The sequence below is a fragment of the Kosakonia sp. R1.Fl genome (genome assembly GCF_023516815.1).
Lineage (GTDB): Bacteria > Pseudomonadota > Gammaproteobacteria > Enterobacterales > Enterobacteriaceae > Kosakonia.
This window is the reverse complement of sequence record NZ_JAMGSQ010000001.1, coordinates 1,657,062-1,714,491: the sequence shown is the minus strand read 5'-3', so window position 1 is coordinate 1,714,491 and position 57,430 is coordinate 1,657,062. Positions and strand designations below refer to the sequence as shown.

The following is a 57,430-nucleotide window of genomic DNA, read 5'->3' as shown; positions in this document are numbered from 1 at the left end:
GTCAAAGCGAGGCGTGCTGCTGCACGCCACATTGTTCTGCGGAAAATCGCAGCACCTTGTTTTTCCATGCGATCGCGTCAATAGTGTCGTTTTTCCTGAAACGGATATTCCTATGGTTAAGAGCGTGAATCGCGCCTCGCTATCTGCGGCGGCGCTGGTGCTGTTAGTGATCCTTATCTATACCGGCTGGTTTGCCAAAGACCGGATGACCTGGCTGATGGAAGTGGTTCCGGTAATGGTTGTCGTGCCATTGTTGCTCGTTACCTGGCGCCGTTATCCGCTGACATCGCTGCTGTATGTGCTGATTTTTTTCCACGCCATTATTCTGATGGTCGGCGGAATGTATACCTACGCGAAAGTCCCGGTTGGTTTTGATGTGCAACATCTTTTGGGGCTGAGCCGTAACCCGTATGACAAACTCGGCCACTTCTTTCAGGGGCTGGTACCCGCGCTTGCCGCCAGAGAGATACTGCTGCGCGGGCAATATGTGCGGGGCGGGAAGATGCTCGACTTTATCGTCTGCTGCATTGCGCTGGCGATTAGCGCCACCTATGAATTAATTGAATGGTGGGCGGCGCTGGCTATGGGCCAGGGCGCGGATGAGTTTCTCGGCACCCAGGGCGATCCGTGGGATACCCAGTCGGATATGTTCTGCGCCCTGCTCGGCGCGCTGACTACGGTGCTGGTTCTGGGGCACTGGCACAAACGTCAGCTTAACGTGTAAGACAAAACGCGGCGAAGACTGGAGCCAACGTACTTCGCCGCCTATACTCCGGAGATTCCCCCCAACGCTCGCACACCTATGACCACGCAACTTCTCACCCGTGACTGGCGCTTACCCGCCGTTGCCCTGCTGGCGGTGGTGCTGGCAGCGGCCTTCGTTTTACATGCGCACTGGGCGGCCTTTTTGCAATGGTGCCTGGCAACGCAAATCACCCTGCACCGCTATCTGGTGATGTATTTACTGCAACTGAATAACCACCAGTACAGCGGCGGCTTATGGCTGCTGACCGGCGCGTTCTTTTATGGCGTGCTGCATGCGATTGGCCCTGGCCACGGCAAATTTATCGTTACCACCTGGCTTAGCACCAACAACGAAAGCCAGATTGCGGCACGCGTCGTTCCCGTGCTGGGCAGCCTGATGCAAGGCGTCAGCGCCATTCTGTTCGTCTTTATTCTGGCGGTCGGTTTCAACCTTGCCGCAGGCGATCTCAGTGAAAGCCGCTGGTACGTTGAGAAAATAAGCGCGGTGATGATTGGCGGTTTCGGTGCGTATGTCGTCTGGAATGCACTCAAAACCCTGCAGCCACGAAAACTGGCAATCCGCTCGCTTACCCCTGCGCATCAGCATGACGACCATTGCGGCTGCGGCCATCATGGCGTTGGCGTGAGCACGCAAGGCGACTGGAAAACGCGTATTGGCGTGATCCTCGCTATCGGCGCACGGCCTTGCAGCGGAGCAATCATGATTTTGCTCTTCGCCAATGCGCTTGGCATCGTGAGTTGGGGTATTGCTGCCGTAATGACCATGGCGGTCGGCACGGCGCTGTCGATCGCCGGTTTGTCGCTGGCGGTGCGTTATGCGCGCAACAGCACGGCGGCGTTTTTTGGCGGTGAGGCAAGCACATTACACAAGTTCGTTCTGGTGCTGAAAATCGCCGGTGGCGTAGCGCTGATCCTGTTCGCGCTGGTGCTGTTTTTAACGGTCATTCCGGTGAGTGCGAACGGGGATTATATTGCGGCGGGATGCTAAAAATCCCGGATGACCGCGCCATCCGGGATTGGTATTACTCGTTTATTTTTGGATGCTGCTGTACAAGGCGCGCACGTTTTTCCTGCAACTGAGCGATCTCCTCATCGATATCTTCGATTTTCTGCTCAATATTATCGTGATGTTCCTGCAAGATTTCCCGCGCTTCCTGCAGATCCGATGCCGCCGGGGTCGCCCCTTTCAGCGGTAAGTTCGCCGTCTCTTTCATCGTCAGGCCGGTAATCAGGCCAATCACCGCAACCACCATCAAGTAGTAGGCAGGCATCAGCAGGTTGGCAGAGCTTTCCACCAGCCAGGCTGCCAGCGTTGGCGTCAGACCGGCAATCAGGATAGAGATGTTGAACGCACTCGCCAGCGCGCTGTAGCGAAGGTGCGTCGGGAACATCGCCGGTAACGTTGACGCCATCACCCCGGTAAAGCAGTTCAGCACCACCGCCAGCATCAGCAGACCCGCGAAGATCAGGCCAATAACGTTGCTGTTAATCATAATGAAGGCCGGGATCGACAGCACAAACAGCGCAATGCTGCCGAGAATGACAAACGGACGGCGGCCAAAGCGGTCGCTCAACAGCCCCATCACCGGCTGCACAAACAACATACCAATCATGATGGCAATGATGATCAGCACACCGTGGTCTTCGGAATAGTGCAGGTTATGCGACAGGTAACTTGGCATGTAGGTCAGCAACATGTAGTAGGTCACGTTGGTGGAAATCACCAGACCAATACAGGTCAGCAGGCTGCGCCAGTGTTTCGTCGCAATCTCTTTAAATGAGACTTTCGGCCCATCCTGCAACCCCTGGCGATCGCCCTGCTCCAGTTTGTCGACGTGCTGCTGGAATGCCGGGGTCTCTTCCAGTGCGTGGCGCAGATAGAGACCGATTAACCCCAGCGGGAGCGCCAGGAAGAACGGGATACGCCAGCCCCAGTCGAGGAAGTTCTCCTCACCGACAATGGTAGAGAGCAGAACGACTACGCCCGCGCCGAGCACAAAACCGGCGATGGAACCAAAATCCAGCCAGCTGCCCATAAAGCCGCGTTTTCGGTCCGGCGAGTATTCGGCGACAAAGATGGATGCCCCGGTATATTCGCCGCCCACCGAAAAGCCCTGCGCCATCTTACACAGCAGCAGTAAAATCGGCGCCCAGATACCAATGGTGGCATACGACGGGATCAGACCAATACAGAAGGTACTGACGGACATGATCACTATCGTTATGGCGAGGATTTTTTGTCGGCCGTATTTATCGCCCAACATGCCGAAGAACAGGCCGCCTAACGGACGAATCAGGAACGGAACCGAGAAGGTCCCAAGTGCAGCAATCATCTGCACGCTGGGGTTTGCATCGGGGAAGAACACCTTACCAAGGGCGTAGGCGACAAAGCCGTAAACGCCGAAATCAAACCACTCCATGGCGTTACCCAACGATGCGGCAGTAATCGCTTTACGCAATTTGCCATCATCGATAATGGTTACATCACGCAAGGTGATGGGTTTAATTTTTTTCCTTTTTAGCATGCATCTATTCCTCTTTAGACTTTCGCCCTGAACCGCCCGGCGAACTCTCCCTGCCGGGCGTTTTAAATGGCTTTTCAGCCTTCCTGTTCAAGCGTAGCAGGTTTACTTACACGGACTGTTTAAAGCCTGTACAACCGAACCTGTTGACGCCTGCCGGGCAGTGAATGACCTTTTTACCCTAACAGGGTTTAAAAATGTGATCAAATTCACATAGTTTTACCACGCAATAATCCTCCTCACAGTTTTAACGCTTTTTCTCTTATCTGGAATAAGAAACATCTAATGCGTTACAGGCTAAAAATACGCCGGTAATCACCCTCGTGATTATTACCTTCCTTGTCATCTTCTCCATATATTTCTTCACAACTCATTTACAGCAAAAATAAATAAACAAATATCAGATTATCTTTACGAAAAATATGTGATCGGCGTAACTAAAACATTGTTTCATTCTTATTGAATAGATATTCCATTGATCGGATGATAGCGACATAACCCCGCAGAGTGGCGCAACACAGCGTCTTTAAATGCGGCGACCAGCGGCAATCGATAGCGAATGCCCTGCCTGAGAAATTCTTTAATGAATTGAAAATATTCACTATTAATTTTTAGCTTTCCTCGTTCATGGTAATGACGAGCAGTGAGGATTTATTATGAAAATCAAGGCCACGATAGAACGCATTCCTGGCGGGATGATGCTGGTTCCGCTGCTGTTAGGCGCAATGTTGAATACGCTGGCACCGGATACCGGTGCTTATTTTGGTTCATTCACTAAAGGGATGATTACCGGCACGGTACCCATCCTTGCCGTGTGGTTTTTCTGTATTGGTGCATCTATTGATTTACGCGCTACCGGCACCGTTTTACGTAAATCCGGTACGCTGGTGCTGACAAAAATTGCCGTCGCCTGGGTCGTGGCAATGATCGCCGCATCGTTTATTCCGGACACCGGCATCCAGACCGGATTCTTCGCCGGGCTTTCCGTGCTGGCGCTGGTATCCGCCATGGATATGACCAACGGCGGTCTGTACGCGAGCCTGATGAACCAGTACGGCAGCAAAGAGGAGTCCGGCGCGTTTGTGTTGATGTCGCTGGAATCCGGCCCGTTGATGACCATGGTGATCCTCGGCTCTGCCGGTCTGGCCTCGTTTGAGCCGCATCACTTTGTCGGCGCCGTGCTGCCGTTCCTGATTGGTTTCGCGCTCGGTAACCTCGATCATGATTTGCGCGCTTTCTTCAGTAAAGCAACGCCGGTGCTGATCCCGTTCTTCGGCTTCGCGCTGGGTAACACCATCAACCTGAGCGTTATCATGCAAACCGGCCTGCTGGGCATCTTCCTCGGCGTTGCGGTGATTATCATCACCGGTATTCCGCTGATTATCGCCGACCGTGTAATTGGTGGCGGTAACGGAACGGCAGGCGTCGCGGCCTCGTCTGCGGCAGGCGCGGCGGTAGCGAACCCGGTGATTATCGCGCAGATTAACCCGGCGTTCGAACCAGTTGCCGCATCCGCAACCGCGCTGGTTGCCGCAAGTGTGATAGTGACGGCCATTCTGGTGCCGATTATCACCGCGCTGTATGCGAAACGCTTCGGTCATGTGCCGCAAGCGAAAGAGGAAGCAGAGAACCCGATCGAGTCGACAGGACACTAAAGGTGCTCGATCAAAAAAGCCCCGTCAGGGGCTTTTTTGTTGCCAGTAGAAAACCGCATCCGCAGCGCGCAATCAGCAACAGATGTTGGCTCGTGCATGCCGGGGGAGAAAATGCACGTTACGGGTTTTGATCGACCCTCTCACCACAAACCAATGCCGCCTTTATAGAGAGAAAGCGGATGTTTACGGGTGAGAAAGCGGTCTACTCGCCAAACACTTCATCGACCATCGCCGTCGCGATGCGTGTCGCGGAACAGAGCCGCGGCATGCCGAGCGCCACCGTTTGCCAGCTCTGGGTGACAGACCAGCAGATCGGATGGCGTTCAGCATCACACCAGTCGCCAAGCCAGCCGAGTAAATCTTTATAGTCCATCAATCCTGGCGTCGAAGGTGTCGCCAGCCATTGGTGATAGAAATGTCGGGTCGCCGGAGAAGCATTAATCCCCTGCGCCAGAAAATCGGCAGCCATCGCGCGCAGGTTATCTTTCAGCATTTTCGCCACGCCTTCATTCGCCAGGCGACAGGCATCACCAAACGCCCCCCAGCGCAACTCTTCCAGCGCGATGTAGCAGCGCCCGGCCATCGACCAGCCGTTGTAATTCCCGGCGCGCCAGTGGGCAAAAACTTGCTCGCTATGGTTGCCCGCCTGGACGGCCAGCCCGCGTTGGGTCAGCGCTTTCTCTTTCCACGCCGCGCGTTGGCTAAAATGGTCAACCAACTCGTCATATTGCTGCGACGCACCAGACGTCGCGTTGGCAGGACGGCGCTCAGCTTGTTGTAACGCCGCCAGCCGCTCGGTAATGCGGGTTAATGCCAGATACCCCGGATCAAGCATGCTGGCCAGTTTTTCCGCCAGCCCCAGACGCAGCGCGTCGTTCTCATTTAATACGCCAGACATTGCCCACGGGCGCAGTTGCGTTTGCGCCATGATCTCCTGCGTCAGCCGCTCACGAAACAACTGCTGTTGAGGCACAATCGGCGTCTGGCGCGGCGCATCAACGCCCTGCACCAAATCCACGATAAATTTCGGGTGAATACACTCAAGTACGCGCCCCGGGCCGTCCAGTAGTCGATTTTTCATGGTAGATCTGCCGCGAAGAGGGTTTGTATATCATCGCGTAACAGGCGTGCGTCCTCATGGATCCAATTGGCTGTCCTGATGCTCTGCTGCAACTGCTGGCGCAACGCCAACACTGACGACTCGTTCTGCTGTCGTATCGCCAGGCTGTCACGCAAACTTTCCTGTAGTCCCGCGAGACTTAACGAGAACTCGGCAAAAAATGTCGCCATTCCCGCCGTAACAGAAACATCGACCTGCGCGCTCAAAGCTTTACGAATTTGTTCACAAAAATGCGCAACATGGTCGATGAGCTTTTTATTTAACGCCGTAAGGTCGATCACATAGCGGGTACGCGTGGCGACATAATCGTCCCACCCCCAACTGGGGTTGTTGAGCCAGCGCGACACGGTTTCCCGCATGCTGCCAGCGCGCGGTGCCTGCCCGGCAGGCAAATCTTGCGGCGCTATCACATTGGTAAACAGCGAACGAGCGTTAAAGTTGAGCGCGCTCGCCTGGAACGCCGGGAAACTGATACGGGCGCGAAAACCAGCGTGCGTGAGTTCCTCTTTAATGCGTGTTTCGATGGGGCGCATCGCATCGTTCAACGAGCGCGCCAGCGTATTTTCCAGCTCGTCGAAACGCTGTGCCAGCTCACGGCTGATGCGCTCCTGCGCCGCGACTAAAATCGTCTCGCACACCGAGCGGATTTTACTGAGCGCGACCTGCGCCTGTCCTTCATTTTCCAGCACCAGTTGCCCCGGCGCGAAATGTTCATCAAAACTCAGGTCGGCATGGCTGTCTCTGACCATGGTCATTAACTGACCATCATGGAACCAGGCATCAATGGCTTCGACAATTTCAAATTGCTGGCCATGAATATAGATTTCGGCTGCGGCGAGCGCCTCTTCCACTTCGTGTTCAATTTCATCGCTAACACCTTCCTGGCTGCTACGCAGCAGCGCCATGTCCTCTTCCAGCCGGGAGATGTTTTGCTCCAGCTTTTCGTAGGCCACGGTTAATCCCTGATAGCGAAAATCAAGGTACTCGCGAGCGCTTTGCGTGTAGTTCAGCAGCTTATGCGACGCCGAACGCAGCGCATAAAGCGAGGCGTTCGCGTGTGCGGCATGCAGCAGTGTGCGAATCGGTTTTTCAAACAGCGAATCTTCCCACAGCAGATCGGCGGCATGGCGGATATGCTCAATATCCTCTAAATCGGCGTTGCGCCAGCGGCGTCCAAGCGCAGCTTCGGCAAAGTCCTGCACCCAGCGCTGCTCTTGCGGATCCGGCAAACGCCCCTGGTGCTGCAACTCATGGCGGGCGCGGTTCGCCAGATAGCCCCACATTGAAGAGACCGGGAAAATCTGGGTCGGGTTAATGTTTCCTTTCATTAACGTACCGGAAATCAGCGCCTTCACCTGATCTTCATCGTCACTGTTGCGATCTTTTTGATCGAATTTATTCACCAGTGCGTACAGCGGCACCGAACGGCCGACCGAGGAGATCGCGCGGCGCACTTCCTCATCAGAGATGGATTTAAGCTGTGTGTAGTCCATCACCGCCAGCACCGCCGAAGCGCGCGCCAGCTGCTCGTTGAGCATTTTTTGCAGATGTGGCTGCCCGGCTTCATTCGGCCCGGGGGTATCCAGCAGCGTCAGTTGGCCCAGTTGATTGTCCAGCCCGGCCAGATGCACAAACTCCACCTCAATCACCGGAATGTGTTCAATCGCCGCATACGCGGAAAACGGAAAGTCCACATCCAGCGCTTTGGAGAGACGCACCAGATCATTGAGGCTTTTCAGGCAGTGGAAGATCGGCTGCGCGCCCAGATAGTGCTTATCAAAAGCATCGCCTTGCGCAATACGATCCAGCAGCGCGGCCATGTCTTTATCGATTTCAATTTTTTGCGCCAGCTTTTCACGGTTGTAATTAAAAAGCCGCGTCTGAAGCTGTTGCGCAAGCGCGTCGATAGGCCCGACGTGAGAAAAGTGCAGCACCGGCTCTTTTTGACCAGGCGTGTGGCGAATAAGGGTGGGCAGCGCGGTCATTGGCCGGTTGCGGTTGGGCAGCACTTCCGTGCCAACAATCGCGTTGATGGTGGTCGACTTTCCTGCCTTCATGGTACCGACAATCGCCAGCACCATTTCCAGCCTGGTAATTTTCCGTAATTCGTTATGCAGCGTAGCCTGCTGCGCTTCAACGCCGCGCGCGCTGAAATGCAACGGCAAAACATTGGCGTTTTCCGCCTTACCGGTGGCGCTCGTCTCATCAAACGTTGCTGTCGGTATTTTTTTTAAAGCCTGGAGATTGTGCAAGGAAAGTTGCAACAATCTTTCTGCTTCCTGGCTTAATTCAAAAATTGTTTGTGTGTGCATGTTAAAAGTCTTTCCTTAACGCAAATTTTCTTACTTTTATTTAGCCGGAATGTTTTATTAGTGAAGTTTCGGCTTTTATAATTACGTGTGGAAAATATCTTCGAAAAGATAAACGCCTGATGATACTCAGGAAAATATATATTTTTTTTCTCAAAAAATGACAGCGGCGCAACTCCGGTGATAAAAACCAGAGAGTTTGAGCTTAGCTCATTTTCAGGAACAACCAGGATATATCATCATTTATTTACCCACCCAATTTGAGAGGTAATAACCACCATTGCTGGCAGCGTAGCAGGCATGACAGTTCGGGTTCGAATTACACCAGATACTACACGCCACCTTATCTGAATTAGTAAATGCTGGCAATTTCCACCAGAAAATAATCTAAATAACTGGTGTAAGAATTTACTCATCATGTTTCAGGGATAAGCATCGCTTACGCGAATGACAGGTTGTGTCACTATTATCACTTTTTTATGTTTTTTCTGAAAAAATAATAACAACGGCAACTGTACGGTTTTGCTGTATAATCGCAGCCTTTCTGGCGCTGAGCCTTTGTGCGGTTTACCCCGCTCTGTATGTACTTTTGAGGAACTCCCTATGCAACTTCCCCACTGTCCTAAATGTAATTCCGAATACACCTATGAAGATAATGGCATGTTCATTTGCCCGGAATGCGCCCACGAGTGGAACGATGCGGAACCTGCTCACGATGCAGATGAATTAATCGTCAAAGATGCTAACGGCAATCTTTTAGCCGATGGTGATAGCGTCACCGTAATTAAAGACTTGAAAGTAAAAGGCAGTTCTTCAATGTTGAAGATCGGCACCCGGGTAAAAAATATTCGTCTGGTCGAAGGCGATCATAATATCGATTGTAAAATCGACGGTTTTGGTCCAATGAAACTCAAATCTGAATTTGTTAAAAAGAATTGATGTTTTGGCGGGGAGTTTTGTCTTCCCGCCTGGTTTACTTTTTCCTGCAACCGCTACACTTAATGGCAGATTTCGTTACCCGAGGTAATGATTATGCCGCTCAGTCCCTACATCTCTTTTTCTGGTCAGTGCCAGCAGGCCATCGAGTTTTACCAACAGGCACTCCATGCCGAATTAACCTATAAGATAACGTTTGGCGAAATGCCTAAATCCCCACAAGAGAGTAATAACGATGAAGGCTGTGCCGCTGGGCAGGCTTTTGCCGATAACGATATTGCCCATGCGAATTTACGCATTGCCGGTAGCGAAATAATGTTGAGCGACGGCAGGCAAAACAGCGGGGATTACAGCGGTTTTACTTTAAGCCTTGCCACACAGGATGTCGATCAGGGCAAAGCCTGGTTCGACGCGCTTGCCGCCGACGGGCGCGTCACCATGCCGTGGCAGGAGACATTCTGGGCGCACGGTTTTGGCATGGTGACTGATAAATTCGGCATTCCCTGGATGGTGAATGTCGCCAAAGCACCGCCCGCCGCTTAATCTCTTCATTTAACTTGATATCTTTATTGAAAAAGGAGCCAGCGGCTCCTTTTTCATTTTTATACCGCCATACGGCTTTTCTTCTGTTTGCCAAGATTCATCCCCGCGCAATCACCGCATAACCAAAATGCAACATTTGCACTTCACGATAAGACCACTTTTTACCTGGCCCGCGGAGCTACAATGAGCATGCACTTGTCCAGACATCCGACCAGCTACCCCACGCGCTATCAGGAAATCGCCGCAAGGTTAGAGCAGGAACTGCGCAGCAACTATCGCTGCGGTGACTGGCTGCCTGCAGAACAACAACTGGCTACGCGCTTTGAGGTTAACCGCCACACACTGCGCCGCGCGATCGATCAACTGGTGGAAAAAGGCTGGGTACAGCGCCGCCAGGGCATTGGCGTGATGGTGCTGATGCGCCCGTTCGACTACCCCCTCAATGCACAGGCGCGCTTTAGCCAAAACCTGCTCGATCAGGGCAGCCATCCCACCAGCGAACGTCTGCTGGCGGTGTTGCGTCCGGCGTCGCAACACGTCGCCGATGCATTAGGCATCCAGGAGGGAGACAACGTGATTCACCTGCGCACTCGCCGTCGGGTGAATGGCGTGGCGCTGTGCCTCATCGATCACTACTTCTCCGATCTGCAGTTATGGTCGCTGCTGCAACAGTTTGATAGCGGTTCGCTGCATGACTTTTTACGTGAACAGGCCGGGGTCAGCCTGAAGCGTACCCAGACGCGCATCAGCGCCCGTCGCGCACAAGTTAAAGAGAGCCGCTGGCTGGAGATCCCCAATATGGCGCCGCTGCTCTGCGTGCGCACCCTCAACCATCGTGAAGGCGAGGTCAACGCCACGGAATACTCCGTCAGCCTGACGCGCGCCGACATGATCGAATTCACCATGGAGCACTGAATGCATTTTGATACGCCAACCCGACAGCGCTGGATGGCCGCACTCGCGCACGCCACGCCGGAGATGCTACGCGGCCGAATGCGCACGCTCGGACTCGCCCCGGAATATGAACAGGTGCGCGCCCCACAGACAGGCCTGGTGCAGATCCAGGCACGCATGGGCGCGACCGGCGATCGTTTCTTTCCCGGCGATGCAACATTAACGCGCGCGGTTATTCGCCTGGAGTGCGGCACGCTCGGTTTTAGCTGGGTGCTCGGGCGCGATAAAGGCCACGCCGAACGTTGCGCCGTGTGTGATGCGCTGTTGCAGGACCCTTCCTATTTCCAGACGTTGATGGAAACCCTTATTACCCCGCTGGAAGCGGACCGCGCCGCGCGACTTACTGCGCGTCAGGCCGAAATCAACGCCAGCCGGGTCGACTTCTTTACGCTGGTTCGCGGAGATAACGCATGACCTTACAACCCGCTTTCGCGTCGGCGGTTCACGATGCCCAACACTGTTTTCGCCGTCTGTTAAAAGCCATGAGCGAGCCGGGTGTGATTGTCTCGCTGCCGCAGTTAAAACATGGCTGGCCGCCGCTCAACCCGGCCACCACCAGCGTATTGCTGACGCTTGCCGATAACGACACACCGATTTGGCTTTCCGCCGCCGTGGATAACGACCTCGTGCGCCAGAACCTGCGCTTTCACACCAACGCGCCACTGGTCGATCAACCGCAACACTCGCTGTTCGCCATTGCCGACAGCACCCTCAGCGCCGAGCAACTGAGCGCCCTGCCAGGCGGCACGGATATCAGCCCGGAAAGCAGCGCGACCCTGATTTTACAGCTCCCGGCACTGAGCGGCGGGCGCATGCTGCGCCTGACCGGGCCGGGCATTCTGGAAGAACGCATGGTTGCCCCGCAGTTGCCAGAGTGCATTACCGATGAGTTTACCGACCGCCCGCACTCGTTTCCGACAGGCATCGACGTGATCCTGACCTGCGGCGAACGCGCGCTGGCGATACCGAGAACCACGCTGGTGGAGGTGTACTGATGTACGTTGCTGTCAAGGGGGGCGAAAAGGCCATCGCCGCAGCCCACGCACTGCAGGAGCATAAACGCCGTGGCGACGCGGAGCTTTCGGAGCTGAGCGTTGCACAAATCGCCGACCAGTTGCACCTCGCGGTCGACCGCGTGATGACCGAAGGCGGCATTGCCGATCGGGAACTGGCGGCGCTGGCGTTAAAACAGGCGAGCGGCGATAACGTCGAAGCCATTTTTCTGCTGCGTGCTTACCGCACCACGCTGCCGCGCCTGGCGGTGAGCGAACCCATCGACAGCGCGAAAATGCGTTTAGAGCGCCGTATCTCGGCGGTTTACAAAGATATTCCCGGCGGTCAGTTGCTTGGCCCCACGCACGATTACACCCACCGCCTGCTCGATTTCACCCTGCTCGCCGAAGGCGAAACGCCGACGCTCACCACGCGCGAAGCGCAGCAGGACGCCGCACCGCACGTTTTCAGTTTGCTGGTCAACGAAGGGCTGGCAAAAGCCGAAGAAGATAGTGGCGCAACCCCGGACGACATTACCCGCAATCCGCCGGTTTACCCCTGTTCGCGCGCTTCACGTTTGCAGCAACTGGCGCGCGGCGATGAGGGTTACTTGCTGGCGCTCGCCTATTCCACTCAGCGCGGTTACGGGCGCAATCACCCGTTCGCCGGTGAGATCCGCAGCGGGTATATCGATGTGGAAATTGTGCCGGAAGAGCTGGGTTTTGCGGTCAACATCGGCGAACTGCTGATAACCGAATGCGAAATGGTCAATGGCTTTGTCGCACCGCATGATGAGCCGCCACACTTTACCCGCGGCTACGGGCTGGTGTTCGGCATGAGCGAACGCAAAGCGATGGCGATGGCGCTGGTCGACCGCGCCCTGCAAGCCGCCGACTACGGCGAGCCGATTAAAAGCCCGGCGCAGGACGAAGAGTTTGTGTTGGCGCACGCGGATAACGTCGAAGCCGCAGGTTTTGTCTCGCATCTGAAACTCCCCCACTACGTTGATTTCCAGGCCGAACTGGATTTGCTCAGACAGCTGCAACAGGAGAAACATCGTGGCTAACGCGCTAACCGGTTACAACTTTGCTTTCCTTGATGAGCAAACCAAACGCATGATCCGCCGCGCGCTGCTGAAAGCAGTGGCGATCCCCGGTTATCAGGTGCCGTTTGGCGGGCGCGAAATGCCGATGCCCTACGGCTGGGGCACCGGCGGCATCCAGATCACCGCCAGCGTGATCGGTGAAGATGACGTGCTGAAAGTGATCGACCAGGGCGCGGACGATACCACCAACGCCGTCTCCATCCGCCAGTTCTTTACCCGCGTTACCGGCGTGGAAACTACCGAACGCACCGCCGACGCCACGCTGATTCAGACGCGTCATCGCATTCCCGAAACGCCGCTCAAAGAAGATCAAATTCTGATTTACCAGGTGCCGATCCCGGAACCGCTGCGCTTTATCGAGCCGCGCGAGACGGAAACCCGCACCATGCACGCGCTGGAAGAGTACGGCGTGATGCAGGTGAAGTTGTACGAAGATATTGCCCGTTTTGGCAACTTCACTACCCGCTACGCATGGCCGGTAAAAGTGAACGCCCGCTACGTGATGGACCCGTCGCCAATTCCGGCGTTTGATAACCCGAAAATGCACATGATGCCCGCCCTGCAACTGTTTGGTGCCGGGCGTGAAAAACGCATCTACGCCGTGCCGCCCTATACGCAGGTGGTGAGCCTCGATTTTGAGGATTACCCCTTCGCGCCGCAAAAGTGGGATCAGCCGTGTGCCATTTGTGGTTCCACCCATAGCTACCTGGATGAAGTGGTGCTGGATGATACCGGCACGCGCATGTTCGTCTGCTCCGACACCGATTACTGCCGCCAACAGAGCGAGGCTTTACGCAAATGACCCAACCGCTGCTTTCGGTGACTCACCTTTCCCATCTTTATGCGCCAGGCAAGGGCTTTCAGGACGTCTCTTTCGATTTGTGGCCGGGCGAAGTGCTGGGCATTGTCGGTGAATCTGGCTCTGGCAAAACCACGCTGCTGAATGCCATTTCGGCGCGCCTGGTGCCTCAGCACGGCACCATTACGTACCAGGCGCGCGACCTCTACGCAATGAGCGAAGCCGAACGCCGTCGCCTGCTGCGCACCGAGTGGGGCGTAGTCCATCAGCATCCGCTCGATGGCCTGCGCCGCCAGGTTTCCGCCGGTGGCAATATCGGCGAACGTCTGATGGCAACCGGGGCGCGGCATTACGGCGATATCCGTGCTCGCGCTGAGCAGTGGCTCAGCGATGTCGAGATCCCGCCGTCACGCATCGACGATTTGCCTACCACTTTTTCCGGCGGCATGCAGCAACGTCTGCAAATTGCCCGTAACCTGGTCACCCGCCCGAAACTGGTGTTTATGGATGAGCCCACCGGCGGGCTGGATGTTTCCGTACAGGCGCGTTTGCTCGACCTGCTGCGCGGCCTGGTGGTGGAGATGAACCTTGCCGTGGTGATGGTGACCCATGATTTGGGCGTTGCGCGGCTGCTGGCGAACCGCTTGCTGGTGATGAAACAAGGTCAGGTGGTAGAAAGTGGATTAACCGATCGGGTGCTCGACGATCCGCACCACCCTTACACCCAATTGCTGGTCTCCTCGGTATTGCAAAATTAAGGAGTGGATGATGACTGTTTTGCGTGTGGAAAATGTCAGCAAGACCTTTGTTCTGCATCACCAAAACGGCGTGCGCCTGCCGGTGCTGCGCGAAACATCGCTCAGTGTCGGGGCCGGTGAATGTGTGGTGCTGCATGGCCATTCCGGCAGCGGGAAATCGACCCTGCTGCGTTCGCTGTACGCCAATTACCTGCCCGACGCCGGACATATTCATGTCAAACACGGCGATGAATGGGTGGATCTGGTGCAGGCTCCGGCGCGTAAAGTGCTGGAAGTACGCCGCCACACCATTGGCTGGGTGAGCCAGTTTTTACGCGTTATCCCGCGCGTTAGCGCGCTGGATGTGGTAATGCAACCGCTGCTGGAACAGGGCATTGCCCGCGAACAGTGCGCGCAAAAAGCGGGTGAACTGCTCACCCGGCTGAATGTGCCGGAACGCTTGTGGCATCTCGCTCCCGCCACCTTTTCCGGCGGTGAACAGCAGCGCGTTAATATCGCGCGCGGGTTTATTGTCGACTACCCGATTTTGCTGCTCGATGAACCTACCGCTTCGCTGGATGAGAAAAACAGCGCCGCTGTCGTTGAACTGATCGCGCAGGCGAAAGCGCGCGGCGCAGCGATTGTCGGCATCTTTCACGATGGCGCCGTGCGCGAACATGTCGCCGACCGCCTCTACCCGATGGGGATCTCCGCATGATAATCAACAATGTAAAACTGATCCTCGAAGATGAGGTGATCAGCGGCTCGCTGGAAGTTCGTGACGGCGTAATTCGTGCTTTTGCCGAAACCCAAAGCCGCCAGCCCGGCGCGCATGATGGCGACGGCGGCTGGCTGATGCCTGGGCTTATTGAACTGCATACGGATAATCTGGATAAGTTCTTCACCCCGCGCCCGAAAGTGGACTGGCCCGCCCATTCCGCGATGAGCAGCCACGACGCGCTGATGGTCGCCAGCGGGATAACAACGGTGCTAGACGCGGTAGCGATTGGTGATGTGCGCGACGGCGGCGACCGGCTGGAGAATCTGGAAAAGATGATCAACGCCGTGGAAGATTCGCAAAAGCGCGGGTTGAACCGCGCCGAGCACCGCCTGCACCTGCGCTGTGAACTGCCGCACCACACCACGCTGCCGCTGTTTGAAAAACTGGTTGGCCGCGAGCCGGTCGCGCTGGTGTCGCTGATGGATCATTCTCCAGGACAGCGCCAGTACGCCAGCTATGAGAAGTATCGTGAATATTATCAGGGTAAATATCACCTCACCGATGAGCAGATGGATCAGTTCGAGCAGGAGCAACTGGCGCTCGCCGCACAGTGGTCGCAGCCCAACCGGTTAGCCATCGCCGCGATATGCAATGCGCGTAATCTGCCGCTTGCCAGCCACGATGACGCAACGCGCGAGCATGTTGTCGAATCGCACCAGCTCGGCAGCGTGATTGCGGAATTCCCGACCACTTTCGCGGCGGCGGAAGCCTCGCGTGATCATGGATTAAGCGTGCTGATGGGCGCGCCCAATATCGTGCGCGGCGGTTCCCACTCCGGCAACGTGGCGGCACATAAGCTGGCGCAACTTGGCATGCTGGATATTTTGTCGTCCGACTACTACCCCGCCAGCCTGCTGGATGCGGTGTTTCGCGTAGCCAGCGATGAAGAGAATGATTTCAGCCTGGAGAAAGCGGTTCACCTGGTAACCAAAAACCCGGCACAGGCGCTGAATCTTAACGATCGCGGCGTGATCGCCGAAGGGAAGCGGGCGGATCTGGTGCTGGCGCACCATAAAGGCGACCACGTACGCATTGATCATGTCTGGCGCGAGGGGAAAAGGGTGTTCTGATGGGCAGACTGATCTGGTTAATGGGGCCGTCCGGCGCGGGCAAAGACTCGCTGCTGGCGGCGCTGCGTCAGCGGGAGCATCCGCAATTACTGGTCGCGCACCGTTACATTACCCGGCCGGCCAGCGCCGGGAGCGAAAACCATATCGCGTTGAGTGAGAAAGAGTTTTTCACCCGTGCCGAGCAGCATCTGTTTACGCTGAGCTGGCATGCCAACGACTTTTATTACGGCATTGGCGCAGAGATAGACCTCTGGCTACAGGCCGGGTTTGATGTGGTGGTAAACGGTTCGCGCGGGCATCTGCAACAGGCGCAAGCGCAATATGGCGACACGCTGATGCCGGTGTACGTGCAGGTTTCGCCCGACATTTTGCGCCAGCGTCTGGAAAAACGCGGGCGGGAGAGCGCCGCCGAGATTGAAGCGCGGCTGGAGCGCGCGGCGCGTTACCAGCCAGGCAATTGCCTGACACTGAATAACGATGGCAGTTTGCTACAGTCAGTAGAAGGACTGGTCATGCTGATTCGTGCGCAACAAGGGAAAAGCGCGTAATGATGTCGGCGTGGCGTTGCTGCGCCGGTTACGTTGACTCAACCGTTAAAGCGAGGCGCTATGAGCCTGACAATCACCCTCACCGGCACCGGCGGCGCACAACTGGTGCCGGTTTTTGGTTGCGACTGTGCAGCCTGCCGCCGTGCCCGTCAGAATGAAACCCATCGCCGTAAACCCTGTAGCGCCGTGGTGAAGTTTAACGACGCAGTGACCTTACTCGACGCCGGTATCCCCGATCTGATGGATAACTTCCCCGCCGGTCACTTTCAGCAGTTTCTGCTTACTCACTATCACATGGATCATGTGCAAGGGCTGTTTCCGTTGCGCTGGGGCGTGGGCGAGAAAATCCCGGTCTATGGCCCACCGGATGAACAGGGTTGCGACGATCTGTTTAAGCACCCCGGCCTGCTTGATTTCAGCCATACCGTTGAACCGTTTGTGGTGTTTGACCTGCAAGGTTTACAGGTGACGCCGCTACCGCTGAACCATTCGAAACTCACCTTTGGCTATTTGTTCGAATCGGCGCACAGCCGGGTGGCATGGCTGTCTGATACCGCCGGGTTACCGGACAAGACGCTGAAGTTTTTGCTCAATAATCATCCACAAGTGGTGGTGATAGATTGTTCTTATGAACCACGTGCGCAAACGCCGAAAAATCACAGCGATTTGAACACGGTTATCGCCCTGAATGAGGTGATTGGCTGTCCAAGAGTTATCCTAACGCATATCAGTCATGTCTTTGATCAATGGATGATGAAAAACCCGCTGCCGGTGGGGGTTGAAGCAGGGTATGATGGCATGCGGATTGTGCTGGATTAGACCGCGTAATATCGATATATTCGTCGCATCTTTTCCGGTGGAAGCGGAATAAGCAGACGCAGCCTGTAAAGAGGTCGTTTGAGGGATTAAGCGTACAGACTCGAAGCAAAAAAGTTGTTGCGCATAACGCAACGGGGTCTTACTTACCCGCGTGTGGCCAGGCAGTTATTAGCACATCGCGGCTTTGACAGAGTATTGAGCTTGCCATGAATGTGCTTTTTATTTGTAGCCGAAACCAGTGGCGCAGCCCCACGGCTGAGCAGGTTTTTCGCCGCTACCCGGGGCTAAATGCCCGTTCCGCTGGCACCCAGCGCCAGGCGAGAAAAACCGTTTCCCCCGCCATTCTCTCCTGGGCGGATGTTATCTGCGTCATGGAAGAGCATCACAAAAGCCGGATTCTGGAAGACTTCAGCCGCCTGGTGCAGCATAAACCGGTTTACGTGCTGGATATTCCTGACCATTACCACTTTATGGATCCGCAACTGATCGCGTTGCTGGAAGATGTTGTTCCGGCGCGTTTAGGTTTGCGCATCCCTGCGTAGCCGCGTTAGCGATAATCATCGTCTTCCAGCCTGCGCTGTTCATCTTCCAGCTGGCGCCGCTCGCGATCGAGCTGGCGCTGGCGGTCATCCAGTTGACGACGCCGATCCTCAAGCTGCTGATAACGGTCGTCGTACTGCCTGCGCTGATCGCGGCTTTGGTAGTCGTCATCACGCCTGTCATCGCGGCTATCTGTGTTATACGCCTCGCCAATCGCCCGCTGGATATTACCAATCGCATCATCAATCACATCCGCGTGGGCAACCTGACCACTGAGTAAGAGAGCGCCGAGCACCAGCGCGTTCGCGTAACGTTTCATAAAGGCCAGCCTCAAATAGGGACGAGGCTTACGTTAATTCAGCCACGCGCGCGCCGGGTAGCGGAGGAATCTCAAATCCACTACGCTGCAATGCGCCGCAGTGCCTGGGCGAGTTGTACGCGGGTAAACGGTTTGCGCAACAGCTCGACATCCGGCAGCGCAGGGTTATGCGCCGGACGCAGATCCTGGCCGCTTATCAGCAACAGCGGCAGTTGCGGATAGTGCTGACGCGCAAGGTTAATCACTTCCGCCCCGCTTAACGTACCGGGCAACATCAGGTCACTAATCAGTGCGCCAATCTCCGGCGACGCGCTCAGCAGTTGCAACGCCTGCTCGCCGCTTTCGGCCTCCAGCGTTAGATACCCCAGCTCATGCAGCTGTTCACACAGCGTCTGGCGCACATCCGCTTCATCTTCCAGCACCAGAATCAGCGTGTCGCGGGTATCACGCGTTTGCGCCAAATCGGGTTCGGGGTGATTGACCACCTGCACCGCCGCGCGTGGCAGTTGTAAACGCACCGTGGTGCCCTGCCCTGGCGCGCTTTCAATCTCTACCCGCCCGCCGGACTGGCGGACAAAACCGTAAACCATCGACAGCCCTAACCCGCTGCCGCTGCCGGTCTGCTTGGTGGTGAAGAACGGTTCAAATACCTGTGCTTTGACCTCTTGCGACATCCCGCAGCCATGATCCACCACTTCCAGCGCCACCATATCCTGCTTGCGCCCGTCGCTGCGGGTGACACGCTGGTTCCAGGTGCGCACTTTGATGACGCCGCTCTCTCCTTCCATGGCATCGCGGGCGTTCATCACCAGATTGATGATGGCGTTTTCCAGTTGCCCGACATCGATCCACGCGGGCCACGCCGGGTTCTGTGCCTCAATCTCCAGCGTCAACGTCGCCGGCAAGGAATGACGCATCAGCTCGCCAAGGTTTTCCAGCAGCGGCTGCATCTCAACCGCGTGCGGATGCAGCGACTGTTTACGTGAAAACGCCAGCAGGCGCTGCGTGAGTAACGCCCCGCGCTCGGCGGCTTTCAGCGCCCGCGAAATGCGCGGCGCATCCGGCGAACCCGGTGCGACCAATTCGAGGCTACCGATGATCACCGCCAGCAGGTTATTAAAGTCATGCGCCAGCCCGCCGGTCAGTTGCCCGACCGCTTTCATCTTCTGGCTATGCAGCAATGCGGCTTCCAGCCCTTTGCGCTCGGTTCGATCCAGCACCACGTTAACCATTCCGCGCCCTGGCACCGGGCTGAAGCGCAGCTCAATGGTGCGGTCATCTGCCAGCCGCAATTCCTGGGGTTTCGGCAGCGGGCGGGCGAGATTCTCCTGCACGTGACCGGGTAAATCACTCACCTGGTGCAGCAAACGCTGGTAATGCTGTCCGCGCTGAAGCGCATCGGCGGTTAACCCCAGCAACAGCGGATATTGCGGGTTCCACACGACCAGACAGCCCTGGTTATCAAACAGGGCAAAGCCGTCGCGCATGGCGTGAAAAGTGGTTTCCAGTTGCGTACTTTTCTCTTTCAGTAGCTTTGAGGTGTGCTCAAGCGAAGCAGTATTACGGGCGAAGACGTTAAACGCCCGAGCCAGTTCGCCCAGCTCATCACGCCGCTGCAAACCCGGTACGGAAACGTCCTTTTCACCGTGCGCCAGCCGTGACATCGCGCGCGAAATCGCGGTCAAATTAGACCCCAGGTTACGGTAGATATACCAACCGGCAAAGCCGGTGATCACCAGCGCCAGCAGGGCGAAAATGCTGATAAACACAATGATGGATCGCATCTCCTGGTGGCTCTGGGTGGTGCGCAGTTCCGAGGCTTTCGCCACTTCCGAGACATACTGGTTAATGTCGCTGTTGAGTAGCGCCACCAGCGCTTTGATGTGAAACATCGACCAGCTGATCGCCAGATCGCTCTCTTCCAGTTGCAGCGACAGCGGTTCCAGTTTGCACAACTCGGCGCTGAAATCGGGCAGGATAAACGCCACCGTTGGGCTGGCGCTTTGCAGCGGTAATGCTGCCATCACCTCAGACAGCTGCTTGATGGTCGGGCGCGGGGACGGCGTTTGAATGGCGGCAATGATGAGCCGGTCCATCTCTTCCAGCAGGCGGCTGTCGGGGATATTTCCCCCTTCCCGCGTATTTATCTCCTGTAAATGACGCAAATAACTTTGGCTCTGGTAGAGCGAACTGAGCAGCGCATTACGCTCCAGGTGGCGGCGCTGTCCGCGTTGCAGCATCTCGGTGACGCTTTGCTGCAACTCATGGCTGCGCCGCGTGATCTGCGCCACCAGTTGCGGCTCCAGTTGCGCAAGCGGCGCGTTCGCCAGTTGGTTAAGCGAGTGCTGTAGCGCACTTTGCGTTGCTTTCAGCCGCTCGGCTTCCCCTTTGTACTCCAGCGCGCCCACCACCTGCGATAAACGCACCGCCGCCGTGGCAACGTTGGCGGTATCGCGCGCCAGGTTCATGCTGCCAGTCATATCGTCCAGCGTCTGCTGCTGCACCTGTTCCTGAATCTGGCTGGCATGGCGAAAGCCAAGTACCGCCACGCCGCACACCATTAAGGTCACGGCCACCACTAACACATTGAAAAACAGCAGCCGCCCACGGGCGCTGGAAAAGAACGGATTCGCGCGATACGGCATAGTGGCTCCATAAGAGGCTCAACGCGGGTATGGGCGTCACTATGACAAATATGAACAGCTTCTGACATTGTGCATTTACGAACGTGTGATGAAGTGCGGATATCGTCCTTCCGAGGAGCCTGACATGAGCACAACGCCCGTTCTGGAGATGCGCAACATTGCCAAAGCGTTTGGCAAGTTTTACGCGCTCAAAGGGGTGGACCTGACGGTCTGGCCCGGCGAGATCCACGCGCTAATGGGGGAAAACGGCGCGGGGAAAAGCACGTTAATGAAAATTCTTGCCGGGGCGTACAGCGCCACCAGCGGCGAGATCCTGATTGATGGCAAGCCTTACAGTATCAAAGGCCCGAAAGACGCGCTGGCGGCGGGCATCACCTTAATTTACCAGGAGATGCAGCTCGCGCCCAATCTTACCGTCGCCGAAAACATCTTTCTCGGCAGCGAAATCGCCCGTGGCGGGCTGGTGCAGCGCAAAGAGATGGCCGCGCAAGCCCAGGCGGTGATCGATCGCCTTGGCGCCAATTTCAAAGCCACCGACCGGGTGATGACATTAACCATCGCCGAACAACAGCAGGTGGAGATCGCCCGCGCATTGCACCGCAACAGCCGCATTCTGGTGATGGACGAACCCACTGCCGCCCTCTCCTCGCGTGAAACTCACCGCCTGTTTGAACTGATCCTGCGCCTGCGCGATCAAGGCATGGCGATTATCTACATCAGCCACCGCATGGCGGAAGTGTATGAGCTTTCCGATCGCGTCAGCGTGCTGCGCGACGGGCAATACGTCGGCAGCCTGACCCGCGACCAACTGAACGCCTCCGAGCTGGTACGCATGATGGTCGGGCGACCACTCAGCGATCTGTTTAACAAAGAGCGCGATATTCCGCTCGGCAGCCCACGTCTGAGCATTCACCACCTGACGGATAACGAAAAGATCCAGCCGGTTAGCTTGCATGTCCGCGCCGGGGAGATCGTCGGTCTCGCCGGGCTGGTTGGTGCAGGACGATCGGAACTGGCGCAGTTGATCTTCGGCGTGCGCAAAGCCACCGGCGGCATGATCGAAGTGGATGGCGAACCGGTGGTGATCCATTCCCCGCGTGCCGCCATTGATTTGGGCATCGGTTTTTTGACCGAAAACCGCAAAGAGCAAGGGCTGTTTCTCGAACTGGCGGCGCAGGAGAACATCACCATGGCGACGCTTGAGCGCGACGCCGCCTGGGGAATGCTCGATCGCAAAAAAGCACAGTCGATCTCCGATGATGCCATCAAGTTGCTCAACATCCGCGTACCGCACGCGCAAGTACGGGCGGGCGGGCTTTCCGGCGGCAATCAACAGAAACTGTTGATCTCGCGCTGGGTGGCGATTGGCCCGCGCATTTTGATCCTCGACGAGCCAACGCGCGGTGTCGATGTCGGCGCGAAAAGCGAGATCTACCGGATCATGAACCAAATGGCGCGCAAAGGCGTGGCGATCCTGATGATCTCCAGTGAGTTACCGGAAGTGGTCGGCATGAGCGATCGCGTGTATGTGATGCGCGAAGGCGAGATTGCCGGAGAGTTACTCAACGGCGACATCACCCAGGAAAACATCATGACGCTGGCGACCGGCGTTAACGAATCCCTACATCCGGCGGTACACCATGACTGATTACAAAGAAAATACAGCCACCGAGGTCGCCAAATCGGCCTCCGCCAAGAAGATGTTGATGGGTGATCTGATGCAAACGGTCGGCATTCTGCCGATTTTGATCCTCATCGTCGCCGTGTTTGGCTTTATCGCGCCGAACTTCTTTACCGAGAGCAATTTGCTGAATATCACCCGCCAGGCGTCGATCAACATTGTGCTGGCGGCAGGGATGACCTTCATCATTCTGACCGGCGGCATTGACCTGTCTGTCGGGTCGATCCTTGGTACTACAGCAGTGGCAGCAATGGTGGTGTCGTTGATACCGGAGCTCGCCATGCTGTCGGTGCCGGCGGCGCTGATGCTTGGCCTGGTGCTGGGGCTGTTTAACGGCGCGCTGGTGGCGTTCGCCGGGTTGCCGCCGTTTATCGTCACGCTCGGCACTTACACCGCGCTGCGCGGTGCGGCCTATCTGCTGGCTGACGGCACCACGGTGATTAACTCCGACATCAGTTTTGAGTGGATCGGCAATAACTATCTTGGCCCGGTGCCGTGGCTGGTGGTGATCGCGCTGGCGGTGATTGTGGTGTGCTGGTTTATCCTGCGCCGCACCACGCTTGGCGTACATATTTACGCGGTGGGCGGCAATATGCAGGCCGCACGCCTGACCGGCATCAAAGTGTGGCTGGTGTTGCTGTTCGTCTATGGCATGAGTGGGCTGCTTTCCGGTCTTGGCGGGGTGATGAGCGCCTCGCGTTTGTACAGCGCCAACGGCAACCTCGGCATGGGCTATGAGCTGGATGCCATCGCGGCGGTGATCCTCGGCGGTACCAGCTTTGTCGGCGGGATTGGCACCATCACCGGCACGCTGGTGGGGGCGCTGATTATCGCCACCTTAAACAATGGGATGACGCTGATGGGCGTCTCCTACTTCTGGCAATTGGTGATCAAAGGGGCGGTGATCATCATAGCGGTGCTGATCGACAAATACCGTACCCGGCATCATCAGGCAGCATAACAATACCCTACAAAACAGCAACATAAGCGAGGATTACAGCATGCGTCTTAAACCTCTTGTCACTGCGCTCTGCGCGGGCGCTCTGCTGGCCAGCGCCCCGTTCGCGCAGGCCAAAGAACTGAAGTCCATCGGCGTGACGGTGGGCGATCTGGCCAACCCCTTCTTCGTGCAAATCACCAAGGGGGCGGAGCTGGAAGCGCGCAAACTGGCGGGCGATAAGGTCAAAGTGACGCTGGTTTCCAGCGGCTACGACCTCGGTCAGCAAGTGGCGCAGATTGATAACTTTATCGCCGCCAAAGTCGACATGATCATCCTCAACGCCGCAGATTCCAAAGGCATCGGCCCGGCGGTGAAGCGGGCGAAAGACGCCGGGATCGTCGTCGTGGCGGTTGACGTAGCGGCCGAAGGCGCTGATGCCACCATCACCTCCGATAACACCCAGGCAGGCGAAATGGCGTGTAAATACATCACCGATCGTCTGAAAGGCAAAGGCAATGTGGTGATCATCAACGGGCCGCCGGTATCCGCCGTGCAGAACCGTGTCGAAGGTTGTCAGACCGAGTTTAAACGCCACCCGGACATCAAGGTGCTTTCCGATAACCAGAACGCCAAAGGCAGCCGTGAAGGCGGGCTGGAAGTGATGACCTCACTGCTTGCCGCTAACCCGAAAATCGACGGCGTGTTTGCGATTAACGATCCGACGGCGATCGGTGCCGATCTGGCCGCTAAACAGGCGCAACGCAACGAGTTCTTTATCGTTGGCGTCGACGGTAGCCCGGACGGTGAAGAGGCGCTGAAACGTAAGAACTCGCTGTTTGTCGCCACCCCGGCTCAGGATCCCCAAGTGATGGCCGCCCGCGCGGTGGAAATTGGTTATGACATCCTGCAAGGCAAACCCGCGCCGAAAGCGCCGGTGCTGATCCCGGTGACCATGATCGATAAACAGAATGTCGGCAGTTACAAAGGCTGGACGGTGAAATAACGGTCTATCCCTCTCCCGCAAGGGAGAGGGAGCGCCAACACAGGGGATACCATGAAACGCTCCGCCATTAATGAGATTCTCGGCCATACACGACAGTTCTTCTCAATGCACGATGTGCATCTGCCTCCTTTTGCCAGTTTTCCACCAACCAAATGGCAACAGCTGGACAGAGAGGCCTGGCGCGAAGTGTTCGATCTGAAGTTAGGCTGGGATGTCACCGCCTTCGGCAGTTCGAATTTCTACGCCCAAGGGCTGACGCTGTTTACGCTGCGCAACGGCTCGCCCAACGGCGCGCCCTATGAAAAATGTTATGCGGAAAAGATCATGCATGTGCGCGACGCACAGGTGACACCGATGCATTTTCACTGGCGCAAGCGCGAGGACATCATTAATCGCGGCGGCGGTAATTTAATTATTGAACTGTGGAACGCCGGAGCGAATGACGAGACGCTCAACACCGACGTTACCGTGGTCATTGATGGCTGCATTCAGACACACGCGGCGGGCAGCCAGCTGCGCCTCTCACCAGGGGAAAGTATTTGCCTGCCACCGGGGCTGTATCACAGCTTCTGGGGCGAGCCCGGCTTCGGCGATGTGCTGGTCGGGGAAGTGTCGTCGGTGAACGATGACGAGCATGACAACCACTTCCTGAACGCCATGGATCGCTACAACAACATTCTGGAAGACGAACCGGCGCTGCTGGTGCTGTGCAACGAGTATCATCTGTTTCTGAGCTAAAGGAGTTTGCTATGCCGCTGATTTCTCTTGCCGAAGGCCTGGCGCATGCCCGCGAACATCACTACGCCCTGGGCGCGTTCAACGTGCTCGACTCCCACTTTCTACGCGCCTTGTTCGCCGCCGCGAAGCAGGAGCGATCGCCGTTTATCATCAATATCGCCGAAGTGCATTTTAAGTACATCTCGCTGGACTCGCTGGTCGAAGCAGTAAAATTCGAAGCCGCCCGCAGTGACATTCCGGTGGTCTTAAATCTCGACCACGGCCTGCATTTTGAATCCGTGGTGCGCGCGCTGCGGCTCGGCTTTAGTTCGGTGATGTTCGATGGCTCCACGCTGGAGTACGAAGAGAATATTCGCCAGACGCGGGAAGTGGTGAAGATGTGCCACGCGGTGGGCGTGTCCGTGGAAGCCGAGCTGGGTGCGGTGGGCGGCGATGAAGGCGGTGCGTTGTACGGTCACGCCGATGAAGCCTGTTTCACCGATCCGGCGCTGGCGCGGGATTTTGTGGATCGCACCGGCATCGATACGCTGGCGGTCGCCATTGGTAACGCGCACGGCAAGTACAAAGGCGAGCCGAAACTCGATTTTGAGCGCCTTGACGCCATTCGCCAGCAAACCGGCCTGCCGCTAGTGTTGCACGGCGGTTCCGGCATCAGCGATGAGGATTTCCGCCGCGCTATCTCGCTCGGCATTCATAAAATCAATTTCTACACCGGCATGTCGCAAGCCGCGCTGGGCGCCATTGAGCAGCGCATGGGCAACCGCCAGCCGCTGTACGACGAGTTCGCACAGCTCTTGCTCAGTGTTGAAGAAGCCATTACCGATACCGTCGCCGGACAGATGCGCATCTTTGGCAGCGCGGGGCAACTGTGATGGAACGTAAAGGGGTTATTGCCGCCGGAAATATGCTGGTCGATCATGTCCACCAGATTGTGCAGTGGCCGGAGCGCGGCTGGCTGGCGGAAATCACCCATAGCGAGCGTTCCACCGGCGGAGCGCCGCTGAATGTGTTGCTAACGCTGGCGAAAATGCACGTTGGCCTGCCGCTACAGGCGGTCGGGCTGGTGGGCGAAGACAGCGACGGCGATTATATTCTGGCGATGCTGGAGCAGTATCACGTCAACCGCCAGCATGTGCAGCGCACCACGTCAGCACCGACGTCCATGTCGCAGGTGATGACCGATCCTTCCGGGCAGCGCACCTTTTTCCACTCGCCGGGAGCCAATCGTCTGCTGGATCTGCCCGCCTTTGACGGGCTGGATGGTAGCATGAAGATTTTCCATCTCGGTTACTTACTGCTGCTCGATAGCCTGGATAAACCCGATGAGGAATTTGGCACCCGCAGCGCACGCCTGCTGGCGCAAATGCGCGAACTGGGCTTTGAAACCTCGCTCGATTTAGTGTCGCGCAAAGGCGATCCGCGCTATCAACCGCTGGTGCTGCCCTGCTTGCCGCACCTCGATTACCTGGTGATCAACGAACTGGAAGCGGGCGAATTCAGCGGACTGGCAATGCGCACAGCCGACGACGGGCCGCATATCGACAATATCGCCCTCGCTGCGGCCAAACTGCTGGCGGCGGGCGTAAAACAGCGGGTGGTGATCCACTGCCCGGAAGGTGCGTGGGGCGAAGCGCCCGGCGATGCGGGCAGTTGGGTGCCTTCTCGAATGCTGAGCCAGGCCGAAATTATTGGCAGCGTGGGGGCGGGAGATGCCTTTTGCGCCGGTTTTTTATATGGTTGCCACGAAAGCTGGCCGCTGCAAAAAAGCATTCTGCTGGCGCATGCCTGCGCCCGCGCCAGCCTGCTATGCGCCAACGCCATTGACGGCGCGAAAACGCTGGACGCGTTATTACAAGAGTGCTGAGGCTCAGGCGGCTTTATCACCGTGAGAAACGTCTGCGGCAAACACGTAACCAAGCCCGCGCAAGGTTTTGATCAACGCGGGTTGGTGAGGATTGGTTTCGATTTTACGGCGCAGGCGCATAATCAACACGTCAATGGTGCGATCAAACACATCGACGCTTTCGCTGTGCGTTAGCTCCAGCAATTGTTCACGATTCAGTACCCGACGCGCGTTTTGCACCAGCGCCAGCAATAAACTGTACTCCCCTTGCGTCAACGCCACGCTCTGCTGCTGCGGGTTAAATAGCTCGCAGCGTTCGGGATCGAGATGCCAGCCGTTAAAAACAAATCCCGGCGTTTTGATGGCGGTAGCTTCCGCCGCCAGCACGCCGGTACGTCGCAATACGGCTTTGACGCGCGCGACCAGCACACGCGCGTTGAACGGCTTGCCAATGTAGTCATCGGCACCCATTTCCAGGCCGACCACCACATCCGATTCGCTGCCAAGCCCGGTGAGCATCACCACCGGCAGCGACGGGCGCAGTTTTTGCAACTGCTGTAACACCTGCAAGCCGTTGATATCTGGCAACATCATATCTAACAGCACCAGCGCGATATCCGCATGCTGCGCGCAAAGATCTACCGCATCGCGCCCGTTATGGCAGGCGTAGACCGTAAAGACGTGCTCGTTAAGCACATCTTCCAGCAGTGAACACACCGCCGTATCGTCATCCACAACCAGAATCGCAGGTTTCATTGTCCGCTTCCGCCAGGCTTCGTTTGCTCATTCTGGCTCATTCTGTTGGCTGCGATTGATAATTGCAGCGAATAAATGCCGGATTTTTAACCGGGGTCACATCCCCCTCGCCTTTCGACACGTCACTTTTGACGATGACCTGCGTTTCGTCAGTATTTTGACCAAATACTCGCCGTAATATCAGTGAATACCCCCAGTAACACTGTGGCATAGAAGATGCATAATCGGGGGCGATATTCTTAACTGGAGCGAAAGTGATGAAAAAAGTCGTCACGGTTTGCCCGTATTGCGCCTCAGGTTGCAAGATTCACCTGGTGGTCGATAACGGCAAAATCGTTCGGGCGGAGGCAGCGCAGGGCAAGACCAATCAGGGCACGCTTTGCCTGAAAGGTTATTACGGCTGGGATTTTATTAACGATACCCAGATTCTGACACCTCGCCTGAAAACCCCGATGATCCGTCGCCAGCGCGGCGGCAAACTGGAGTCGGTATCCTGGGATGAAGCGCTCGATTATGTCGCCAGTCGTCTGAGCGCCATCAAAGAGAAGTACGGTCCGGATGCAATCCAGACCACCGGCTCTTCCCGCGGTACGGGTAATGAAACCAACTACATAATGCAAAAATTCGCGCGCGCCGTTATTGGTACCAATAACGTCGACTGCTGCGCTCGCGTCTGACACGGCCCATCGGTTGCAGGTCTGCACCAGTCGGTCGGTAATGGCGCGATGAGTAATGCCATTAATGAAATTGATAACACAGATTTAGTGTTTATCTTTGGTTACAACCCGGCGGATTCTCACCCGATCGTCGCTAATCATGTGATTCGCGCGAAACAAAACGGGGCGAAAATCATTGTCTGCGATCCGCGCAAAATCGAAACCGCGCGCATTGCTGATATGCACGTTGCATTGAAAAACGGGTCGAACATCGCCCTGCTCAACGCGATGGGGCATGTCATTATTGAAGAAAAGCTGTACGACGAAGCGTTTGTCGCCAATCGTACCGAAGGGTTTGAAGAGTACCGGAAAATCGTTGAAGGCTATACGCCGGAATCGGTCGAGGAGATCACCGGCGTCGCTGCGCAGGAGATCCGCCAGGCCGCCCGTATGTATGCCGGTGCGAAAACCGCCGCCATTCTGTGGGGCATGGGCGTGACCCAGTTCTACCAGGGTGTGGAAACCGTGCGTTCGCTGACCAGCCTCGCGATGCTGACGGGCAACCTCGGCAAAGCGCACGTTGGGGTGAACCCGGTGCGTGGTCAGAACAACGTGCAGGGTGCCTGCGATATGGGCGCGTTACCGGATACCTACCCTGGTTACCAGTACGTGAAAGAGGATGCGCACCGCGAGAAATTCGCCAAAGCCTGGGGCGTTGAAAGCCTGCCTGCGCATACCGGTTATCGCATCAGCGAACTGCCGCACCGCGTTGAGCATGGCGAAGTCCGCGCCGCCTACATCATGGGCGAAGATCCGCTTCAGACCGATGCCGAGCTTTCAGCGGTACGTAAGGCGTTTGAAGGGCTGGAACTGGTGATTGTGCAGGACATTTTCATGACCAAAACCGCAGCCGCGGCGGACGTTATCCTGCCATCGACCTCCTGGGGGGAGCACGAAGGTGTGTATACCGCAGCGGATCGCGGCTTCCAGCGATTCTTTAAAGCGGTGGAACCGAAGTGGGATCTGAAAACGGACTGGCAAATCATCAGCGAGATCGCCACCCGGATGGGTTATCCGATGCATTACAACAACACGCAGGAAATCTGGGATGAGTTGCGTCATCTGTGCCCGGACTTCTACGGCGCCACCTACGAAAAAATGGGTGAGCTGGGCTACATTCAGTGGCCGTGTCGTGACACTTCGGATGCCGATCAAGGCACGTCGTATCTGTTTAAAGAAAAATTCGATACGCCGAATGGGCTGGCGAAGTTCTTCACCTGCGACTGGGTCGCGCCAATGGATAAACTCAACGAGGAGTATCCGATGGTGCTTTCCACCGTGCGTGAAGTGGGTCACTACTCCTGCCGCTCAATGACCGGTAACTGCGCCGCGCTCGCCGCGCTGGCGGATGAACCGGGTTATGCGCAAATCAACACGGCCGACGCTGCAAGGCTTGGCATTGAAGATGAAGCGCTGGTGTGGGTGAACTCGCGCAAAGGCAAAATCATCACGCGTGCGCAGGTCAGCGAGCGTCCGAATAAAGGCGCGGTGTATATGACCTACCAGTGGTGGATTGGTGCCTGTAACGAGTTGGTGACGGAAAACCTCAGCCCGATAACCAAAACGCCGGAGTACAAATACTGCGCCGTGCGTGTGGAGCCGATCGCCGATCAGCGCGCCGCCGAACAGTATGTGATAGATGAGTACAACAAACTGAAGACTCGCCTGCGCGAAAGCGCAATGGGTTAAGCGGTTAATGCGGGGTGTTCACCACCCCGCATTTTTTTCAGATCGCTTTGGTAAAACAGCCAAACCAGAAGCCATTTTCTCGTTCGAACTTTTCATCGCCAAAAGCGCGAGTATGTTCGGAAACCACATCCAGACAGCAAACCGACAGCCCCGCCAGATAGCGTTTCAGCTCATCCGCCGAATAGGCTTTTTCAATCATGTTGTCGAACTTACGTTTAAACAGACCCGGTTCATCCAGCGTTGCATCGACAACTTTATCGTTAAATACCGCCTGGTTACTGACGGCAAGAAAGAAATAAGCGCCGCCCGGTTTCAGGAGCATGACCACGTTGTTGAAATAAGCGACGCGTACCGCTTCATCGGGAATAAAAGTAATAGCGGACATAATATCGAAAATGCAATCGAAGTGATCATTCGGAAAGGGTAAATCACCTGCCGCGTTGGCCTTAATGAGTTGTACAATGCCTTTTTGTTGGTAATCGCTCAGCAGCTCGGTTGCTTTGTTAATAGCAACCTCGGTCTGATCAATACCGACATAATTATCAGAAAAACCATGGGTAATAAGGTAATGAAGATTGCGACCAAACCCACAGCCAATTTCCAGCGTGTTGACGGTGGTAGAGTGAGTTTGAATATATTCCAGACTTTCGTAGATTCGTTTTATGGCGTAACTGGGTGTGGTGCGCACACGTTCATCCGCCGATTTTTTATGTAACTCTTCCCATTTGCTTTTATTTTGCTGACTGCGCTTATTTAATGCAAAGATATCCATGGAATTCACCGTATTTCATGATAGTGGCAATTTGTTTAAACCCGACTTCCGCAAGAATCTTTCTGTTTTCTCGTTCGGTGCAGGGTCGCATCATTCCTTCGAGGCTAAATTTTTTAGCGAGAATTTCATCAACCGAAAACCCTCGCGACAGCTTGAATTTAAGATAACAAGACTCGATCATTTCATTTATTTTTGAGTCGTCAATAACCTCTTTTTCAAAAAGAATTAACGCACCACCAGGAATTAATGCATCATATAATTTTTCATAAGCCATTATGCGCTTAGTCAATGGAATAAACTGCAAGCAGTAATAAGAGGCGATAAAGTCGCACGCTTCCATGTCGATATTTTCAATGGTGTTATGCAGATATTCAATGGGTAAACTACCGGTTCTTTTTTTCGCCTGCGCGATCATATTCTGAACCGGTTCAACGCCAATAAACCGTGTCGCTGCTTTTTGACTATGACGGGTATAAATTTTATGAATCAGTGCGCCTGTGGAGCAGCCTATTTCATAAAACACTGAACCGTCGTTAATAAAGAAATCACTTAAAAAACCAATAAGTTCATGCCCCTCCTGATAAACCGGTACTGACATTTGCACATGTTCATCAAAATGGCTGGCGACATCATTATCAAAAGACCATTGTTGCCCGGTTGATATTGAAATACTGTTACCCACTTCCATGTTAATACTCCCGATTAAGAAGAAAGAGTGAAAGGACAATCAGGCATCCGCCGATAATAAGCTGGATGGAAAGACCATCATGCAACGTGAAAATAGAAAAGATCGTTGAAAAGAGAGGAACCAGAAACAGAAAGCCGCTGGCAAGCGTTGCGCCGCCCTGCCGTAGCGCTGAAAACCACAAACCGAACGAGCCGACGCTGGCCGGTAAAATAAGCCAAATAAACCACACCCAGCCCCAGATTTGTAAATCGCTGATGTCATATTTTTCATGTCTTATCCAGGCGATGATCAACATAAACAGCGCGCCGAGAAAAAGCTGCCAGCCGGTAAATACCCAGCTATCTTTATCAAACACAAATCGCTTACTCACGACCGTGCATACCGCCCAGCATAGCGATCCCAGAAACGCATAAAATAAACCGGTTCCGCCTTTAACGCTCTCAAGCCCCAGGCAAACAATCACCCCCGCGACGCCGATGACCAGTGAGATTATTTTTCGCTTATTTAATTTATCGTGCAGCAGATAATGCGCTAATACCGCAAGCCACAGCGGGTTGGTAAACAGAATAATAGAAGACATGGATGAGGTAACGCTCTCCAGCGCCAGGTTGAGAAAGCCCATTGTCCCCGTCGTCTGCAACGCGCCAACGACCGCGGTTAAAAGCAGCCCCTTCGCAACCGACCCTTCGCTGGTCGGGATGATAGCCTGAATGCCACGGGTAAAAACCGGGATTAACAGCATAAAAAGCCCGGCCGCCATAAATCGCCAGCCGCCCATTAAAAACGGTGGCATATTTTCGTAAGAGATTAAGTATTTCCCGGTTGGAAAAGAAGACCCCATACAGAGGGTCGCAATAACGACTTTTATTAGAAAGTTCATATTTCTCGTGGTCACACGGCTTTCCTTTTATCAATACAGCCAATGGCAAACAATAAAACGAATGAAAGAGCAATAACGAACATCGAGAGAAGGAGATAATCCAGTTGTCTGAAAAAAGCCACGGCGGTAAACAAATATTGAATAATGACCAGCGCCAGCAGAAGTTTTCGGATAAATGCATCCCCATGCCGAATAGAAAAGAGAATACCTAAAGGTGCAAAAATAATGACCACCGGAATCGTTGCACTAAGGTATTTTAATGTCTGCATACTCACGTTACCGGCACTGATATTTAATGCTGTCGCAAAGATGGATATCAACGCCATCACAATGACCGCAGAAGGAGTAGCCACGGATTCAGTGCGGGAAAACAGTAAAATCAACACGCAAAAAAAGACCACATCGATGCCATTACCAATCCACGACGTCACAATTCCACCCGCGAAGCAAATAGCGATAAAAAGCAATAATCGCCAGCCGCTTGCGTGAGCAGTTTCAACAGTCTGCGAAATAGTTTGTTTTCTTCTGACAAGAAAAATCGCTGCGCCAAAAGCAAGCCAGAAAGAGGAGAAAAAGACCTTTAAACCTGCGGATGAAAAGGGATTGGGAATATAAAATAGCGCCAGCAGATAACCTATAAAGCTGGTAATGACGCACCAGGTTATCAGAAATTTATCCACCGGTATCTTGCGGGTAAATATCGCTAAAGAAGACGCCGTCATGCCAAACGATTGCATTGCCAGGCAAAAAACCGCAGCCTCTTTCGCAGGGATCTGCTTGATAAAGGTCAGTACCGGAAACGCAACCACGCCACCGCCTACGGGTGTGGCACTGCCGACAAACGCGCCGACCATCATGGCGAGACTTAAAATATAATTCTCAGCAATACTAACAAAGCCAGTAATATAAACCGTCAATAGAAGCCATAAAATTAAAGCAAAAAATCTGAAAAAGAGGAGGGAGTCCTTATATAAAGGTCGTTGTAAGAACATTATGACTGCCTTGTCTGTTCTGAATTGCGGTATTCTTTACGAACAAACACATAAATGTTTAATTCTTTAATGAACTATGAACGTAATGACAGAACAACTTCCTAATTTTAGTCGGTTGGCTTGTTTGTTAGCAGATGCGAGCCGGGCAAGAATGCTCTGCGCGCTAATGGATAATAGCCGCCTCACCGCATCACAATTAGCCATCACCGCCGGGCTTTCTCCTCAATCGACGAGTAATCATCTGGCGAAACTCATTCATTGCCGCGTCGTTGCATTCGATAAAATTGGCCGCAACCGTTATTACCGGCTTTATAACTCGCTGATTGCCCAGGCGATAGAATCAATGATGGTCGCCACCTATGCCGATAGCAATTTTCAGGAACGGCTAAAACCCAGCGGGTTCAAGAAAATGTGTTATGCCAGAACCTGCTACGACCACATTGCCGGGCATGTCGGCGTGGCGATATACGAGCACCTTTGCCAGCAAAAAGTGCTCGAGGCCGCAGAAGGAAACCTTGCCATTAGCGCCGCTGGCGATACGTGGTTCAGCACACATTTAGGTATTGATGTTAATGCGCTTCGCCACTCACGTCGCGCGCTGGTTATCCCCTGCATGGACTGGAGCGAACAGAGTTACCATCTTTCAGGAGAGCTCGGCGCGCATCTCTTTAGCGCACTGCTCAAGAAACGTTTTATCATCAAAACTAATGAAGCACGTATTTTGACCCTCACCCCTGCCGGGAAAGCGTTTTTGCAACGCAGTCTGGGGATCCATAACATTGATGATGAGTGATATGCGATTTGTTCGACCACCAGCTTCTGCGCCAGCCAGTCATGAGGCGTTTTTCCCCGGGGCACAGGGGACTGCGTAGAGGAGACAAAAAAACACTCTGCTCCGCCACCGCTTCGATGGCAAAAACCGGCAGCACGCGCTCTGACATTGACGGTTTACAGCCGGTATTTATTGGCAAAAAAAGAGTTCTTCCTCGATAACACATTTTCAGGCCCATCTCTTTTGGCAAAAAATAAAAACACACCACAGGAAAATAAAATAAATATTCCACCACCAGTAAAACTGACAACCATCATTCATCATAAATAGCCGCATTATAAGCAGCTTATTGCGTTATTGATCAACGTAACGCTAATGTTACCCTTTTGATATATCTAACAAAGTTAGCCAAAATTCACATTCCACCACTAAATACCATTCGCTCGATAAATAATTAAACGCAATAACATGGAAGTCACAAATAATAAGTGAGGAAATAATGCATCGTATTACCCGGTTATTTAGCATCATTTTATTTCTTTTTTTATTTACGCTGAGTTTTCACGCTTATAGTGAAACGCTCAATATAAGCTCGACATTCTCGTCATCATCTGGAAACGACTTTATCAACACCACGCCGCAAGGCGGGTTTTGTATAGAATATTCACAGCAATGCAGCGGTAATAAGACGTTCAGTATCTCGCTCGCCCTCACGGCATCCTTAATGCAGGACTGGATCCTGGCATATGGCGCGCCTCAGGATGCTATGTACTATAAAATGCCGGGGGCCTTGCGGAGTGTGAAAGTGACGAATGCCGAACACAAAAGTGTATTTGTCCATTTTAGGTTTGCAGGGCTCGCCGCCACCTATTCCACGCATTTTGACTGGACCGTTGCACAGCACACTGATTCCTGGGCTGGCGGCGCATTTATTAATGCTCCAGGCCCGTGCATCTCTTCCGGTATCGGGGTGCCTTCAGCAAGAAAGTATAACTTTATGTGGAAATGGCCCGAAAACAATGTGGCTTGCTATAAAACCCCGGTCGCGGATCTGCATTACGAACCTTATGTGATACATGACATGAGCATTGTTTATGAATTGCGAACACCTGACCCATTTCAACTGGCCCCCGGTGACTATAAGGGAACATTACATTTCACCATCGGTCCCGGCGGGGATATGGATTTTGGCGATCGTTTTGTCCCCAGCGATTCCAGCCTTGATATTAACTTCCTGTTGTCCGTGAACCATGAGTTTAAAATAACCACCTCCGCAGAGGACCGGATGGTGGCGCTACAACCCTGCAAACCGGGCCAGGTCTGTTCCGCAAAAGAAGGAGAAGCAAACTGGGAGCGCTGGAGGGTCAGCCGCGTCACGCCACAACTCACAGGGCGAAGTAACTTCGGTATCACCAGCTCCGGGGATTTCACCGTTTACCTTGACTGCATGAATAGCCAGGTGGGTCAGGACTGTGCGCTGGAAAGTGATAATACCGCGCAGCAGGTGCCATTCTCTGCTTTTATCACCCTGCCCGCGAATATTGTGGATAGCGCCACGGGAGCGGCAATCGTTCAGCGGCGCTTACACATTGGCAAAGATCCCGCGAATAATCTCTTTACCACCAAATCTTATGCGCAGAATCAAAAAGGCAGTATCGACTTCCTGGTCGCGCAGCATGATGTCGATACCATGCTCAGCACCCGACCGGATACCTATCGCGGCGGCGCAACGGTGATTTTTGACCAGAACATAAATTAACGGCGAGTCTGCTATAAAAATCCCTCCGGGAAGGAGGGATTGAAAAGTCTACTGTTCGCCTGTTTACGCCGATTATCGCCACATCTCTTCCTTATATACATACACTTTTGTTCAATACTCTTTTTACCCGGCTAACCCAGCGTCGTTTCCGGCGAAAAAAGCGTTTCAGATAACGCTCAATGGGGAAAAGACGAAAAACCGAAAGGCAATAACTCACTGTTAATATTAATAAAAAATTATTTCTCTGTGACTGTTTATTATAAAAAGCGACAGTATTGCCGGGTAATCGCCCTATTATTATTCACATCCTAAATGTTACCCTCCACGCTATATATGCAAGATTTAACGCAATTATTTTCCACCGCTATTTTCATTTACTATTTTGGGTCACAGCGCAGGGTGGTAATAAAAAATTAAGTGAGACAGCAATGAGCCGCGTCACCAAATTTTTCAGTATTATTTCCTCTATTCTTCTGTTTATTGTGAGTTTTCACACCTACGGCGAAAGGCTCAGTATTAGCCAGGAATACAACTCCGCATCCGGAAACACCTTTGTTAACACCACACCACAGAGTGGGTTTTGTATCAATCATGCTTCTCTGTGTACCGATGGTAAAACGTTCAGTCTCTCCCTCAATTTAACAGCAACGTTGATGAAGGCGTGGATCCTGACAAACGCAGCCCCACGCGATGGTTTTTACATTAAATTACCGGCTGTCGGGCGTGACGTGAGAGTCATCAACGACGAGGGAAAAATCACCACCGTTCACTTCAGGACTGTGGGCTTAGCAGCGACCTATAGGACGCATTTTGACTGGAACTGGATTTCCGGTAACCATGATGACTCATGGGTGGGTGGCTCGTTTGCGACTGCGCCCAGCCCTTGCATCTCGTCCGGGGTCGGCCTGGGTCTTCCCCGATCCTTTGAATTTATGTGGAAATGGCCGGCCAGTGATGCGGCTTGTTATAAGATTGCAACAAGGGATCTTGAAAATGAACCTTATATACTAATGGACCTGAGCATTCTCTACGAAATAACCAACGCCAGCCCGCAACTATTAGTGTCAGGTGATTATACCGGGACACTGCATTTGGCCGTGGCTCCCGGCGGGGATATTGATTTTGGAGACGCCTATGTCGCCAGCGATTCCAGCATTGACATTGATTTTCGCCTGACCGTGAAGAATGAGTTCAAAATCACCACCACCGCAGACGACCGACAAGTCGCTCTGCAGCCGTGCAAGCCCGGCAAAATCTGCACACCAGATGAAGGCGAAGCAAACTGGGAGCGCTGGATGGTCAGCCGCGTCACACCGCAGCTCACAGGACGCAGTAATTTCGGCATCACCAGCACCGGCAGCTTCACTGTTTACCTTGCCTGTGCTGACGGCCAGGTGGGCCAGGATTGCGCCTTAAAAAGCGATAACAGCGGGCAACTGGTGCCGTTCAGAGCATCACTCAACCTGCCGACGAATATCGTGGATAGCACGACGGGCGCGACAGTTGTTCAACGGCACCTGAACGCCGGGAAAGATCCGTCGCAGAACATCTTCACCACCAAATCCTTTGGCCAGGATCAAAAAGGCAGCATCGATTTTCTGGTCCCGCAACGCGATGTTGAAGCCATGCTCAGCACAAGGCCAGATACGTATCGCGGTGGCGTAACGGTGATTTTCGACCAGAACATTAATTAGTTTTCGAGGTCACATTGCCGGCAAGGCGGGCAACGCAGCCTTGCCGAAAAAAACTTAATAAAAAAAGACTTAAGGTGTTAACTGCGAACATTGCCCTGAGTGCCATGCTCAGAATTCGCTCGCTTCAGCCAGTTTCGCTGTTCTGGCGAATCACGCCAAATAACGGCACCACGCCTGTGCAGATCCTCACCCTCCCCACGCGTTAAAGCACATCCAATATGGGTTTTAGTAATCCACAAGCTTATGTTTAATAAAAGAGTTATGACAAATAGCCGCATTATCGAACGATAATCGCATTATTATTTCACGCAACGTTAAGATTATACTCAAAAATAAAATCTATTTATCAATCAATATAACCTGTGTTTCTATTATTTATTTTTTACCGTATACACCATGATAAAAATTAACGTGAGACAGTAATGCCCCATTCCGCAAAATTACTCCGAATAACTTCATTTCTTTTTTTACTTATTGTGAGCTTTCACTCTGATGGTGAAACAATCAATATCAATGCCAGGTATTCCCCCTCAATGGGTAACAACGCGTTTACCATCACCACGCCACAAAGTGGGATTTGTACCGTACACCCGCAGATATGCAGAGACAGCCAAACCTTTAGCGCCAGGGTGGAAGGATATGTCACATTAATGCATGCGACGATTAACGCGGGAGCTGATCCACGCAAGGGCATGTATTTTAAAATGCCGGGCGCATGGCGCAATGTGACGGTGACCAACAAAAGCGGGCAAAGCGCGACGGTGCAATTCAGAGTGGCACGTTTCGCCGCCACTTACGAAACCCATTACGACTGGACAGTTGCGAAGCACAACGACGCATGGGTCGGCGGATCGTTTGCCTATGCACCCAGCCCCTGCAGGGTGACCGGGCAAGGCATTGCTTCTGCGCGTGATTATATATTTATGTGGGAATGGCCAGTCAGCGATGCGGCTTGCTATAAGATCGCGGCAATCGATCTTGGTGATGAGCCTTATGTCTTGTTTGATATGAACATTGTGTATGAATTAAAAACCCCAGACCCAATGCAAATGCCAGCCGGTGACTACTCCGGGGTTCAGCGCTTTACCCTGGGCCCGGGTGGCGATATGGATTTTGGGGACGCGTATCTACCCAGTACTCCTGCTGTTGATATTGCTATCAACTTAACCGTGGAGCATGAACTTAACGTCACCACTACGTCACAGGACAAACAAGTTGCGCTACAACCGTGTAAACCCGGCCAGGTCTGTACGCCGGATCAAGGCGAAGCAAACTGGGAGCGCTGGATGGTCGGCCGCGTCACACCGCAGCTCACAGGACGCAGCAATTTCGGAATTACCAGCACCGGCAGCTTCACTGTTTACCTTGCCTGTGCTGACGGCCAGGTGGGCCAGGATTGCGCCTTAAAAAGCGATAACAGCGGGCAACTGGTGCCGTTCAGAGCATCACTCAACCTGCCAACAAATATCGTGGATAGCACGACGGGTGCGACAGTTGTTCAACGGCACCTGAACGCCGGGAAAGATCCGTCGCAGAACATCTTCACCACCAAATCCTTTGGCCAGGATCAAAAAGGCAGCATCGATTTTCTGGTCCCGCAACGCGATGTTGAAGCCATGCTCAGCACAAGGCCGGATACTTATAGAGGCGGCGTGACGGTGATGTTCGATCAGAGCGTTAATTAGCGAGCGGTGTCGTTTGACAGGCAAGGCGGGCAAGCCCGCCTGATGTAAAAATCCCTCCGTGAAGGAGGGATTGAAAAGGTTACTGATCGGCGGTTTTATCAAATTTGCCCAACATCTCGCGCTCGTAAGCACGCGCTTTTTTGCGGTCAAACTTGTGTTCCCACTTGGCGATCACCAGCACCGCCAGCGCATTCCCCACCACATTCAGCGCGGTACGTGCCATATCGAGGATACGATCGACACCAGCGATAAACGCCAGACCTTCCAGCGGAATACCAACGCTACCCAGCGTTGCCAGCAGCACCACGAAGGAGACGCCCGGCACACCCGCGATACCTTTCGAGGTGACCATCAGCGTCAGCACCAGGATGATTTCCTGCCACAGCGACAGGTCAATGCCATACAACTGCGCAATAAAGATGGCCGCAATGCTCTGATACAGCGTCGAACCATCGAGGTTAAAGGAGTAACCGGTCGGCACCACGAAACTGGTGATCGACGCCGGTGCGCCATAGGCTTCCATCTTCTCGATAATACGCGGCAGCACGCTTTCCGAACTGGCGGTGGAGTACGCCAGAATCAGCTCATCTTTCAGGATGCGGATCAAAATCCAGATGCTCAGACCGCACACGCGCGCCACAATGCCCAGCACCACCAGCGCAAAGAACAGAATGGCGAAATAGACCAGGATAACCAGCTTTGCCAGCGGCCACAGCGAAGCGAAACCAAAGTTCGCCACCGTTACTGAGATCAGCGCAAACACGCCGACCGGCGCATAGCGCATCACCATATGGGTGACTTTAAACATGGTTTCGGAAATAGAACGGAACACGGTGACCAGCGGTTCGCGGTGCGACGCAGGCAGGGAAGAGAGCCCCAGACCAAACAGCACCGAGAAGAAGATGATCGGCAGCATATCGCCCTTCGCCATCGACGCGATGATATTGGTCGGCACCAACGATAAAATCGTCCCCATCAGGCCGTGGGCGTGGCTTTGCACATCCGCGGTGGTGCTTTGGTATTTCGAAATATCCACCGTCGCCAGCTGCGACATATCAATTCCCGCGCCCGGCTGGAACACATTCGCCAGCGTGATACCGAGAATAATCGCCACTGTAGTGATCACTTCGAAATAGATGATGGTCTTCGCGCCGATACGGCCAAGCTGTTTCGCGTCGCCAACGCCTGCAATGCCGACAATCAGCGTCGAGATAACAATCGGCACGACAATCATTTTGATCAAATGGATAAAGATATCGCCCGCCGGAGACAGGAGATTCGCAATCAGCCATTCGCGGCTGTCGCTGTGGTAGTGCAGATAACTACCCAGAAGAATACCCAGCACAAGGGCTAGCAGAATCTGCCAGGCCAGGCTGATTTTCATGTTTTTCATAACTACAGACATCCTCAATGAAGCGCCATTCCAGGTCCGGAACGACCCATACTGAAAGGGTATGATTAGCGTCGCACAGTATTGCGGGGTTTTTTAACGCGCATTATCAGTATCATTTGCAGGGTGTAACGCGCAACCCTATACCGGGAGGGGGTTTGACTGAATTTTTACTCAAAAACCGTCTTTTATTTCAGTTATGATAAATAACTCTTTGTTATGAAAAACTTTTCACTACTCCTAAATCCAATATTTCCCATTAGAAATTATTACGCATAATTCGTTCATTTGCGCATTTTTTAATCACGAAAAATACCATCCCGACCAATCTTTACCGAAATTTCGTCTGCCTTTCATGATTAATGCAGTGAATAATACACAGCACCAACCATTATCAGGCTAATAATCGAGTGGTGCATTTTCATAGACTTGCATCAGTCTGCATTTTTACGCCGATAATAAGCGTAATCGAACTGCCACATTCCATAACTTGCTGTTATGAAGCGCCTTTCTTTCCGCTCCACCTTTTTGCGTTCTTTCGCGCGCCAGCACATTTATTTTGCTCACTTTTTGCACAATTCATTTAATGCGTGATCTATCGCGCAAATAATAAACAAAGCTGGCAAAGGCCCTACAATTAACGTTCTTGTGACATATTATTAACATCTTACAAGGAGAGCAATCGCCATGAGCCAAATACATAAACACGATATTCCCGCCAATATTGCGGAACGTTGCCTGATAAATCCGGAGCAGTATGAGGCCAAATACCAGCAATCGGTAACTGACCCTGACACATTCTGGGGCGAGCAAGGCAAAATCCTCGACTGGATCAAGCCTTACAAGAAGGTGAAAAACACCTCCTTCGCGCCAGGCAATATTTCCATTAAATGGTATGAAGACGGCACGCTGAACCTGGCGGCCAACTGCCTCGACCGCCACCTCGCCGAACGCGGCGATCAAACGGCCATTATTTGGGAAGGTGATGACGCCAGCCAGAGCAAACTCATCACCTACCGTGAACTGCACCGCGATGTCTGTCGCTTCTCCAATGTGCTGGTGTCGCTCGGTATCAAGAAAGGCGATGTCGTCGCCATCTATATGCCGATGGTGCCGGAAGCCGCTGTGGCGATGCTCGCCTGTGCGCGTATTGGCGCGGTGCATTCGGTCATTTTCGGTGGCTTCTCGCCGGAAGCGGTCGCCGGGCGCATTATTGACTCCAGCTCGCGGCTGGTAATTACCGCCGATGAAGGTGTGCGTGCCGGGCGCAATATCCCGCTGAAGAAAAACGTCGATGACGCGCTGAAAAACCCGAACGTCAGCAGCGTCGAGCATGTCGTGGTGTTCAAACGCACCGGCGGCAAAATCGACTGGCACGAAGGGCGCGATCTGTGGTGGAACGAGCTGACCGACAAGGCCAGCGACCAGCACCAGCCTGTTGAAGTGGGCGCAGAAGATCCGCTGTTTATCCTTTATACCTCCGGCTCCACCGGGAAACCGAAAGGCGTGCTGCACACCACCGGCGGTTACCTGGTCTATGCCGCGTCAACCTTTAAATATGTCTTCGATTACCATCAGGGCGATGTCTACTGGTGTACTGCCGACGTCGGTTGGGTTACCGGGCACAGCTACCTGCTGTACGGGCCGCTGGCCTGCGGCGCCATCACGCTGATGTTTGAAGGCGTGCCGAACTGGCCGACCCCGGCGCGTATGAGCCAGGTGGTGGACAAACATAACGTGAATATCCTCTATACCGCGCCAACGGCCATTCGCGCTTTGATGGCGGAAGGGGATAAAGCAATTGACGGCACCAGCCGTGCTTCGCTGCGGATCCTCGGCTCCGTCGGCGAGCCGATTAACCCGGAAGCCTGGGAGTGGTACTGGTCAAAAATCGGTAACGGTAAATGCCCGGTCATGGACACCTGGTGGCAGACGGAAACCGGCGGCTTTATGATCACCCCGCTGCCTGGTGCAACCCAGTTGAAAGCCGGTTCCGCCACGCGCCCGTTCTTCGGCGTGCAGCCTGCGCTGGTGGATAACGAAGGTAACGCGCTTGATGGCGCGACCGAGGGCAACCTGGTGATCACCGACTCCTGGCCGGGCCAGGCGCGCACGCTGTTTGGCGATCATGATCGCTTTGAGCAGACCTATTTCTCCACCTTCAAAAACATGTACTTCAGCGGCGACGGCGCGCGTCGTGACGAAGATGGTTACTACTGGATCACCGGTCGCGTGGATGACGTGCTGAACGTCTCCGGCCACCGTCTGGGAACGGCAGAGATCGAATCGGCGCTGGTGTCGCACCCGAAAATCGCCGAAGCGGCGGTGGTGGGCATTCCGCACAACATTAAAGGCCAGGCCATTTACGCTTATGTCACGCTCAACCACGGTGAAGAACCGTCGCCAGAGCTGTACACCGAAGTGCGAAATTGGGTGCGTAAAGAGATTGGCCCGCTGGCGACGCCGGACGTGCTGCACTGGACAGACTCACTGCCGAAAACCCGCTCCGGCAAAATCATGCGCCGTATTCTGCGCAAAATCGCCGCTGGCGATACCAGCAATCTCGGCGATACCTCAACGCTCGCCGATCCTGGCGTAGTGGAAAAACTGCTCGAAGAGAAGCAGGCCATTACCATGCCATCGTAGTAATCGTAAAACCCTGCCGGATAGCGGCGCGAAAGCGTGTTATCCGGCGGCAAACGCAACCATAACGCTCTCCTTCCAGGGAGAGAAAACAACCACCTCACCCTACAATTCCTAATGGATTTCGTGTTGCAGGAAAGCGGCAAACGCGCATATCCCAGGCGCAACGATAACGATGTGGCTGGGGCGGGCGCGTGCGGCCAACTGACCGGCAGCGCGCAAGACAACGGGGAGACCTCTGGAGAATTCTGTGATGAATAACATTTATCAACAGATAGAAAACAGTGCGCATTTCAGGGAGTTAGTCGAAAGACGGCAACGGTTTGCCTTTATGCTTTCCATCATCATGCTGATTATCTACGTCGGCTTTATTTTGCTGATCGCGTTTGCCCCGCACTGGCTCGGTACGCCCTTGCATGAAGGCACCAGCGTCACGCGCGGTATTCCGATTGGTATCGGTGTGATTGTGATTTCGTTTGTGCTGACCGGCGTGTACGTCTGGCGGGCAAACGGCGAGTTTGATCGTCTGACCAAAGCGGTTCTGAGCGAGGTAAAAGCATCATGAAGAGAGTCCTGACGGCGCTGGCCGCCACACTTCCTTTTACGGCTCACGCCGCCGATGCCATCACCGGCGAGGTACAACGCCAGCCGACCAACTGGCAGGCGATCATTATGTTCGTCATTTTTGTGGCGCTGACGTTATACATCACTTATTGGGCGTCCAAACGGGTGCGTTCGCGCAGCGATTACTACACCGCAGGCGGTAATATCACCGGTTTTCAGAACGGCCTGGCAATAGCGGGTGACTTTATGTCCGCAGCCTCGTTCCTGGGGATTTCCGCGCTGGTGTACACCTCCGGCTACGACGGCCTGATCTACTCGCTCGGCTTCCTGGTTGGCTGGCCGATCATTCTGTTTTTGATCGCCGAACGCTTGCGTAACCTGGGGCGTTATACCTTTGCCGATGTGGCCTCTTATCGCCTGAAACAAGGCCCCATCCGTACCCTTTCCGCCTGCGGTTCGCTGGTGGTTGTCGCGCTGTATTTGATTGCGCAAATGGTCGGCGCGGGCAAATTAATTGAGCTGCTGTTTGGTCTGAATTACCACGTCGCCGTGGTGCTGGTTGGCGTGCTGATGGTGCTGTATGTGCTGTTCGGCGGCATGCTCGCCACCACCTGGGTACAGATCATCAAAGCGGTGCTGTTACTGTTCGGCGCGAGTTTTATGGCCTTTATGGTAATGAAACACGTCGGTTTCAGCTTCAATAACCTGTTCACGGAAGCGATGGCGGTCCACCCGAAAGGCGCGGCAATCATGAGCCCTGGCGGGCTGGTGAAAGATCCGATCTCCGCCCTGTCGCTCGGGCTTGGGTTGATGTTCGGCACCGCCGGTTTACCGCATATTCTGATGCGTTTCTTCACCGTCAGCGACGCGCGCGAAGCGCGTAAAAGCGTGTTCTACGCCACCGGGTTTATGGGTTACTTCTACATTCTGACCTTTATCATCGGTTTCGGCGCCATCATGCTGGTCGGCGCAAACCCGGCGTTTAAAGACGCGGCGGGCGCGCTGATTGGCGGCAACAATATGGCGGCAGTGCATCTGGCAGATGCGGTTGGTGGCAACCTGTTCTTAGGCTTTATCTCCGCTGTGGCGTTCGCCACCATTCTGGCAGTGGTTGCCGGGTTAACACTGGCGGGTGCCTCTGCGGTTTCCCACGATCTCTACGCCAACGTGTTCCGCAAAGGTGCGACCGAACGCCAGGAGCTGAAAGTGTCGAAAATCACCGTGTTGATACTGGGGGTTGTCGCCATTCTGCTTGGCATTCTGTTCGAGAAACAGAACATCGCGTTCATGGTCGGACTGGCGTTCTCGATTGCCGCCAGTTGTAACTTCCCGATCATTCTGCTCTCGATGTACTGGTCGAAGCTGACCACGCGCGGTGCGATGATTGGCGGCTGGCTGGGTCTGTTGACGGCGGTTATCCTGATGATCCTCGGCCCGACAATTTGGGTGCAGATCCTTGGTCACGCCGCACCGGTGTTCCCGTATGAGTATCCGGCGCTGTTCTCCATCGCCGTGGCGTTTATCGGTATCTGGATCTTCTCCGCCACCGACAACACCGAAGCCGGCAAACTGGAGCGCGAACAGTTCCGTGCGCAGTTTATCCGTTCGCAAACCGGGATCGGTATCGAGCAGGGCCGCGCCCATTAACCTTTCCTCCCCGGTCAGTAATGGCCGGGGATCACACTTTCCCGCCTTTTCGCTACCCCTCTCCCACCAGCGCGCTACAGTACCCTCAGATTATTGAAACAATGTTTTTAATACATCAGCACGTTAATTCATTTATGACTGAAGAGGGTGTGATGAAAAAATATGCTTTAGTGGGAACCGGCGGGCGCGCCGGGCTGTATATTTCCGCCATTGGCGGGCAGTGGAAAGAGAATGCCCGCATGGTGGCGTTTTGCGACAGCAACCAGACGCGCATGGATTACGCCAACCAGCTGTTACAAAACGAAGACGCGCAACCCGTTTCCACGTGGAAAGCGGCGCAGTTTGAGGCGATGATCCGCGAAACCCGACCAGACATTGTTATCGTCACCACCATGGACAGAACCCATGACGACTACATCGTGCGGGCGTTACACGCAGGCTGCGATGTGATCACCGAAAAGCCCATGACCATCGACGAGCAGCGGGCGCTGCGTATTCTCGATGCCATTGAACAGACCGGCAAAACCGTGCGCGTGGCGTTTAATTACCGCTATGCGCCGCACCACAGTAAAGTGCGCGAATTGCTGATGAACAATACCATCGGCGACGTTTATTCGGTGCATTTCGAATGGCTCCTGAACACCGAGCACGGCGCCGATTATTTCCGTCGCTGGCACCGGGAAAAACGCAACAGCGGCGGGCTGCTGGTGCATAAATCGACCCACCATTTTGATCTGATGAACTTCTGGCTCAACAGCTACCCGCAGCGGGTATATGCCGAAGGCGGGCTGCGTTTTTATGGCAAAGAGAACGCCGAAAAACGCGGCGTCACGCAGTTTTACCCGCGCACGCACGGCTATGCCGCCGCTCACGATGATCCTTTCGCGCTGCATATGGCCGACAATCCGCAGTTAAAAGCGCTTTATCTCGACGCCGAACATGAAGATAACTACTGGCGCGATCAGAGCGTGTTCAGCGACGGCATTACCATTGAAGACACGCTTTCAGTGCTGGTGAAATACCAGAACCAGTGCCAGTTGAGTTATTCACTCAACACCTACTTGCCGTGGGAAGGATTGAACGTGGTGTTTAACGGCAGCCAGGGGCGGCTGGAGATGAAAATCGTCGAGAAATCGTACGTTAACGCCGGCGGCGAACGCGCCAATGAAGGCAGCCTTGAATCCTGCGACATCACCGTGTTTCCGATGTTTGCCGCACCGTGGAAAGCGGATTTTACCCTTGGCGAAGGCGGCCACGGCGGCGGCGATAACGCCATGCTGGCGGACTTGTTTGGCACGCCGGGCAATGACCCGCTGAAACGCGCCGCCGATCACCGCGCAGGCGCGATGTCGATACTGACCGGCATTGCAGGGAACATTTCCATGCAGCAGCAACGCCCGGTTAACTTTAACGAGTTCGAACTGATCGCAAGGCTGAAAAAGCACTGACCTTGCGGCTCCCCGTTGCCAGACGGGGAGCTAAAACATCACGCGGGCGATCAGCGGCGCTGCCAGCACCATTAACACGCCGGAAAGCATCATCACCAGGCTTGCGACCACGCCCTCCTGCTGCCCCAGCTCATAAGAACGTGCGGTGCCCGCGCCGTGCGAGGCCGCGCCAAAACCGGCCCCTTTCGCCACGCCTTCGCGAATTGATAAGCGCAGAAACAACACATCGCCAACCGCCATGCCAAACACGCCAGTGACCACTACAAACAGCGCCACCAGATCCGGCTGGCCACCAATTGGCCCGGCAGCCGCCAGCGCAAAGGGCGTGGTGATTGAACGCACCGCGAGGCTGCGCTGGATCTCATCCGGCAGCGTAAACAGGCGCGCCAGCCAGACCGAACTGGTCACCGCCACCACCGAAGCGGTGATCACACCCGCTGATAGCGACATCCAATGACGGCGGATAATCGCCAGGTTGTCATACACCGGCACGGCGAAAGCGATGGTCGCGGGCCCCAATAGCCACATCAGCCAGTGGGATTCACCAATGTAGTCCTGCCAGGAGATATGGCCGAACACCAGCATTAATACCAACAGCAGCGGCGTGAATACCAATGGCATCAGCGGTAATTTACGAAAACGGCGGTAGAGACGTTTATTGAGGAAATAGCACACCAGCGTCATCGCCAGGCACAGCAGGCTTAAAACGAAATCACTCATTTTTTCAGCCTGCTGAGTTCGAAACGGTAGACTTTATCCACCACCCAGGCGGTAGCACCGAGCACCAACAGCGTGCTCAAACCGATCACCATAAAAATGCGCCAGCCTTCCACCATCAACAGTTGCGCATAATTAACCACGGCGACCACCGCAGGCACAAAGAACAGCAACATTTCCGCCAGCAGCCAATGCGCACCGGCGCGCACCCAATTGAGTGGGATCACCCGACAAAGTATTAACCCCAGCAGCAGTATCATGCCCACCAGATTGGCGGGAAGCGGCAGATGCAGCCATTGAACCAGGTATTGCGCAAAGATAAACAGCCCGGCATAAAGCAACACCTGAACCGGAACCTGTAAACGACGCACAAGGGCAGGCGTAACACGGCTTAACGCCACGTCCATAACGATTTTCCATCAAATAAGCAGGCGGCCAGTATAGAGAGCCCCAATGCGCTACTGAAATGAATTAAACTCATCGCATACATAGTTCTAAGGAATAATTATGGACATCAGAACGCTGCGCTATTTTGTGGAAGTGGTACGCCAGCAAAGTTTCACCCGCGCGGCGGAGCGCCTGTTTGTGACGCAACCGACCATCAGCAAAATGTTGAAAAATCTCGAAGACGAGCTGAACTGCACGCTGCTTATCCGCGACGGGCGCAAACTGTTACTCACCGATACCGGCCGCGTAGTGTATGAGCGCGGCATCGCCATCCTCGCGGAGTTTCGCCAGTTAGAAACCGAACTTGGCGACATCAACCACCTGAACAAAGGGGTTTTGCGCCTCGGTATTCCGCCGATGGTCGGCATGCTGATGGCCGGGCCAATCAACCTCTTCAGCCAGCGCTACCCCGGTGTGGAGCTGAAAATTGCCGAGTTTGGCGGTCTGACCGTACAGCAAGCCGTGAGCAATGGCGAACTGGATGTGGCGATGACGGCGCTACCGGTCGAAGAAGAGAGTGGCCTGGCTACCCTGCCGCTGTTCAGCCATGCAATGTGCGTGCTGGTGCCACGTTCCGGCAGTTGGCTTGAACGCGACGTCGTGACGCCGGAGGAACTCGCTGAACATCCGCTGCTGATCTACAACGAAGATTTCGCCTTAAGCCGCCAGCTCATGCTGCTGTTTCAACAGCATGGCGTGAAGCCGCGTATCGCCGTGCGCAGCGGCCAGTGGGATTTTCTCGCCGCCATGGTGCAAGCGGGCGTAGGTATTGCCATTCTGCCGGAGCCGGTCTGCCAGCGGCTGGATAAAACCACGCTGCGCTGGCTCCCGCTGCAGAGCGATCTACGCTGGGAGTTAGGAATGATTTGGCGCGAAGGCGTTTACCTTTCGCGCAGTGCGCAGGCATGGCTGCAATGTTGTAAAGGTTTCTGGCTGGATGAGAAAAGCGAGTAGCGAGGTTAACTGGCCGGGCAGCGCATAAACGGCTGCCCGGCGCAGGGTTTACTTATTCTCTAACAGCAGCGCTTCCAGCAGGTCGAGATCGTGCAGCAGTTTTTGCAGCGTCTCGTTACTGATCTGCCGGGTTGCGCGCAGATGGTAAAGCTCGGCGCGCTCTGAGCGCAGTGCCGCCAGGCGGAAACGGCGCTCCAGATTCTCTTCCTGCAGGGAACTCTCAACGTTATTACGTCCGTCTGCACGGCGGCGCAGATTACCAATTACCCGCGAACTCACCTCCGTGAGTAACTGGTTATCAATGTTCTCTTCGGTGTCTGCCGCCAGCCGCTCTTCCATCTTCTGAATCGCCACAATCGCCACGTCCGCCGTTGCCGCGCGCGCCATCCGCTCCTCTTTGTACTGCTGCGCGTGGTCGCGTACTTCAACATGCTGCAACAATGCAGGCAGCGCGATTACGCCAACAAACAGCGAGAACAGGATCACCCCGGCGGCGAGGAACACCAGTTCATAGCGCGCCGGAAAGACATCGCCACTCGGCAACAACAGCGGAATGGAGAGCACACCGGCAAGCGTTATCGCCCCGCGCACCCCGGCAAAAGTGGCGATCAGCAGCTCGCGGTCGCTCCACGAGGCGAACTCCATCGGTTTTTTCACCAGGAAACGCTGGCTGAATCTCTTCATCGTCCACAGCCAGCCAAAACGCACCAGCATCAGTGCGGCGTAAATCAGCACAATATCGGTAAACAACATCCAGGTTTCGACGTTCGGATCGGCTTCTGCCGCCACCAGCGAAGACTCCAGAATGCCCGGCAACTGCAAGCCTAACAGCAAGAACACCATACCGTTAAAGACGAACTCCAGCATCGCCCAGGTGCTGTTGGCGCGCAGACGCATAGCCAGCGGCGCGGTGCGCATCACGCCGGAACGGGTGATGGTCATCCCCGCCGCGACCGCCGCAAGAATGCCGGAAAAGCCGATATGTTCCGCAATCAAATAAGAGGCGAACGGCAGCAAAAACAGCAGCACGATTTGCGTTGCCGGTTCATCGCCGCCCCAGCGGCTGAGAAAACGCAGCGAACGGCCATACAGCCAACTCACCACAAACCCGGCCAGCAGACCGCCAATCGCCACTTTGAAAAATTCGAACGTCGCGCCGCCCACAGTGAACACCATGGTGCCCATCACTACCGCCACGGCGAATTTCAGCGACACCAGGCCCGAAGCGTCATTCATCAGCGCCTCGCCCTGCAAAATACCCATGATTTTCTTCGGAATGCGCCCTTCCCCGACAATGCCGGAAAGCGCTACGGCATCGGTTGGCGACAGCACCGCCGCCAGCGCAAAGGCGGGCACCAGCGGAATGCCCGGCACCATCCAGTAAATTAAGAAACCGATCCCGACCACGGTGACCACCACCAGCGCCAGCGCCAGGCCAAAGATTTCGCGGCCATGCTCGAGGAACTCGCGCGTGGGCGTTTTCCAGCCGTCGGCGAACAGCAGCGGCGGAATAAACAAAACCAGGAACAGTTCCGGGTCGAACTCCACATGCAGGCCAAAGGTGGGAAAGGCGAGCAGTGCGCCGATGGCGATTTGCATCAGCGGAAGCGGGATTTGAAATGGAAGAACACGAGTCACGACGCCAGAAAGCGAGACGACAAGGGTCATGATGAGAATGGTAAAAAATATTTCCATGCGTTCCCTGTTTGCGATGTGTTGTTATAAAGGCCTCAGACCTTGATGCCAGAGCCTTCAGCTTAACGCAAAGAAACCGGGCTGTGGGCAAAAAAATGGGCAACCGAAGTTGCCCATTGTGTAAAGGTTTATGCTTAACGCCCTCTGCCCACAGGAAGAGGGAAAGCGGTGTCAGATTGCCCAGCCGCCCGCATAGAAAGCTACCAGCGCGATGGCAATCACCACAGTTCCGATATTCAGCTTGCGCCATTCACCGGATACCACGCGGCCAATCACCAGCGAAGCAAAACCGATCATGATGCCGGTGACGATGTTGCAGGTCAGCACGATAAACACGGCAGTAATCAGACCCGCCATCGCGTCGACGAAGTCGGCAAAATCGATTTTCGCCACGTTGCTCAGCATCAGCAGACCAACGTACATCAGCGCCGGTGCCGTTGCGTACGCCGGAACCAGGTAAGAGAGCGGAGAGAGGAACAGGATCAGCAGGAACAACACGCCCACGGTGATCGCCGTCAGACCGGTTTTACCGCCTGCCGCCGTACCCGCCGCAGATTCGATATACACTGCTGCCGGTGCCGCCCCCACCAGGCCTGAGAAGACGCTGCTCAGGGAGTCGGTGGTCAGCGCTTTGCCGCCATCGATAATCTGGCCGTCTTTACCCAGCAAGTTTGCCTGGCCCGCTACCGCACGGATAGTGCCGGTGGCGTCAAATACCGCCGTCATCACCAGCGCCAGCACGCTTGGCAGCACCACCGGGTTCAGCGCGCCGACGATATCCAGGCTGCCGATCAGCGAGTTGCCTTTGTCATCGCTGAGCGACGGCATGGCGAAAATGCCAGAAAAATGTACGTTCGGGTCGAAAATCAGCCCCACAATCGACACGCCGATAATGGTCAGCAGAATGCCGCCCGGCACTTTCAGTTTTTCCAGGCCGATAATCACCGCCAGACCAATCAGCGACATGATCACCGGGAAGCTGGCAAAGTGGCCGAGAGTCACCGGCAGGCCGTCCAGCGGGTTCTTAATAACCAGACCCACGCCGTTGGCGGCGATCAGCAGCAGAAACAGGCCAATACCGATACCGGTGCCATGCGCAACGCCCTGCGGCAGGTTGCGCAGGATCCAGCTACGAATACCGGTGGCAGAGATAACAGTAAACAGCACACCCATCAGGAACACCGCGCCAAGCGCGACCGGTACGCTGATATGCTGACCCAGCACCAGGCTGAACGCGGTAAAGGCGGTCAACGAGATAGCGCAACCGATAGCCAGCGGCAGATTCGCCCACAGGCCCATCACGATGGAGCCGACACCGGCTACCAGGCAGGTGGCGACAAACACAGCCGCCGGTGGGAAACCGGCTTTACCCAGCATGCCAGGTACGACGATGACCGAATAGACCATCGCCAGGAAGGTGGTTAAACCGGCAACGATTTCCTGACGAACCGTGCTGCCACGGGCAGAAATTTTAAACAGTGCGTCAAGCGAACCGCCAGTACGCGCAGAAGGCGTAGACATAGAAACATCCCCTGAGAATTTTATTGTGCGTTGGCATGCGTGGTGGACAGTCCACTGCCGGATAAACGTCATCTCCCTGGGCTGCGTTGTGACAAAGGGTCACAAAAAAGCAAACGTTTAACTCCGCGCATACAACGGTTGGTCAAAAAAAGGCAAACGATTATCCAGCGTTTATATGGCGCTTTTCAACTGAACTTTGCCGCTTTTCGCTAAATTTCGCGCGAAGCGGCGAAGAAGTGGGCGTCAGATGCGCAAACGTTATCGTCGGTGCGCAACTTTGCAACATTTGCCGATCATTTTTAGCTGCCAGGCAGATCAAATGGCCCACCCTGCACAATGGCGCGCTGCCATGCCGGACGCATCTCGACCCGTTTTTTCCACGCACGTAAGTTGGGCAAATCCTCCACGCCGCCGCGAGCCAGCAGCGCAAACACCGGGAAACTCATCTGAATATCGGCCATGCTCAGTTGGTTTCCTGCAAACCAGCTTTTCTGCGCCAGTTCGCCTTCGATAAAGCGCGCATGGTTTTCAATTTGCTGTTTCAGGAACGCTTTATTGACACCCTTAGCGAGAAGTTTGCCAACACTGCGTATCCCGAACGGCACCGGGGGTTTACCCAGGCTGTTCATCACCAGTTCCATTAATAGCACGGGCATGAGCGAACCTTCGGCATAGTGCAGCCAGAAGCGGTAATCCAGCTTCTGTTTCGTCTCTTGCGGTTTAAAGCGCTGCTGTGGATCGTAGGTTTCCTGCAAATATTCGAGGATCGCCCCGGATTCGGCGAGGATCAGCCCGTCATCTTCCACTACCGGTGACTTGCCGAGCGGGTGCACTTTTTTCAGGGATTCCGGCGCCAGCATCGTTTTTTCTCGCTGGTAACGGACAATTTGATACGGCACGCCCAATTCTTCTAAAGCCCAGAGCACGCGCTGGGAGCGCGACTGATTAAGGTGATGCACCGTAAGCATGTTTTTCTCCAGAGAATTCATACACATTAACTATAGAAAAACCACACTTGCAGCGGTGAAAAAAAAGACAAAAATAATTGCTCAAAAAAGTAGCAATTATGCCGCTGTGGCCTACACTAAAAGTGTCAGCACAATCCGGAACCTCAAACATACTGAGGGGTGCAGATGTCGGGGGAAACCCTCCCGTAACAGAGCGGGATAGAGAGAAAGACAAAGACCGGAAAACGACTAAAGCGCCCCAACGGGCGCTTTAGTTTTTTGTACGTTTCAGTCGTCTTCCAGCAAGCGCGCGCCGGTGCCCTGCTGCCCAAGTTGGTCGCCGGGGTTACGTAGCGGACAATCGCTGCGCGACAAACAGCCGCAGCCGATGCAACCATCCAGCTCATCGCGTAATGCCACCAGCGTGTGGATGCGTCTGTCCAGCTCTTCGCGCCACTGTGACGACAGCTGTTTCCACTCTTTTTTGCTTAGCGTATGCCCTTCCGGCAACACACCAAATGCGTCGCCAATGGTCGCCAGCGGAATACCAATGCGCTGGGCAATCTTGATGATCGCCACATAGCGCAGCACATCACGCGTATAGCGCCGTTGATTGCCGGTATTACGGGTACTTTTGATTAAGCCTTTGCTCTCATAAAAGTGCAGCGCAGAGACGGCAACCCCGCTGCGCTTCGCCACTTCACCGGGACTGAGTAAGGCTTTAATACGTGGCGTTTTCTTTTCCATAAAACCTCTTTACCTCAAGTTAACTTGAGGAATTATACTCGCTCCCAGACAAAACGACGAATCGGGAAATGAGGAAGCCATATGTCCCATCAGCAAATTATTCAGACACTTATTGAATGGATTGATGAACATATCGACCAACCAATGAACATTGATGTAGTCGCCAGAAAGTCAGGTTATTCGAAATGGTATTTACAGAGGATGTTCCGCACCGTGATGCATCAAACGCTGGGTGACTACATTCGCCAGCGCCGTTTACTGCTGGCAGCGGAAGCGCTGCGAACCACGCAGCGGCCTATTTTTGATATCGCGATGGATTTGGGATATGTCTCGCAACAGACATTTTCACGCGTCTTTCGCCGGGAGTTTGATCGCACCCCCAGCGATTACCGGCACCAGGCCTAATGGCCTATTACTTTAACGAAGGCGGCAGCTGTACCCAGCGTTTAAATTCCTGTGACGGCAGCGCCTTTGCAAAGTGCCACCCCTGACAGAACTGCACGCCGCGTTTTAACAACCATGTGACCTGCTCCGCCGTCTCGACCCCTTCCGCAATAATCTTCAGACGCAGGCTCTGCGCCATCTCAATAATGTGTTCAGCAATCAAATGGCTGGTGCTGTTCGTCGTTAGCGTATCAATAAACGATTTGTCGATTTTCAGGATATCGACATTCAGCGAGTACAGGTTGTGCAAATTGGAATAACCGGTACCGAAATCATCAATCGCCACTTCGTAACCTGCCTGGCGAAACGCCTGAATAACCGGCGTGGTTTTCGGCACATCAATAAACCCGCGCTCGGTCACTTCAATCTTAATCTGCTCGGCGCGTACTGCATGCATCTTGGCTTTATTGGCAATCAATGAAATCAGGCGCGAGGAGTGAAAATCGGAGGCGGAGAGGTTAATTGAAATATAAAGTTGCGGCACCATTGCCAGGAAATCGCCCAGATCGCTGAACAATTCGTCGACGACATAATCGGTAATACGCTCAATCATGCCCTCTTTTTCTGCCAGCGGAATAAACTCCGCCGGGCTCATGACCGGCCCATTAAATCCCGGCCAGCGCAACAACGCTTCCGCACCAACGCAGGTGCCATTTTTGATATCGATAATAGGTTGGTAATGAAGGCGAAGCTGGCGTCGGGTTAACGCCCGGTGGAGCATACGGCGTGGAGAGTTAAACTCCTGCCGTGTTCGCGACCATATTAATAGCAAAATAACGCTACCAATCACGCCCAGCGGCAGCGTTAAAGTGGCCTGGTGATAAAGCGCCTGAAAATAGTGGTCACTCGATGTCGAAACAATAATCGCGATCGGACGATTCTCCGAACGCGCAATGGTATAAAAGCGCTGATCCTGCTGGAATGTTAAATCGCCGGTGCGTAACAGCGTAGCTAACTTATCAAGATGGGCATTCTGGCTGACGGAAAAAAACTGTCGCGTAACGGTGTCGTAAATACCGTAAGCCAGATCAGGATTGTCTGATGCCACATCACTGTAAGTGAGCGGATTAATCACTGCGACATAATTTCCGCGCTGCATGTACACCATCTTGTAGCCTGCGTAAAAAGGCGTATCACGATAGTAATAAATGGCGATATCGGGCGCGCGTTTATAATCTGCTGGTGAAATAGCATACGATTGTGTGGGCGTTATTACGCTCGAACATAAAAAGTGGTCGCCACGAGCATAAATTAAATCCGAAACATACATGCTGCTGCGGACGATATTGAGCATGGCCGCGCGATGTTCCGGCGCACAAATTTGTCCGTGGTATTTTTCCGCCGCGCTGCGAACCGTATCCACTTGCTGGATAACGCGTTCCGTTTTATTTAGCGCTAACTGGGCAAACGATTGAAGCTGGGCACTCGTTTCTTTCACCGCACGAATATGCGCAAACCATAGCGACAACATCAGCGGTAGAAGAACTACCGTGATGAGCACGACGACGCTGAGCATCTTGCGACGCACGCTATGATTCATGTCCGCCTATATCCATGCATTTAAAGTGCCTTTTTAATGTTTGGCAGGATGCTTTGATAAACAGGTGATTACGTTGCATGAATCAAACGACATTAGCAACTGACTTTTCTCATTAAAAACCTAATATTTGGTTATGACCGAAATACGCGACCATAAAGCAAACTCAGAGTGTGCCCAATGTTTATATTAAGGAAAATATTAATCCATTCGCATGGGGGTGTTTTACGTTAATACAACAGAGTATCGTTGATTAAGCCAAACTGACCGCAGGATAAAAAAAAGGTGCGCCATTCGGGTATTTTTTCATCTGTCGTTGAGAAGTCTTCATAATTTCTTCTTTATTTATAAAAAAGCGCCAACCACCACGGTTTTACTGCGTCCTGCACGTTTCGCATCGTACAGGGCGTTATCCGCAAGCGTAAGTAAAACTGAAGTATCGGACTCTTCACCAGTGACGAATACTAAACCAGCGCTAAAGGATAAGGCTATCTTTTCACCATTGCTAAACAATGGATTTCGCGCCAGTGACGCGCGGATTTTTTGGCTAAAACGCAGCGCCATTTTACTGTGGGTATGCGGCATTAAAATCAGAAATTCCTCACCGCCTAAACGACCAAAAATATACGATGGATCGCAATGTTCGCGGATCTGATCGCAAAAATGGATCAGTGCGGCGTCGCCCGTTAAATGCCCCCAGCGATCGTTGATATTTTTAAAATAATCCAGATCCAGCATCAGCAGGCTGAAGTGGCTGCGCGGCTCGTCCGGCCGACACGCCACCAGCGCCTCTTTTAACTTCCTCAGCATGGAAAAACGATTATAGCAGCCGGTCAGATCGTCAATGGTGGCTTTCATTTCCAGCTGCCGCTCCGCTTTTTTACGCTCGGTTATATCAAGCCCGATGCTGAGAACCGAGTGATCTGGCAGTTGAATATTCGACCAAAGTACCGTCAGCACC

General features: G+C 54.3%; 52 protein-coding genes (1 of these 52 running past the window's edge). 33 read left to right on the top strand and 19 right to left on the bottom strand.

Annotation, left to right across the window (positions count from 1 at the left end):
• Positions 1–112 precede the first annotated feature (112 nt).
• A complete protein-coding gene (locus tag M8Q36_RS07960; protein ID WP_249880534.1) occupies positions 113–724 on the top strand; it encodes a DUF2238 domain-containing protein in 612 nt (203 codons plus the stop codon).
• Positions 725–802: 78 nt separating this feature from the next.
• Positions 803–1,753, top strand: a complete 951-nt coding sequence (locus M8Q36_RS07955) for a nickel/cobalt transporter (RefSeq protein WP_249880533.1) — start codon at positions 803–805, stop codon at positions 1,751–1,753.
• 34 nt (positions 1,754–1,787) lie between these two features.
• On the opposite strand, the gene proP is transcribed toward M8Q36_RS07955, so the two are convergent.
• Positions 1,788–3,290 (bottom strand): glycine betaine/L-proline transporter ProP, encoded by a 1,503-nt coding sequence (proP, locus tag M8Q36_RS07950; RefSeq protein WP_249880532.1) that lies wholly within the window; start codon positions 3,288–3,290, stop codon positions 1,788–1,790.
• A gap of 653 nt (positions 3,291–3,943) precedes the next feature.
• On the opposite strand from proP, the gene kdgT reads away from it, so the two are divergent.
• Positions 3,944–4,942: a 2-keto-3-deoxygluconate transporter gene (kdgT, locus tag M8Q36_RS07945; protein ID WP_249880531.1), complete on the top strand. Its 999-nt coding sequence runs from the start codon at positions 3,944–3,946 to the stop codon at positions 4,940–4,942.
• Positions 4,943–5,144: 202 nt separating this feature from the next.
• Here kdgT and M8Q36_RS07940 read toward each other — a convergent pair whose 3' ends face one another.
• Together M8Q36_RS07940 and crfC are read right to left on the bottom strand one after the other, a co-directional pair.
• Positions 5,145–6,023 carry a diguanylate cyclase regulator RdcB family protein gene (locus M8Q36_RS07940; protein ID WP_249880530.1) on the bottom strand — a complete coding sequence of 293 codons (879 nt, stop codon included), beginning with the start codon at positions 6,021–6,023 and terminating at the stop codon, positions 5,145–5,147.
• Positions 6,020–8,374, bottom strand: a complete 2,355-nt coding sequence (gene crfC / locus M8Q36_RS07935; protein ID WP_249880529.1) for a clamp-binding protein CrfC — start codon at positions 8,372–8,374, stop codon at positions 6,020–6,022. The genes M8Q36_RS07940 and crfC overlap by 4 nt, the downstream gene beginning before the upstream one ends.
• A 600-nt stretch (positions 8,375–8,974) precedes the next feature.
• Here crfC and M8Q36_RS07930 point away from each other — a divergent pair.
• From M8Q36_RS07930 to M8Q36_RS07870, 13 genes are all read left to right on the top strand, one after another.
• On the top strand, positions 8,975–9,310 hold the full coding sequence (locus M8Q36_RS07930) for a zinc ribbon domain-containing protein YjdM (protein WP_249880528.1): 336 nt from the start codon (positions 8,975–8,977) through the stop codon (positions 9,308–9,310).
• 93 nt (positions 9,311–9,403) lie between these two features.
• Positions 9,404–9,850: a VOC family metalloprotein YjdN gene (yjdN, locus tag M8Q36_RS07925; protein ID WP_249880527.1), complete on the top strand. Its 447-nt coding sequence runs from the start codon at positions 9,404–9,406 to the stop codon at positions 9,848–9,850.
• Positions 9,851–10,039: 189 nt separating this feature from the next.
• Positions 10,040–10,765 carry a phosphonate metabolism transcriptional regulator PhnF gene (phnF, locus tag M8Q36_RS07920; RefSeq protein ID WP_249882736.1) on the top strand — a complete coding sequence of 242 codons (726 nt, stop codon included), beginning with the start codon at positions 10,040–10,042 and terminating at the stop codon, positions 10,763–10,765.
• Positions 10,766–11,218 carry a phosphonate C-P lyase system protein PhnG gene (phnG, locus tag M8Q36_RS07915; protein WP_045511862.1) on the top strand — a complete coding sequence of 151 codons (453 nt, stop codon included), beginning with the start codon at positions 10,766–10,768 and terminating at the stop codon, positions 11,216–11,218. It abuts the gene before it with no gap.
• On the top strand, positions 11,215–11,799 hold the full coding sequence (phnH, locus tag M8Q36_RS07910; RefSeq protein ID WP_249880526.1) for a phosphonate C-P lyase system protein PhnH: 585 nt from the start codon (positions 11,215–11,217) through the stop codon (positions 11,797–11,799). Before phnG ends, phnH begins: the two co-directional genes overlap by 4 nt.
• A complete protein-coding gene (locus M8Q36_RS07905) occupies positions 11,799–12,863 on the top strand; it encodes a carbon-phosphorus lyase complex subunit (protein ID WP_097406590.1) in 1,065 nt (354 codons plus the stop codon). Before phnH ends, M8Q36_RS07905 begins: the two co-directional genes overlap by 1 nt.
• Positions 12,856–13,704: an alpha-D-ribose 1-methylphosphonate 5-phosphate C-P-lyase PhnJ gene (locus M8Q36_RS07900; RefSeq protein WP_249880525.1), complete on the top strand. Its 849-nt coding sequence runs from the start codon at positions 12,856–12,858 to the stop codon at positions 13,702–13,704. Before M8Q36_RS07905 ends, M8Q36_RS07900 begins: the two co-directional genes overlap by 8 nt.
• Positions 13,701–14,459, top strand: coding sequence for a phosphonate C-P lyase system protein PhnK (gene phnK / locus M8Q36_RS07895; RefSeq protein ID WP_020456186.1), 759 nt, complete (start codon positions 13,701–13,703; stop codon positions 14,457–14,459). The genes M8Q36_RS07900 and phnK overlap by 4 nt, the downstream gene beginning before the upstream one ends.
• 10 nt (positions 14,460–14,469) lie before the next feature.
• Positions 14,470–15,156, top strand: a complete 687-nt coding sequence (gene phnL, locus M8Q36_RS07890) for a phosphonate C-P lyase system protein PhnL (protein WP_020456185.1) — start codon at positions 14,470–14,472, stop codon at positions 15,154–15,156.
• Positions 15,153–16,289 carry an alpha-D-ribose 1-methylphosphonate 5-triphosphate diphosphatase gene (gene phnM / locus M8Q36_RS07885; protein ID WP_045511850.1) on the top strand — a complete coding sequence of 379 codons (1,137 nt, stop codon included), beginning with the start codon at positions 15,153–15,155 and terminating at the stop codon, positions 16,287–16,289. The genes phnL and phnM overlap by 4 nt, the downstream gene beginning before the upstream one ends.
• Positions 16,286–16,837: a ribose 1,5-bisphosphokinase gene (phnN, locus tag M8Q36_RS07880; RefSeq protein ID WP_249882735.1), complete on the top strand. Its 552-nt coding sequence runs from the start codon at positions 16,286–16,288 to the stop codon at positions 16,835–16,837. Before phnM ends, phnN begins: the two co-directional genes overlap by 4 nt.
• Positions 16,838–16,897: 60 nt before the next feature.
• Positions 16,898–17,656: a phosphonate metabolism protein PhnP gene (gene phnP, locus M8Q36_RS07875; RefSeq protein WP_249880524.1), complete on the top strand. Its 759-nt coding sequence runs from the start codon at positions 16,898–16,900 to the stop codon at positions 17,654–17,656.
• Between the two features lie 206 nt (positions 17,657–17,862).
• Entirely contained in the window at positions 17,863–18,198 is a 336-nt protein-coding gene (locus tag M8Q36_RS07870) for a low molecular weight protein tyrosine phosphatase family protein (protein WP_020456181.1), read from the top strand.
• Positions 18,199–18,203: 5 nt separating this feature from the next.
• Here the strand turns inward: M8Q36_RS07870 and yjdP are convergent, their stop codons facing one another.
• Both yjdP and M8Q36_RS07860 read right to left on the bottom strand, forming a co-directional pair.
• On the bottom strand, positions 18,204–18,515 hold the full coding sequence (gene yjdP / locus M8Q36_RS07865; RefSeq protein ID WP_020456180.1) for a DDRRRQL repeat protein YjdP: 312 nt from the start codon (positions 18,513–18,515) through the stop codon (positions 18,204–18,206).
• Between the two features lie 80 nt (positions 18,516–18,595).
• The gene (locus M8Q36_RS07860; RefSeq protein WP_249880523.1) at positions 18,596–21,160 is read right to left on the bottom strand and encodes an ATP-binding protein; all 2,565 of its coding nucleotides are present in this window, start codon (positions 21,158–21,160) and stop codon (positions 18,596–18,598) included.
• A gap of 124 nt (positions 21,161–21,284) precedes the next feature.
• Between M8Q36_RS07860 and M8Q36_RS07855 the strand changes: the two genes are divergently transcribed.
• Genes M8Q36_RS07855 through M8Q36_RS07830 form a run of 6 tightly spaced genes read left to right on the top strand, consistent with a single transcriptional unit; the run spans position 21,285 to position 27,386 of the window.
• Complete coding sequence (locus tag M8Q36_RS07855) at positions 21,285–22,808, top strand: sugar ABC transporter ATP-binding protein (RefSeq protein WP_249880522.1); 1,524 nt, start codon at positions 21,285–21,287, stop codon at positions 22,806–22,808.
• Positions 22,801–23,802 (top strand): ABC transporter permease subunit, encoded by a 1,002-nt coding sequence (locus M8Q36_RS07850; protein ID WP_160271328.1) that lies wholly within the window; start codon positions 22,801–22,803, stop codon positions 23,800–23,802. Before M8Q36_RS07855 ends, M8Q36_RS07850 begins: the two co-directional genes overlap by 8 nt.
• Before the next feature lie 40 nt (positions 23,803–23,842).
• Complete coding sequence (locus M8Q36_RS07845; RefSeq protein WP_017459503.1) at positions 23,843–24,784, top strand: ABC transporter substrate-binding protein; 942 nt, start codon at positions 23,843–23,845, stop codon at positions 24,782–24,784.
• 51 nt (positions 24,785–24,835) lie between these two features.
• On the top strand, positions 24,836–25,522 hold the full coding sequence (locus M8Q36_RS07840) for a D-lyxose/D-mannose isomerase (protein WP_045511839.1): 687 nt from the start codon (positions 24,836–24,838) through the stop codon (positions 25,520–25,522).
• Between the two features lie 11 nt (positions 25,523–25,533).
• On the top strand, positions 25,534–26,394 hold the full coding sequence (locus tag M8Q36_RS07835; protein WP_065369884.1) for a ketose 1,6-bisphosphate aldolase: 861 nt from the start codon (positions 25,534–25,536) through the stop codon (positions 26,392–26,394).
• Positions 26,394–27,386 carry a carbohydrate kinase family protein gene (locus tag M8Q36_RS07830; protein ID WP_249882734.1) on the top strand — a complete coding sequence of 331 codons (993 nt, stop codon included), beginning with the start codon at positions 26,394–26,396 and terminating at the stop codon, positions 27,384–27,386. Before M8Q36_RS07835 ends, M8Q36_RS07830 begins: the two co-directional genes overlap by 1 nt.
• A 3-nt stretch (positions 27,387–27,389) precedes the next feature.
• Here the strand turns inward: M8Q36_RS07830 and M8Q36_RS07825 are convergent, their stop codons facing one another.
• The gene (locus tag M8Q36_RS07825; RefSeq protein ID WP_249880521.1) at positions 27,390–28,121 is read right to left on the bottom strand and encodes a response regulator; all 732 of its coding nucleotides are present in this window, start codon (positions 28,119–28,121) and stop codon (positions 27,390–27,392) included.
• 257 nt (positions 28,122–28,378) lie between these two features.
• On the opposite strand from M8Q36_RS07825, the gene fdhF reads away from it, so the two are divergent.
• On the top strand, positions 28,379–30,526 hold the full coding sequence (fdhF, locus tag M8Q36_RS07820) for a formate dehydrogenase subunit alpha (RefSeq protein ID WP_249880520.1): 2,148 nt from the start codon (positions 28,379–28,381) through the stop codon (positions 30,524–30,526).
• A 37-nt stretch (positions 30,527–30,563) separates the two neighbouring features.
• Here fdhF and M8Q36_RS07815 read toward each other — a convergent pair whose 3' ends face one another.
• Genes M8Q36_RS07815 through M8Q36_RS07800 form a run of 4 tightly spaced genes read right to left on the bottom strand, consistent with a single transcriptional unit; the run spans position 30,564 to position 33,858 of the window.
• Positions 30,564–31,298, bottom strand: coding sequence for a class I SAM-dependent methyltransferase (locus M8Q36_RS07815; RefSeq protein WP_249880519.1), 735 nt, complete (start codon positions 31,296–31,298; stop codon positions 30,564–30,566).
• Positions 31,276–31,986: a methyltransferase domain-containing protein gene (locus tag M8Q36_RS07810; protein WP_249880518.1), complete on the bottom strand. Its 711-nt coding sequence runs from the start codon at positions 31,984–31,986 to the stop codon at positions 31,276–31,278. The genes M8Q36_RS07815 and M8Q36_RS07810 overlap by 23 nt, the downstream gene beginning before the upstream one ends.
• Position 31,987: 1 nt before the next feature.
• Positions 31,988–32,866, bottom strand: a complete 879-nt coding sequence (locus M8Q36_RS07805; RefSeq protein WP_249880517.1) for a DMT family transporter — start codon at positions 32,864–32,866, stop codon at positions 31,988–31,990.
• Between the two features lie 11 nt (positions 32,867–32,877).
• Positions 32,878–33,858, bottom strand: coding sequence for a sulfite exporter TauE/SafE family protein (locus M8Q36_RS07800; protein WP_249880516.1), 981 nt, complete (start codon positions 33,856–33,858; stop codon positions 32,878–32,880).
• 85 nt (positions 33,859–33,943) lie between these two features.
• Here M8Q36_RS07800 and M8Q36_RS07795 point away from each other — a divergent pair, with 85 nt between their 5' ends.
• From M8Q36_RS07795 to M8Q36_RS07780, 4 genes are all read left to right on the top strand, one after another.
• A complete protein-coding gene (locus M8Q36_RS07795; RefSeq protein WP_249880515.1) occupies positions 33,944–34,651 on the top strand; it encodes an ArsR/SmtB family transcription factor in 708 nt (235 codons plus the stop codon).
• A gap of 976 nt (positions 34,652–35,627) precedes the next feature.
• Entirely contained in the window at positions 35,628–36,389 is a 762-nt protein-coding gene (locus tag M8Q36_RS07790; RefSeq protein ID WP_249880514.1) for a hypothetical protein, read from the top strand.
• Between the two features lie 428 nt (positions 36,390–36,817).
• Positions 36,818–38,083, top strand: coding sequence for a hypothetical protein (locus M8Q36_RS07785; protein WP_249880513.1), 1,266 nt, complete (start codon positions 36,818–36,820; stop codon positions 38,081–38,083).
• A gap of 422 nt (positions 38,084–38,505) precedes the next feature.
• Positions 38,506–39,768, top strand: a complete 1,263-nt coding sequence (locus M8Q36_RS07780) for a hypothetical protein (RefSeq protein ID WP_249880512.1) — start codon at positions 38,506–38,508, stop codon at positions 39,766–39,768.
• Positions 39,769–39,847: 79 nt separating this feature from the next.
• Here M8Q36_RS07780 and gltP read toward each other — a convergent pair whose 3' ends face one another.
• Positions 39,848–41,161 carry a glutamate/aspartate:proton symporter GltP gene (gene gltP / locus M8Q36_RS07775; protein ID WP_017459491.1) on the bottom strand — a complete coding sequence of 438 codons (1,314 nt, stop codon included), beginning with the start codon at positions 41,159–41,161 and terminating at the stop codon, positions 39,848–39,850.
• A gap of 684 nt (positions 41,162–41,845) precedes the next feature.
• Between gltP and acs the strand changes: the two genes are divergently transcribed.
• The 4 genes from acs to M8Q36_RS07755 all read left to right on the top strand — a co-directional run bounded on the left by acs (position 41,846) and on the right by M8Q36_RS07755 (position 47,460).
• Positions 41,846–43,804 (top strand): acetate--CoA ligase, encoded by a 1,959-nt coding sequence (gene acs / locus M8Q36_RS07770; RefSeq protein WP_249880511.1) that lies wholly within the window; start codon positions 41,846–41,848, stop codon positions 43,802–43,804.
• Positions 43,805–44,051: 247 nt separating this feature from the next.
• Positions 44,052–44,366 carry a DUF485 domain-containing protein gene (locus M8Q36_RS07765; RefSeq protein ID WP_170956342.1) on the top strand — a complete coding sequence of 105 codons (315 nt, stop codon included), beginning with the start codon at positions 44,052–44,054 and terminating at the stop codon, positions 44,364–44,366.
• On the top strand, positions 44,363–46,012 hold the full coding sequence (actP, locus tag M8Q36_RS07760; RefSeq protein ID WP_249880510.1) for a cation/acetate symporter ActP: 1,650 nt from the start codon (positions 44,363–44,365) through the stop codon (positions 46,010–46,012). Before M8Q36_RS07765 ends, actP begins: the two co-directional genes overlap by 4 nt.
• 152 nt (positions 46,013–46,164) lie before the next feature.
• A complete protein-coding gene (locus M8Q36_RS07755) occupies positions 46,165–47,460 on the top strand; it encodes a Gfo/Idh/MocA family protein (RefSeq protein WP_249880509.1) in 1,296 nt (431 codons plus the stop codon).
• A gap of 30 nt (positions 47,461–47,490) precedes the next feature.
• On the opposite strand, the gene M8Q36_RS07750 is transcribed toward M8Q36_RS07755, so the two are convergent.
• Positions 47,491–48,180, bottom strand: a complete 690-nt coding sequence (locus M8Q36_RS07750; protein ID WP_175273904.1) for an LrgB family protein — start codon at positions 48,178–48,180, stop codon at positions 47,491–47,493.
• Positions 48,177–48,584 (bottom strand): CidA/LrgA family protein, encoded by a 408-nt coding sequence (locus tag M8Q36_RS07745; protein WP_249880508.1) that lies wholly within the window; start codon positions 48,582–48,584, stop codon positions 48,177–48,179. The genes M8Q36_RS07750 and M8Q36_RS07745 overlap by 4 nt, the downstream gene beginning before the upstream one ends.
• 100 nt (positions 48,585–48,684) lie before the next feature.
• Between M8Q36_RS07745 and M8Q36_RS07740 the strand changes: the two genes are divergently transcribed.
• Complete coding sequence (locus M8Q36_RS07740; RefSeq protein WP_249880507.1) at positions 48,685–49,578, top strand: LysR family transcriptional regulator; 894 nt, start codon at positions 48,685–48,687, stop codon at positions 49,576–49,578.
• A 48-nt stretch (positions 49,579–49,626) separates the two neighbouring features.
• Here M8Q36_RS07740 and M8Q36_RS07735 read toward each other — a convergent pair whose 3' ends face one another.
• From M8Q36_RS07735 to soxR, 4 genes are all read right to left on the bottom strand, one after another.
• Complete coding sequence (locus M8Q36_RS07735; protein ID WP_065369873.1) at positions 49,627–51,273, bottom strand: Na+/H+ antiporter; 1,647 nt, start codon at positions 51,271–51,273, stop codon at positions 49,627–49,629.
• A 171-nt stretch (positions 51,274–51,444) separates the two neighbouring features.
• A complete protein-coding gene (gene ghxP, locus M8Q36_RS07730; RefSeq protein WP_017459481.1) occupies positions 51,445–52,794 on the bottom strand; it encodes a guanine/hypoxanthine transporter GhxP in 1,350 nt (449 codons plus the stop codon).
• A 299-nt stretch (positions 52,795–53,093) separates the two neighbouring features.
• Complete coding sequence (locus M8Q36_RS07725) at positions 53,094–53,762, bottom strand: glutathione S-transferase family protein (RefSeq protein ID WP_249880506.1); 669 nt, start codon at positions 53,760–53,762, stop codon at positions 53,094–53,096.
• A gap of 267 nt (positions 53,763–54,029) precedes the next feature.
• The gene (gene soxR / locus M8Q36_RS07720) at positions 54,030–54,488 is read right to left on the bottom strand and encodes a redox-sensitive transcriptional activator SoxR (RefSeq protein WP_017459479.1); all 459 of its coding nucleotides are present in this window, start codon (positions 54,486–54,488) and stop codon (positions 54,030–54,032) included.
• Between the two features lie 81 nt (positions 54,489–54,569).
• Here soxR and soxS point away from each other — a divergent pair, with 81 nt between their 5' ends.
• A complete protein-coding gene (soxS, locus tag M8Q36_RS07715; protein WP_017459478.1) occupies positions 54,570–54,893 on the top strand; it encodes a superoxide response transcriptional regulator SoxS in 324 nt (107 codons plus the stop codon).
• A gap of 7 nt (positions 54,894–54,900) precedes the next feature.
• Here the strand turns inward: soxS and pdeC are convergent, their stop codons facing one another.
• Both pdeC and M8Q36_RS07705 read right to left on the bottom strand, forming a co-directional pair.
• The gene (gene pdeC, locus M8Q36_RS07710) at positions 54,901–56,472 is read right to left on the bottom strand and encodes a cyclic di-3',5'-guanosine monophosphate phosphodiesterase PdeC (protein ID WP_249880505.1); all 1,572 of its coding nucleotides are present in this window, start codon (positions 56,470–56,472) and stop codon (positions 54,901–54,903) included.
• A gap of 342 nt (positions 56,473–56,814) precedes the next feature.
• A protein-coding gene (locus M8Q36_RS07705) for a GGDEF domain-containing protein (protein WP_249880504.1) crosses the window boundary here: on the bottom strand, positions 56,815–57,430 show its 3' end. The gene runs 788 nt beyond the window's last position; 616 of the gene's 1,404 nt are visible here — the last part of the coding sequence; the start codon falls outside the window, past its right edge — the gene reads right to left on this strand; its stop codon occupies positions 56,815–56,817.

Bases quoted from the DNA above. Each gene is read 5' to 3' on its own strand.
- M8Q36_RS07960 (WP_249880534.1), top strand. From the start codon at position 113: ATGGTTAAGAGCGTGAATCGCGCCTCGCTATCTGCGGCGGCGCTGGTG.
- M8Q36_RS07955 (WP_249880533.1), top strand. From the start codon at position 803: ATGACCACGCAACTTCTCACCCGTGACTGGCGCTTACCCGCCGTTGCC.
- proP (WP_249880532.1), bottom strand. From the start codon at position 3,290: ATGCTAAAAAGGAAAAAAATTAAACCCATCACCTTGCGTGATGTAACC.
- kdgT (WP_249880531.1), top strand. From the start codon at position 3,944: ATGAAAATCAAGGCCACGATAGAACGCATTCCTGGCGGGATGATGCTG.
- M8Q36_RS07940 (WP_249880530.1), bottom strand. From the start codon at position 6,023: ATGAAAAATCGACTACTGGACGGCCCGGGGCGCGTACTTGAGTGTATT.
- crfC (WP_249880529.1), bottom strand. From the start codon at position 8,374: ATGCACACACAAACAATTTTTGAATTAAGCCAGGAAGCAGAAAGATTG.
- M8Q36_RS07930 (WP_249880528.1), top strand. From the start codon at position 8,975: ATGCAACTTCCCCACTGTCCTAAATGTAATTCCGAATACACCTATGAA.
- yjdN (WP_249880527.1), top strand. From the start codon at position 9,404: ATGCCGCTCAGTCCCTACATCTCTTTTTCTGGTCAGTGCCAGCAGGCC.
- phnF (WP_249882736.1), top strand. From the start codon at position 10,040: ATGCACTTGTCCAGACATCCGACCAGCTACCCCACGCGCTATCAGGAA.
- phnG (WP_045511862.1), top strand. From the start codon at position 10,766: ATGCATTTTGATACGCCAACCCGACAGCGCTGGATGGCCGCACTCGCG.
- phnH (WP_249880526.1), top strand. From the start codon at position 11,215: ATGACCTTACAACCCGCTTTCGCGTCGGCGGTTCACGATGCCCAACAC.
- M8Q36_RS07905 (WP_097406590.1), top strand. From the start codon at position 11,799: ATGTACGTTGCTGTCAAGGGGGGCGAAAAGGCCATCGCCGCAGCCCAC.
- phnK (WP_020456186.1), top strand. From the start codon at position 13,701: ATGACCCAACCGCTGCTTTCGGTGACTCACCTTTCCCATCTTTATGCG.
- phnL (WP_020456185.1), top strand. From the start codon at position 14,470: ATGACTGTTTTGCGTGTGGAAAATGTCAGCAAGACCTTTGTTCTGCAT.
- phnM (WP_045511850.1), top strand. From the start codon at position 15,153: ATGATAATCAACAATGTAAAACTGATCCTCGAAGATGAGGTGATCAGC.
- phnP (WP_249880524.1), top strand. From the start codon at position 16,898: ATGAGCCTGACAATCACCCTCACCGGCACCGGCGGCGCACAACTGGTG.
- M8Q36_RS07870 (WP_020456181.1), top strand. From the start codon at position 17,863: ATGAATGTGCTTTTTATTTGTAGCCGAAACCAGTGGCGCAGCCCCACG.
- yjdP (WP_020456180.1), bottom strand. From the start codon at position 18,515: ATGAAACGTTACGCGAACGCGCTGGTGCTCGGCGCTCTCTTACTCAGT.
- M8Q36_RS07860 (WP_249880523.1), bottom strand. From the start codon at position 21,160: ATGCCGTATCGCGCGAATCCGTTCTTTTCCAGCGCCCGTGGGCGGCTG.
- M8Q36_RS07855 (WP_249880522.1), top strand. From the start codon at position 21,285: ATGAGCACAACGCCCGTTCTGGAGATGCGCAACATTGCCAAAGCGTTT.
- M8Q36_RS07850 (WP_160271328.1), top strand. From the start codon at position 22,801: ATGACTGATTACAAAGAAAATACAGCCACCGAGGTCGCCAAATCGGCC.
- M8Q36_RS07845 (WP_017459503.1), top strand. From the start codon at position 23,843: ATGCGTCTTAAACCTCTTGTCACTGCGCTCTGCGCGGGCGCTCTGCTG.
- M8Q36_RS07840 (WP_045511839.1), top strand. From the start codon at position 24,836: ATGAAACGCTCCGCCATTAATGAGATTCTCGGCCATACACGACAGTTC.
- M8Q36_RS07835 (WP_065369884.1), top strand. From the start codon at position 25,534: ATGCCGCTGATTTCTCTTGCCGAAGGCCTGGCGCATGCCCGCGAACAT.
- M8Q36_RS07830 (WP_249882734.1), top strand. From the start codon at position 26,394: ATGGAACGTAAAGGGGTTATTGCCGCCGGAAATATGCTGGTCGATCAT.
- M8Q36_RS07825 (WP_249880521.1), bottom strand. From the start codon at position 28,121: ATGAAACCTGCGATTCTGGTTGTGGATGACGATACGGCGGTGTGTTCA.
- M8Q36_RS07815 (WP_249880519.1), bottom strand. From the start codon at position 31,298: ATGGATATCTTTGCATTAAATAAGCGCAGTCAGCAAAATAAAAGCAAA.
- M8Q36_RS07810 (WP_249880518.1), bottom strand. From the start codon at position 31,986: ATGGAAGTGGGTAACAGTATTTCAATATCAACCGGGCAACAATGGTCT.
- M8Q36_RS07805 (WP_249880517.1), bottom strand. From the start codon at position 32,866: ATGAACTTTCTAATAAAAGTCGTTATTGCGACCCTCTGTATGGGGTCT.
- M8Q36_RS07800 (WP_249880516.1), bottom strand. From the start codon at position 33,858: ATGTTCTTACAACGACCTTTATATAAGGACTCCCTCCTCTTTTTCAGA.
- M8Q36_RS07795 (WP_249880515.1), top strand. From the start codon at position 33,944: ATGACAGAACAACTTCCTAATTTTAGTCGGTTGGCTTGTTTGTTAGCA.
- M8Q36_RS07790 (WP_249880514.1), top strand. From the start codon at position 35,628: ATGTGGAAATGGCCCGAAAACAATGTGGCTTGCTATAAAACCCCGGTC.
- M8Q36_RS07785 (WP_249880513.1), top strand. From the start codon at position 36,818: ATGAGCCGCGTCACCAAATTTTTCAGTATTATTTCCTCTATTCTTCTG.
- M8Q36_RS07780 (WP_249880512.1), top strand. From the start codon at position 38,506: ATGCCCCATTCCGCAAAATTACTCCGAATAACTTCATTTCTTTTTTTA.
- gltP (WP_017459491.1), bottom strand. From the start codon at position 41,161: ATGAAAAACATGAAAATCAGCCTGGCCTGGCAGATTCTGCTAGCCCTT.
- acs (WP_249880511.1), top strand. From the start codon at position 41,846: ATGAGCCAAATACATAAACACGATATTCCCGCCAATATTGCGGAACGT.
- actP (WP_249880510.1), top strand. From the start codon at position 44,363: ATGAAGAGAGTCCTGACGGCGCTGGCCGCCACACTTCCTTTTACGGCT.
- M8Q36_RS07755 (WP_249880509.1), top strand. From the start codon at position 46,165: ATGAAAAAATATGCTTTAGTGGGAACCGGCGGGCGCGCCGGGCTGTAT.
- M8Q36_RS07750 (WP_175273904.1), bottom strand. From the start codon at position 48,180: ATGAGTGATTTCGTTTTAAGCCTGCTGTGCCTGGCGATGACGCTGGTG.
- M8Q36_RS07745 (WP_249880508.1), bottom strand. From the start codon at position 48,584: ATGGACGTGGCGTTAAGCCGTGTTACGCCTGCCCTTGTGCGTCGTTTA.
- M8Q36_RS07740 (WP_249880507.1), top strand. From the start codon at position 48,685: ATGGACATCAGAACGCTGCGCTATTTTGTGGAAGTGGTACGCCAGCAA.
- M8Q36_RS07735 (WP_065369873.1), bottom strand. From the start codon at position 51,273: ATGGAAATATTTTTTACCATTCTCATCATGACCCTTGTCGTCTCGCTT.
- ghxP (WP_017459481.1), bottom strand. From the start codon at position 52,794: ATGTCTACGCCTTCTGCGCGTACTGGCGGTTCGCTTGACGCACTGTTT.
- M8Q36_RS07725 (WP_249880506.1), bottom strand. From the start codon at position 53,762: ATGCTTACGGTGCATCACCTTAATCAGTCGCGCTCCCAGCGCGTGCTC.
- soxR (WP_017459479.1), bottom strand. From the start codon at position 54,488: ATGGAAAAGAAAACGCCACGTATTAAAGCCTTACTCAGTCCCGGTGAA.
- soxS (WP_017459478.1), top strand. From the start codon at position 54,570: ATGTCCCATCAGCAAATTATTCAGACACTTATTGAATGGATTGATGAA.
- pdeC (WP_249880505.1), bottom strand. From the start codon at position 56,472: ATGAATCATAGCGTGCGTCGCAAGATGCTCAGCGTCGTCGTGCTCATC.